Genomic DNA, 55,977 nt, shown 5'->3' with positions numbered 1-55,977 from the left:
TCTTCAGCATCTCGGTCATGCCGGAAAATTCCACCCGGTTGCCGGGCTCATCGGGCGCATCGAATGCCACCTCATAGGTCATGGGCCCCGTGGTGACGACCTGATTGACGACGCGCGAATCGCCGGCCTCCGACACGGTCGTGCTGTCGACATCGTTCATCGTGAGGCTCAGCTTGTCGAACTTCACGGTGTCCTCGCCGACGGTCATCTCGTCCATCGTCAAGGTGATCGCCTCCGCGACGGAGGTGTAGGTCATCTTCTCCGGGTCGCCCGCGACCTTCAGATCCATCCCCGTGGACTTGTAGATCATATCAAAGCTGACAGGCTGCGGCCCGTCCGTGGTCATCGAGACGGGCAGCTCTTGGGGAAACTCGATTGAAACGGTGCCGTCGCCATTATCAAGCAGCGACATCTGGGGGAATGCCACTTCGGTCACGGCGTCCAGGTTGGGATCGTTGAACGTCATGACGATGTCGTTCAGCGTCAGGCCCTCTGCGGACTGCGTTTCCTTGGCCGCCACCTCATAGCCGAAATCGGTCATGTAGGCCTTCCAGTCGGTCCATACCTGCTGAGGCGTCACATCGGCCATGGCGGTGCCGACCGTCATGGTGAGGATGGCACCGGCGGTCATGGCAGCCGCGGATCGGTATGCAGTCATAGTGAACCCTTTCGTTCTGAAAACTTGTGCGCAGCTTCGGGCGATCCGCGTCCGGCGTCAAGGGACGCAGGCAAGATCGGCCAATGCTGGACCCCGCGCGCGCCGATGGCTACTGAAGGGGGCAACGCCAGGGAGGGCAGCCATGAACATGACAGGTAAAAGCGTGCTGATCACCGGCGCAAGCCAGGGAATCGGCGCGGCAACCGCGCGTCTTTTCGCCGAGGCAGGCGCGCGATTGGTGCTGATGGCGCGCGGGCGCGGCCCGCTGGAGGCGCTGGCGCAGGAGCTGGGCGCGATCGCGCATGCGGGGGACGTGGCCCAAATCGAAGATCTCAACGCCGCCGTCGCGCGGGCGCAGGAGCATCACGGCGGGCTTGACGTGCTGATCGGCAATGCCGGGATCATCGGCCCGATGGCGCCGCTGGCCACGTCCGACCCCGGCGAATGGGCCGGCACCATCAACATCAACACGACCGGCGTCTATAACGGCATGCGCGCGGCGATGCCGGTGATGCAGGCCGCCGGAGGCGGCACGATCCTGACGGTATCCTCGGGCGCCGCGCACCGGCCCGTCGAGGGGTGGAGCGCCTATTGCGCCTCCAAGGCCGGCGCCGCCATGCTGACCGCCAGCGCCGATCTGGAAGGGCGCGCGGACGGCCTGCGCGTCATGGGCCTGTCGCCCGGCACCGTCGCGACCGACATGCAGCGCGACATCAAGGCCAGCGGCGTGAGCCCGGTCAGCCGACTGGACTGGTCCGAGCATATCCCACCCGAATGGCCCGCGCGCGCCCTGCTGTGGATGTGCAGCGACAAGGCCGACGCGCATCTGGGCCGCGAGATTTCGCTGCGCGATCCGGACATCCGCGCCGCCATCGGGCTGGAGGCCGGCGCGTGATCGACCTGGCCCGCGAGGGCGGCATCTGGACCGCCACGCTGAACCGCCCGGACAAGGCGAACGCGCTGACCGAGGACATGCTGGCCGAGCTTGCAGACATAGCCGAGGCCGCCGCCGCCGCTCCGCAGGACGCGCGCGCGCTGATCCTGACCGGCGCGGGCAAGGTGTTCTCGGCCGGCGCCGATCTGAATGCTGCCCGCGCGGGCCTTGCCACCAGCGCGGTGTGGGAGCGTCTGTCATCAGCGCTGGCCGCCCTGCCCTGCCTCACCGTCGCCGCGCTGAACGGCACGGTCGCGGGCGGCGCGATCGGCATGGCGCTGGCCTGCGATCTGCGCGTGGCGGTGCCGGGGGCGAAGCTGTTCTACCCGGTGATGAAGCTCGGCTTTTTGCCGCAGCCGTCAGATCCGGCGCGCCTTGCCGCGCTGGTCGGCCCCGCGCGGGCCAAGCTGATCCTGCTGACCGGCGCGCGCATTGACGCCGAAACGGCGCATCACTGGGGCCTTTTCGACAGGCTGGTGGCACCTGACGACCTGCTGAGCGAGGCGCACGCGCTGGCCGAGCACAGCCTTGCCGCCACGCCCGAACATGCGGCGGCGATCAAGGCGCTCATTCGCTGACGGCGGCGCCCTCGTCCAGCGTCTGCGCCGCCCAGCCGCCCGCGCCGCGCCGGAACCGGCAGCGCTGCGCCACCGCGAAATCGGCGGCGCCCTCTGCGGCGACGTAGCGCGTCACGTCAATGACGTCGCCATCCACCTTCAGCAGGTTGAAATCATTCTCCTCGCCGCGCAGGCGGCTGGACAGGCCGGTGCCGGCATGGACCTGCAACACCGCGCTGCGCCCCTCCTTTTCGGTGAAGGGCGCAGCGCGCCAGCTGTGCAGATGGCCCGACAGGATCACGTCGGCCTTGAGGCTGGCCAGTTCCTCCATCGCGTCATCCGCGCCGCGCATCCGCTTCTTGCGCTCGCCGGGCTGATGCTCCAGCGGGTGATGGGCAACGACGATCCGGGTGCGGCGGCCCTTGGTTTCGCGAAACGCGGCACCGATCCGGCCGAGCGCGCGGCGGCTGAAAAGACCGCTTTGATGGGCCAGGTTGTTGACGGTATTCACGCCCAGAACAATGATCTCGTCATCGCGGAATTCCGGCTCCAGCTCCCTGGAAACCCACCGCTTGTATTGCCGCCATGGCCAAAGCACGCGGCCGATCAGGTTGTGCAGCGGCACGTCATGGTTGCCCGGCACGATCAGAACCGGCGCCTCGATACGGTCCACGAAAGCCCGCGCGGCGCGAAACTGCCCTTCGCGGGCGCGCTGCGTCAGATCGCCCGAGATCGCCACCAGATCGGGCGCCAGCGCATTGACCGCCGCCAGCAGCGGCTCCAGCAATTCGGGACGGTCGCGTCCGAAATGCAGGTCCGACAGATGCACGATGCGCCTCATCGCGTGCCCTCCTTGCGCGACTGCGGCACGATGACGCTCAGCGCCTCCTCGTCAACGCCGAGAATATAGGGCGCTTTCATGCGCGCACGCTCGCCGTCGCAGGCGATGTCGCGCGGGCTGTGACGCGCCTCGATGCGGATGGTCGAGCCCGTGATCAGATCGAAATTCACCTCGTTTTGCGCCTTGCCCATCGCCAGCGACAGCGCATGGCGCAGCATGCCCCAGCGCCCGCTGTCCGGCGCGACGAACAGCGCCAGCCGACCCTCGGCGATGTCTTGCCGCCCCTGCAACCCGATCTGGTCCAGCTGGAACGCATTGTTCACCGCAAAGACCAGCGGCGTGCGCCGCTCGACGGTCTGCCCGTCCGCCTCGATCCGCAGATGCAGCGGACGGCGCAGCGTGACCAGCGTGACCAGAACGGACCAGTAGGCGGCAATCCGGCTGCGGCCCCAGCGGCGATAGACATCCTCGCGCGTCTTGAGGATCGCGGGATAGGCGCCAAGGCTGGCGTTGTTCAGGAACGACCGCTCATTGATGGTGGCAATGCGCACCGGGCGCTGCGTGCCCTCGGCCAAAAGTTGCGCCGCGCCCTCGATATCGTCGGGGATGTCCAGCGAGCGGGCGAAATAGTTGAACGTGCCCATCGGCAAAATGCCCATCACCCGGTCCGTGCCGCGCAGCACGCTGGCCACGGCGGAAATGGTGCCGTCCCCCCCTGCCGCGACGATCGTCTCATAGCCCTCCTTCACAGCCCGGCGCGCGGCGGGCACGATGTCCGGCCCCTTGGCCAGCACCCGGATATCCGCCGTGACCCCATGCGCCTGCAAGGCGGCCCCGATGCGACCGCGCGCCGATGTCTCGCGCTTGCCGGACCCCTCGTTGAGCAGGATGCACATCGCGGCCCGTCCCTGCGAATCCTTGCTCATCAGTTGTTCGTCCCTGGCCGAAGTGAAAATTGTCGCACGTAAACGCCGCGCGGGCGGCTATGTTCCCGGCGCGGCCACGATGACCTGCGTTTGCCAATCGTCGCAACGGTCCTGCAGATCCCGCGCCGGGGCGCGGTCGGTCACGACCATGTCGATCTCGCCCAGCGAGGTGATGCGCGCGGGCGCCGTGCGCGTGAACTTGCTGCCGTCCGCCACCAGCACCTTGCGGCGCGAACGGTTGAGAATGGCCTGGCTGACGCCGACCTCCTGCACGTCGAAATCCAGTATGTCGCCGTCGCGATCAATCGCCGAGCAACCGATCACGCCGATATCGAACTTGAACTGGCGGATCGACGCCTTGGTGATGTCGCCGATCAGCCCGCCATCGGACTGGCGCAGCGATCCGCCCGTGACGATCACCTCGCAATCGCGGTTCTGCGACAGGATGTTGGCGACGTTCATGTTGTTCGTGACCACCAGAAGATTGCGGTGATGGATCAGCGCGGCGGCGACCGCCTCGGTGCTGGTGCCGATATTGAGGAAAATCGCGCTGTCCTCGGGAATCTGCGCGGCGCAGGCGCGCGCCATGGCGGCCTTGCCGTCGGCATTCATGCGCCGCCGCTCCTCGTACCCGATGTTGATCGTCCCCGATGGCAGGACCGCGCCGCCATGCACGCGCTCCAGCCGGCCGGCATCGGCAAGGTCCGAAAGATCGCGGCGGATGGTCTGCAAGGTGACGTTGAAATGCTCGGCCAGATGCTCGACCGTCACCTTGCCCTCGCGGCGCGCCATTTCAAGGATCTCGGGATAGCGTATCGTCTGGGACATGGCGGATTCCGATGTGAGGGCGAAACATGCGTCAATTTGCGGTTTTAGCAAGAATTGCCGTCCGGCGTGCAATATTTTCCGTTTGAGGCGCTAAAGAATCATCCAGCGCGCGGATTCGGGCGCCCGGCACCTGCGCACACCCAAAATATCCTCTCATAAATTCAATGCGCTGCATAAAATCGAACAAAAGCGAAAGCAGTCTTTGTTCTTTATTTCATCCGTTGCTAGGATTGTCGCCAAGAACCGCGAGAGACGGGAGGACCAATTGTGCCGCGCGGCGAGGATATCTGCGATCTGCTGGTGATCGGCGGCGGCATCAATGGCTGCGGCGTGGCGCGTGATGCGGCCGGGCGGGGCCTGTCGGTCACGCTGGCGGAGATGTCGGACCTTGCCTCGGCCACGTCCTCGGCCTCGACCAAGCTGTTTCACGGCGGCCTGCGCTATCTGGAGTATTTCGAATTCCGCCTCGTCCGCGAAAGCCTGATCGAGCGCGAGACATTGCTGCGCGCCATGCCGCATATCTCGTGGCCCATGCGCTTTGTGCTGCCCTATCACAAGGACATGCGCTTTGAGAGCGACACGCCCACGTACAAGCTGCTGAATACGCTCATGCCGTGGATGCGCGGGCGGCGGCCTGCGTGGCTGATCCGGCTGGGGCTGTTTCTGTATGACAATCTTGGCGGGCGCAAGATCCTGCCCGGCACCGCCACGCTGGACCTGACGGACGCGCCCGAAGGCGCCCCGCTGCAGGACCGTTTTACCAAGGCCTATGAGTATTCCGATTGCTGGGTCGAGGATTCGCGCCTTGTGGTGCTGAATGCGCGGGATGCCGAGGCGCGCGGCGCGCGCATCCTGACGCGCACGCAGGTGATGTCGGCCGAGCAGTCGGAGGGGCTGTGGCAGGTGACGCTGAAGGACACCGGCAGCGGCCAGACGCGTGTGGTTCGCGCGCGGATGATCGTCAATGCCGGCGGGCCATGGGTGGGCGAGCTGATCCGCGATGCGATCCACGCACGCAGCACCGATGATGTGCGGCTGGTGCGCGGCAGCCATATCGTGACGCGCCGCCTGTTCGATCACGACAAATGCTATTTCTTTCAGGGCACCGACGGGCGCATCATGTTCGCCATTCCCTACGAGACCGATTTCACCCTGATCGGCACCACCGATCAGGAGCATGCCGATCCGGACGAAAAACCCGTCTGCACCCCTCAGGAGCAGGCGTATATGGTCGATTTCGTCAACGCATATCTCAAGCAGAAGATTTCGCTCGATGATATCGTCTGGACCTATTCGGGGGTGCGCCCGCTCTATGATGACGGCTCGTCATCGGCCACGGCGGCGACGCGCGACTATACGCTGAAGGTGGACCGGAGCGCCGGGGCGCCGGTGGTCAATATCTTCGGCGGCAAGATCACGACCTATCGCAGGCTGGCCGAAGGTGTGCTGGATCTGGTCGGCAAGGAAATGGGCGCTCTGCAGGGCAAGTGGACGGCAGGCGTGCCGCTGCCGGGCGGCGATTTCAAGGTGGCCGAGGTGGAGGCCATGATCGCCGATCTGGCGCGCCTCTATCCGTTTCTGGGCCCGGTCTGGGCGCGCCGCCTGATCCGCGCCTACGGGACCGACGCACGCCTGATACTGGGCAATGTGTCCGATGCCGCCGCGCTGGGACGGGATTTCGGCGCCACCTTGACCCGCGCCGAGGTGGATTGGCTGATGGACCGCGAATATGCCCGCACGGCCGACGACGTTCTGTGGCGCCGGTCCAAGCTGGGCCTGCGGATGACGCCGCATCAGGCGGAAACGCTGGACGAATACATGCGCTTGCGACACGCTGAGTCCATATCAGCCGCGGCTGAGTGATCCAAGGAGACGCCGGTGACACTGAAACTTGACAGCGTGACCCTGCAGGTGGGCGGCCAGCGCTTCATTCACCGCACCGACCTGACGCTGGAAAAAGGCACGATGAACGTGCTTTTGGGGCCGACATTGTCGGGCAAGACGTCGCTGATGCGCCTGATGGCCGGGCTGGACCAGCCCACGTCGGGTCGTATCCTGTGGAACGGGGACGATGTCACCGGGCAGCGCGTGCAGGACCGCAAGATCGCGATGGTCTATCAGCAATTCATCAACTACCCGTCGATGAGCGTTTATGACAACATCGCCTCGCCCATGCGCCTGATGGGTGTCTCCAAAGACGAGGTGGATCGCCGCGTGCGCGAGGCGGCGGACCTGATGCAGCTTGGCCCGTTTCTGGACCGCAAGCCGCTGGAATTGTCGGGCGGGCAGCAACAGCGCTGCGCGCTGGCCCGCGCGCTGGTCAAGAACGCGGGGCTGGTCCTGCTGGACGAGCCGCTGGCCAATCTCGACTACAAGCTGCGCGAGGAATTGCGCGCCGAGATCCCGAAGATTTTCGAGGCATCCGGCGCGATCTTTGTCTATGCCACGACCGAACCCGAAGAGGCGCTGCTGCTGGGCGGCCATTGCGCCACCCTCTGGGAGGGGCGCGTGACGCAGTTCGGCCCCACCGCCGAGGTCTATCGCAAACCCGCCGACGCCACCACGGCGCGGGTTTTCTCGGACCCGCCGATGAATTTCCTGACGCTGGACAAGCGCGGCGACGTGATGCGGCACGGCGATGATGATTTCCCGGCGGGCGCGCAGGGTGCGGGGCTGGCCGACGGGCGGTATATGGCGGGGTTCCGGCCCAACCATCTGGCGCTGGAGCCATCGGATGGCGCGATCCGTTTCGACACCGTGCTGAACGTGACCGAGATCACCGGCTCGGAGACGTTCGTGCATCTGGATCACGGCCGCCAGCGCTGGGTCGGCCTGATCCACGGGCTGCGCGACCTGAAACCGGGCCAGCCGCTGCCGGTCTATCTGGACCCCAGCCGCGTTTACCTCTTTGCCGAGGACGGCGCGCTGGTTGCGTCCGCCCCCTATGCGGAGGCCGCGTAGTGGCGAAAATCACGCTCGATAACCTTGCGCATTCCTATCTGCCAAAGCCCGAAAGCGAAGATGATTTCGCCCTGAAAGAGCTGAACCATGACTGGGCCGATGGCGAGGCTTATGCCCTGCTGGGCGCGTCAGGGTGCGGCAAGTCCACGCTGCTGAACATCATATCCGGCCTGCTCATCCCCTCGCAGGGCCGCGTGTTGTTCGACGGGCGCGACGTCACGATGGCGCCAACGGCCGAGCGGAACATCGCGCAGGTTTTCCAGTTCCCGGTGGTCTACGACACGATGACGGTTGAGGGCAATCTGGCCTTTCCCTTGAAAAACCGCGGCATCGCCCCCGCCGAGATCGCCCCCCGCGTGCAGAAGGTCGCCGCGATGATCGGGATGGAGGATCAGCTCAGCCGCAAGGCGCGCGGCCTGACGGCGGATGCCAAGCAGAAGATCAGCCTTGGGCGCGGCATGGTGCGCGAGGACGTCAACGCGCTGCTGTTCGACGAGCCGTTGACGGTGATCGACCCGCATATGAAATGGGAGCTGCGCACGCAGCTGAAAAAGCTGCACCGCGATTTTGGTCACACGATGATCTATGTCACCCACGACCAGACCGAGGCGCTGACATTCGCCGACAAGGTTGTCGTCATGCATGACGGCCGCGTCGTGCAGATCGGCACGCCGCAGGAGCTGTTCGAGCGGCCCGCGCACACGTTCGTGGGCTATTTCATCGGCTCGCCGGGCATGAACCTGTTCGATGCGCAGATCGAGGGCAACCGCGCGCGCATCGGCGAGGCGACCATTGACCTTGGCGCGCGATATGCGGCGACGGGACGCGTCCAGATCGGCGTGCGCCCCGAATTCATCACCCTTTCGACCGGCGGCGCCGGCATCCCCGCCCGCGTCAGCCGGATCGAGGATGTGGGCCGGCACAAGATCGTCCGCCTTGACGCGGGCGGCAGTGAGGTCAGCATGATCGCCGCCGAGGGCGAGCCGATTCCGGCAGACGCGGATCGCATCAGCTTTGCCCCCGAGGGGATCAACATCTACGCCGACGACTGGCGCGTCGCGCCGCAGGGGGAGGAGGCCGCATGAACAAGACCGTCAACCAGAAGGCGTGGTTCCTGATCCTGCCGGTGCTGGTCCTCGTGGCGTTTTCGGCGGTGATCCCGCTGATGACGGTGGTCAACTATTCGGTGCAGGACACGTTCGGCAACAATCAGTTCTTCTGGGCGGGCCTCGACTGGTTCCGCGACATGCTGCATTCGGACCGGATGTGGAATGCGCTGGGCCGTCAGTTGATGTTTTCCGGCATCATTCTGGCGATCGAGATCCCGCTGGGCATCTACGTGGCGCTGAACATGCCCAAAAGCGGCTTCTGGTCGTCCTTTTGCCTCGTGCTGATGTCGTTGCCCTTGCTGATCCCGTGGAACGTGGTCGGCACCATCTGGCAGATCTTCGGCCGCGTCGATATCGGCCTGCTGGGTCACACCTTGGCCGCGCTGGGCATTGAATATAACTATACGCAGAACAGCCTTGATGCGTGGGTGACGGTGATCGTCATGGATGTCTGGCACTGGACCTCTCTGGTGGCGCTGCTGGCCTTCGCGGGCCTGCGGTCGATCCCCGACGCCTATTATCAGGCCGCCAAGATCGATCAGGCCAGCCGCTGGGCCGTGTTCCGCTATATCGAGCTGCCCAAGATGGCGGGCGTCTTGATGATCGCGATCCTTCTGCGCTTCATGGACAGCTTCATGATCTATACCGAGCCGTTCGTCGTCACCGGCGGTGGCCCCGGAAATGCGACCACCTTCCTGTCGATTGATCTGGTGAAAATGGCGCTGGGACAGTTCGACCTTGGCCCGGCGGCGGCGTTCAGCCTGATGTATTTCCTCGTCATTCTGGTGATTTCGTGGGTGTTCTACACCGTCATGACCACACTGGACAAAAGGGAGGGCAACTGATGGCTGATATTGCAACCCCGGTGGTCGCGGGCGAGGGCGACATGACGATCGAGAAACCGCGCCGCGCCGCGCGCCGGTATCGCCCTTCGGGATCGGCCATCGTCATGGCGCTCTATCTGCTGTTCCTGATGCTGCCGATCTACTGGCTGCTGAACATGAGCCTGAAGACCAATAACGAGATCCTGGGGTCGTTTTCGCTCTGGCCGCGCGATCTGACGCTGGCCAATTATGCCAAGATCCTGACCGATTCCAGCTGGTACATGGGCTATGTCAATTCGCTGATTTACGTGGTGATGAACACGGTCATCAGCCTCGCCGTGGCGCTGCCTGCGGCCTATGCGTTCAGCCGCTACAGCTTCATGGGGGACAAGCATCTGTTCTTCTGGCTGCTGACCAACCGCATGGCGCCGCCCGCCGTCTTCGCGCTGCCGTTCTTTCAGCTTTATTCGTCCATCGGCCTCTTTGACACCCACATCGCCGTGGCGCTGGCGCATTGCCTGTTCAACGTGCCGCTGGCGGTCTGGATTCTGGAAGGGTTCATGCGCGGTGTCCCCAAGGAGATCGATGAGACGGCCTATATCGACGGCTATTCCTTTCCCGCGTTTTTCATCAAGATCTTCACGCCGCTTATAGCGTCCGGCATCGGCGTCGCCGCGTTCTTCTGCTTCATGTTCTCATGGGTCGAGCTGCTGCTGTCCCGCACGCTGACATCGGTGGATGCGAAACCCATCGCCGCCACCATGACCCGCACGGTCGGCGCCGCAGGCGTCGATTGGGGCGTTCTGGCGGCAGCGGGGGTGCTGACGATTCTGCCGGGCGCGCTCGTGATCTACTTTGTTCGCAATTATATCGCCAAGGGCTTTGCCTTGGGGAGGGTGTGATGGTCACTGACGCTTTAGAAGAAAGTGAAGAAATAATTGCGAAGATTGTGGCCCACCTCGCCAAGGCAGGGGTCAGACAGACAGACTTGAGCACAATTATTTTGGGCTATGAAAATAATCCGGCGTCCACTCAATTGTTCATAAATGCGTTACGATGGCTGAAAGATGAGGGCATCTTCCGTCAGCACGCGCTCAATGCAACGCGAGGAGGAACACAGCATGAGACTGTCGCAACAAACTGTGTTCTTACATCATTGGGTTTCGCGCTTTTGGCAGAACCCTTCAGAGGCGAATTAAGTCTTGGGTCCGCAGTAAAAAATACCGTTGAAAGTGGTTCTGGCTATTCGAATACGGGCAGTTTTTTTGGCGGCATCTTAGGTGGCTTCACCAAGTCAATTTCGAGCTAGGAGGTAGACGATGCTTGACTGGATGGCATGGACATGGCCGACCGCGACCTTCTTTCTGGTCATCGCGGGCCTTTTGCTGACCTTCACGATCCTTGCGGTGAAATACCCCGAAACGCCTCGCACCGGCATCCTGCGGATCGAGACGACGCGCGGGGACCGGTTGTTCATCACGCTGCTGGGGTCGGCGTTTATCAATCTTGCGTGGCTGGGGCTCGATCTTGGCCCGCAATACTTCGCCTTGCTGGTCTGCCTTGTCTTTGCCGCAGCGGTGTTCCGCTGGGTCTGACGCGGCTTGCCTGCAAAATTTCGTTCAATAAGGGAGGAAACCAAATGAACGTTTTTCTGAAATCATCCACCGCGCTGGGGCTTGTCCTCGGGCTGGAGGCCGCGCCGGCGATGGCCGACATGGAGGCGGCCAAGAAGTTCCTCGACGAGGAGATCGGCGATGTGACGACCCTGCCCCGCGAAGATCAAGAGGCGGAAATGCAGTGGTTCATCGATGCCGCCGAGCCGTTCAAGGGCATGGAAATCAACGTGGTGTCCGAGACGATCACCACCCATGAATACGAGTCCCAGGTGCTGGCGCCGGCCTTCACCGCGATCACCGGCATCAAGGTCACGCATGACCTGATCGGCGAAGGCGACGTGGTGGAAAAGCTGCAAACGCAGATGCAGTCGGGCGAGAATATCTATGACGCCTATGTCAACGATTCGGACCTGATCGGCACGCATATCCGCTATGGGCAGGTGCGCAACCTGACCGATTGGATGGCAGGGGAGGGTGCGGATGTCACCTCGCCCACGCTGGATCTGGAGGATTTCATCGGGACGCAGTTCACCACATCGCCCGATGGCAAGCTGTATCAGTTGCCCGACCAGCAATTCGCGAACCTCTACTGGTTCCGCTATGATTGGTTCAACGACCCGCAGAACATGGCCGATTTCAAGGAAGAGTACGGCTATGATCTGGGCGTTCCGGTCAACTGGTCGGCTTATGAGGATATCGCCGAATTCTTCACCGGCCGCACCATCGACGGGGTCGAGGTCTATGGCAACATGGACTACGGCAAGAAAGACCCGTCGCTGGGCTGGCGCTATACTGACGCGTGGATGTCGATGGCCGGAATGGGCGACAAGGGCGAGCCGAACGGCCTGCCCGTCGATGAATGGGGCATCCGCGTGAACGAGCAATCCCAGCCGGTCGGCGCCTGCATGGCTCGCGGCGGCGCGACAAACTCGCCCGCCGCCGTCTATGCGGTGAACAAGGCGGTGGAATGGCTGCAAAAATACGCGCCGCCCGCCGCTGCCGGCATGACCTTCTCCGAGGCAGGCCCGGTCCCGGCGCAGGGCAACATCGCGCAGCAGATGTTCATGTACACCACGTTCGTCGCGCCGCTGGTCGATTCGGACGCGGTGATGAACGAGGACGGCACGCCGAAATGGCGCCTCGCCCCCTCGCCGCATGGCGTTTACTGGGAAGAGGGCATGAAGGTCGGCTATCAGGACGTGGGCAGCTGGACGCTGATGAATTCCACGCCCGAGGACCGCGCCAAGGCCGCATGGCTCTATGCGCAGTTCGTGACGTCGAAAACCGTGGACGTGAAAAAGGCCGATGTCGGTCTGACCTTCATCCGCGATTCGACCATCAATTCCGACCACTTCTCCGAGCGTAAGGACAAGCTGGGCGGTCTGGTGGAATTCTACCGCTCGCCCGCGCGCACGCAGTGGTCGCCCACCGGCACCAACGTGCCTGACTATCCCAAGCTGGCACAGCTGTGGTGGCAGAATATCGGTGACGCCATGTCCGGCGCCAAAACCTCGCAAGAGGCACTGGACCAGCTTTGCGCCGATATGGAAAAGGTGATGGAGCGGCTGGAGCGCGCAGGCGTGCAGGGCGATCTGGGCCCGGTCCTCAATGAGGAACAGGACGCGTCCTATTGGCTGGAGCAGCCCGGCGCCCCCAAGCCCAAGCTGGAGAACGAGGACGAAGAGCCGGAAACCATCGGCTATGACGAGCTGGTGAGTTCCTGGAACCAGTAAGCCCATACCGGGGCGCGCCGAACACGCGCGCCCCGGACCCCATCCAAGCCCCCGAGAGACCATGACCTATATTCTGGCGATCGACCAAGGCACCACTTCCAGCCGCGCGATCCTGTTTGACGAGGCACTGCGCGTCAGCGCCATCGCGCAGGAGGAGTTTCCCCAGCATTACCCGCATTCGGGCTGGGTTGAACATGATCTGTCGGATCTGTGGTCAACCGTGGCGGGCACCTGCCGCGAGGTGATCGAGCGCGCGGGCAAATCCTCGGCCGATATTGCCGCGATCGGCATCACCAATCAGCGCGAGACGACCGTCGTCTGGGACCGCACCACCGGTCAGCCCGTCCACAACGCCATCGTCTGGCAGGACCGGCGCACCGCCGCGATCTGCAATGCCCTGCGCGACGAGGGGCACGAGGAGATGGTCAGGGACCGCACCGGCCTGTTGCTGGACCCCTATTTTTCGGGGACGAAGCTGAAATGGATCCTCGATCACGTCGAGGGCGCCCGCGACAAGGCGCGCGCCGGTGATCTGCTGTTCGGCACAGTCGACAGCTTCCTGATCTGGAAACTGACGGGCGGCGCATCGCATGTGACCGATGCCACCAACGCGGCGCGCACGCTGCTTTACGACATCCGCAAGGGCCGGTGGAGCGGCACGATCTGCAATCTGCTGGACATCCCCATGGAAATGCTGCCCGAGGTGCATGATTGCTCGCATGATTTCGGCACCACGCGCAGCGATCTGTTTGGCCGCGCCATCCCCATCTACGGCGTCGCGGGCGATCAGCAGGCCGCGACCATCGGGCAGGCGTGTTTCAAACCCGGCATGCTGAAATCGACCTACGGCACCGGATGTTTCGCGCTGCTGAATACCGGGGACACGCCGGTCTGGTCGCAGAACCGGCTGCTGACGACCATCGCCTATCAGCTGGACGGCACGCCCACCTATGCGCTGGAGGGCTCGATCTTTGTCGCCGGGGCCGTGGTGCAATGGCTGCGCGACGGGCTTGAGGTGATCCGCACGGCGGCGGAAACGCAACCCCTGGCGGAGGCCGCCGATCCGGACCAGAATGTCGTGCTGGTGCCCGCCTTCACCGGGCTTGGCGCGCCCTACTGGAACGCGGAATGTCGCGGCGGGATCTTTGGCCTCTCGCGCAATTCCGGCCCGGCCGAGCTGGCGCGGGCGGCGCTGGAATCGGTCGGCTACCAGACGCGCGATCTGCTGGAGGCGATGACGCTGGACTGGACCCGCGCCACCGGCGGCGCGGCCGATGCGGCCACCCTGCGCGTCGATGGCGGGATGAGCGCGTCGGACTGGACCATGCAGTTCCTGTCGGACATCATCGGCGCCTCCGTGGACCGCCCCGCCACGCTGGAGACGACGGCAATGGGCGCGGCATGGCTGGCCGGAATGCGCGCGGGCCTCTATCCCGGTCGCGATGAATTCGCGAAGATGTGGGCGCTGGAGCGGACGTTCACACCGTCCATGCCCGAGCCGCTGCGCGAGACGAAATATGCCGCATGGCGCCGCGCGGTCGAGGCCGTCCAGATCTTTTGACTGACATATTCAGGAAACACCCGCTGACAGCCGCGATGAATGCACTTATGTTAGCGCTATCCAGGCTGGCTGCCGCCTTTCGGCATGGACCCGCACGACCAAAGGAGATGACGACATGGCCTTGAACCCGGTTCTGGCGCGCGTGACGGAACAGATCATCACACGCAGCGCGCCCACCCGCGCGGCCTATCTGGCGCGGATGCGCGCCGCCCGCTCCAAGGGGCCGGCGCGCGCGCATCTGTCCTGCAGCGGGCAGGCGCATGCCTATGCGGCCTCGGATGACGCGGACAAGGCTGCGCTCGCGGCGGGAAGCGCCGGCAATCTGGCCATCGTCACGGCCTATAACGACATGCTGTCGGCCCATCAGCCGTTCGAGAGGTTCCCCGATCTGATCCGCACCGCCGCGCGCGATGCGGGCGGCACCGCGCAGGTCGCAGGCGGGGTGCCCGCCATGTGCGACGGCGTAACGCAGGGCGAGGCGGGGATGGAGCTGAGCCTGTTTTCGCGCGATGTCATCGCGCTGGCCGCGTCGGTCGCGCTGAGCCACAACACCTTCGACGCCGCCGTTTTCCTGGGTGTGTGCGACAAGATCGTGCCGGGCCTTGTGATCGCCGCCCAAGCCTTTGGACATCTGCCTGCCGTCTTCCTGCCCGCCGGTCCGATGACCAGTGGGCTGTCCAACGATGAAAAGGCAAAGGTGCGCCAGCAATTTGCCGCGGGCGAGGTGGACCGCGACGCGCTGATGCAGGCCGAGATGGCGGCCTATCACGGCCCCGGCACCTGCACCTTCTACGGCACCGCCAACACCAACCAGATGCTGATGGAGTTCATGGGCCTGCACCTGCCCGGCGCCAGCTTCGTGACGCCGAACACGCCCCTGCGCGACGCGCTGACGCGCGAGGGGGCGCGCCGGGCTCTGGCCTTGGGCGCGCAGGGTGATGCCTATACGCCGGTCTGCGACATCCTGGACGAGCGGGCCTTCGTCAACGGCATCATCGGGCTGAACGCGACGGGCGGCTCGACCAACCTGCTGATCCACCTGATCGCCATGGCGCGGGCGGGGGGAATCATCCTCGACTGGCAGGATTTCTCGGCCCTGTCGGAAATCACGCCGCTGATGGCGCGCGTCTATCCCAACGGTCTGGCGGACGTAAACCATTTCCACGCGGCAGGCGGGCTGGGCTACATGATCGGCAACCTGCTGGAAAACGGGCTGCTGCATCCCGACACCGCAACGGTCGCGGGCGGCGGTCTGGCGGCCTATACGCAAGAGCCGCGCTTGCAAGACGGCGCGCTTGGCTGGCACGCGGGCGCCGGGCGCAGCCTGAACGACAAGATCCTGCGCCCCGCCACCGATCCGTTCCAGTCCTCGGGCGGTCTGGTGCGGCTTGCGGGCAATCTGGGCACCGCCGTGATGAAGATCTCGGCCGTCGCGCCCGAGCATCGCATCATCGAGGCGCCCGCGCGGATCTTTGACAATCAGGACGCTGTGAAGGCCGCGTTCAAGGCGGGCGAGCTGACCGGCGATCTGGTGGTCGTGGTGCGCTTTCAGGGGCCCAAGGCGAACGGGATGCCCGAATTGCACAGCCTGACGCCGCTTCTGTCCATCCTTCAGGGGCGCGGCCAGAAGGTGGCGCTCGTTACCGACGGGCGCATGTCCGGCGCGTCGGGCCGGGTGCCCGCGGCGATCCATGTCTGCCCCGAGGCCATGGATGGCGGGCCGCTCGCGCGACTGCGCGACGGCGACATCCTGTGCGTCGATGCGGAGGTCGGCACGCTGGAGGTGCAGGCCGAGGGCCTGCAGGACCGCCCCGCCGCCAAGGCCGATCCGGACGCCGGGCAGTTCGGCGTCGGGCGCGAGCTTTTTGCGGCCTTCCGCGGCACCGTCGGCTCGGCCGAGACGGGCGCGACGATCTTCGGAGGCTGACCCATGCCCATCACCCCCTCAGACGCCAGCCGCCAGGTCCGCGCGATCTGCGCGCTGGCGCCCATCGTCCCGGTTCTGGTCCTGCACGACGCCGCCGATGCGCGGCCCTTGGCAGAGGCGCTCATTGCGGGCGGATTGCCTGCGCTGGAGGTGACGCTGCGCACGCCCGCCGCGCTGGACGCGATCCGTGCGATGGCCGCGGTGCCGGGCGGCCATGTCGGCGCAGGCACCCTGCTGACCCCCGGCGACGTGCGCGCGGCCAAGGCGGCAGGCGCGGTTTTCGGCGTCTCGCCGGGCGCGACCCCGGCCTTGCTGGCCGCCTGCGAGGCAGAGGGGCTGCCGCTGCTGCCCGGCGCCGCCACGGCAAGCGAGGCGATGGCGCTGCTGGAGCGCGGCTATGACATGCTGAAGTTCTTTCCCGCCGAGGCGTCGGGCGGCGCGCCTGCCCTGTCCGCCCTGGGCGGGCCATTGCCGCAGATCGGCTTTTGCCCGACCGGCGGCATAAACGCCGCGAACGCGGCCGAATATCTGCGCCTGCCCAACGTGGTCTGCGCCGGGGGCAGCTGGATCGCGCCGGGCGAGTTGATCAATGCGGGCGCATGGGACCGGATCGAGGCGCTCGCGCGCGCGGCCTCAACGCTCGGCGCGCCCCGGCCAGCCAGTTGAGCCATCCATGTAGCGGTTGCTCGGATGTTGCGCTAGAACGGCGAGGGGGGACAGCCCCCTTTCAGGCAATCGTTCTGCATCCTTGCCTTGGCCGGATGCGGGCATAACCCAAAGGACCGGACGATGACGACATGGCTTCCCACATTGATCACAGACACCCCCGAAGAGGGTTATGAGCTGGCCGTCAAGATGGCGCGCGTCGCAATCAAGATGACCCAGCCCGACGCGAAGATCCGCGAGGATCTGCGCCCCAAATATGCCGGCGATTTCGACGCGCTCATCGCGTCCAGTCAGGTCGTCGCCACGCATTTCGCCGCTGTCGCCGCGGCCAACGGGTATTGGAAAAACACCTGAGGGCCTCACGAACGCCCTGAAAAGGCACCGCCACCCGATGTTGGCCGGGCGGCCCCGGATTCCGGGGGCCGCTCGCCTTCATGTCGGCCCAATCAGAACTGGAACCGGATCTGCCCCGTCAGGCCCCAGCTTTCCACGTTCTCGCCCTTGCGCGCGCCCAGACGGATCGCCGCGCTCAGCTGCCTCGGCATCCGCCACGGCCGCGCCCAGATCGGTGGTGAAGGACAGCCGCCCGGCATCGACGTTGCGCGCCATGACGGCGTCCAGCTCGGACTCGTAAATGGGGACCTCGCCTGCGTTCAGACGATCATTACAATACGCAATAGAGATTTCCCTTTTTCACATCACCGCAGCCCGCTCAGACCGCGCTGACCTTGTCACAGATGGTGCGGATTATCCTTGCCAGATCGTTGCGGTCCGGGCCTTCGCCCATGACGCGGATCAACGGTTCGGTCCCCGATTTGCGGATCAAAAGCCGGCCCTCGCGGCCCAGCTCGGCCTCGCCGGCGGCGATGGCGTCCTGCACGGCGGCGTCCTTCAGCGGATCGGTACCGGGGGCATAGCGCACATTCTCCAGGATCTGCGGCACCGGCGTGAACACCTGCGTCAGACGGCTGGCGGGCTCGTCGCTGTCCTTCAGCATCGCCAGCACCTGCAGCCCCGCGACCAGACCGTCGCCCGTGGTGGCGTGATCGGTCAGCACGATATGGCCCGACTGCTCGCCGCCCAGATTGAAGCCGCCATCGCGCATCGCCTGCACGACATAGCGATCGCCCACATCCGTGCGCACAAGGGTGATGCCCTGCGCCGCCAGATGATTCTCAAGCCCCAGGTTCGACATCACCGTCGACACCAGCGTGTTATGGTTCAGCCGCCCCGCAGCCGCCCAGCGCCCGGCCAGAAGGGCCATGATCTGATCGCCGTCCACCACGGCGCCGGTCTCGTCCAGCACGATGATCCGGTCGGCATCGCCGTCCAGACAGATGCCGATATCGGCGCCGGTGTCGCGGATCAGCTGCGCGGCGGCCTCCGGGCTGGTCGATCCGCAGCCCTTGTTGATGTTGTAGCCATCGGGCGACACGCCCATCGCGATCACCTCGGCCCCCAGTTCCCACAGCACCTTGGGCGCCGCGCGGTAGGCTGCCCCGTTGGCGCAATCCAGAACCACCTTCAACCCGTGCAGCCGCACCCGGTCCGGCACCGTCGTCTTGGCATATTCCACGTAACGCGAGGGCGCCTCGTTCACGCGCGTGACCCGGCCGATATGGTCGGGATCGACATCGAAGGCGCGCGAGGCCAGCAGCGCCTCGATCTCGTGCTCGATCTGGTCGGACAGCTTGAACCCGTCGGGGCCGAAGAACTTGATTCCGTTGTCGTAATGCGGATTGTGGCTGGCCGAGATCATCACCCCCAGAACGGCACGCATCGAATGGGTCAGCAGGCCCACCGCCGGGGTCGGCAGCGGCCCCAGCGCGAACACATCCATGCCCGCCGCCGTGAACCCGGCCGTCAGCGCGTTCTCCAGCATATACCCCGACCGCCGCGTATCCTTGCCGATGACCACCCGCCGGGTCTGGGCGTTGGCCTTGAAATACGTGCCCACAGCGATGGCCAGATCGACCATGAAGGCCGCGGTCATCGCACCGGTGCCTGCGCGGCCGCGGATGCCATCGGTTCCGAAATAGGTCCGGCTCATGTGCGTGCGTATCCTGACGTGAAAGTTTCGCCTTTCTTAAAACCGCCTGCCCTTCAAGGCAAGGTTTGCGCGCCCGCGCCCTGCAAGGCCATGCACCTGAAGGGCGGCAATTGTGGCCGATACGGCAACTCAGGTTGCCTTTGAAGGGCAAACCGGCACATCACTAAGGGTGAAATACTGTTTCAAGGCGCGCGCGTTCAGGAAAGTCCTCATCGTTTTCGGCGCCCGCCCTGAGGCCATCAAGATGGCCCCGGTGGTCAAGCGTCTGCAGAACGCACCGGGCATCGACGCGCAGGTCTGCGTCACCGGCCACCGGCGCGAGAATTTCGGCGCCGGGTTCGAGCGGATCTACACCGCGCTGCGCACGATTTCCGAGCAGGGCGATGCGCAGGTTGTCTATCCCGTGCATCTCAACCCGAATGTGCAGGAACCGGTGAACCGGATCCTGGGCGACGCCGAAAACCTGCATCTGATCGCCCCGCAGGATTACCTGCCTTTCGTCTGGCTGATGCGCCGCGCCCATATCATCATCACCGATTCCGGCGGCGTTCAGGAAGAGGCGCCAAGCCTCGGCAAGCCCGTGCTGGTCATGCGCGAGACCACCGAGCGCCCCGAGGCCGTCGCGGCAGGCACCGTCCGGCTGGTCGGAACCCATGGCGAGCGGCTGACGCGCGAGGCGCTGGCGCTGCTGAACGATGCCGGGGCGTATGCCGCGATGGCGCGCGCCCTCAACCCTTACGGCGACGGCCATGCCGCCGAGCGCATCGCCGCCGCCCTTGTCCGGGACATCCCGCTTACCGCCTGACGCGCTGCGCCGAGAAACCGGGCCCGCGCCGCCGCGTCAAATGGCGCGCCTATTCCACCGTCACCGATTTGGCGAGGTTGCGCGGCTGGTCCACATCCGTGCCCTTTTCGACGGCGGTCCAATAGGCAAGCTGCTGGATCGGGACGGCATAGACGATGGGCGCGAAGGGGCCTGCTGCGGCGGGCATCTCAATTCTTTGCCAGACGCCGTCGCCGCCCTCGCTCAGGCCGCGCGCATCCGAGATCATGATGATCTTGCCGCCGCGCGCCATGACCTCCTGCATGTTGGAAATCGTCTTGTCGAACATCGCATCATGCGGGACCAGAACGACCACCGGCATATCCTCGTCGATGAGGGCGATGGGCCCGTGCTTCAGCTCGCCGCTGGCATAGCCCTCGGCGTGGATATAGCTGATTTCCTTCAGCTTCAGCGCGCCTTCCAGCGCCATCGGATAGAACGCCCCGCGCCCCAGGAACAGCACATCGTCAAAGCGCGCCAATTGCTGCGCCACGCGGTGGATCTGCGGCGCGATGGTCAGCGCATCGGCGACAAGGCCGGGCACCGCTCGCAGTTGGTCGGACAGCTCCTGCGCCCGCGCCGCCGTCACGGTGCCGCACTGGCGCGCGGCCTGCAACGTCAGCGCGGCCAGAACCGCCAGCTGCGAGGTGAACGCCTTGGTCGATGCAACCCCGATTTCCGGGCCTGCAAGGATCGGCAGCGCCAGATCGCTTTCGCGCGCGATGCTGCTTTCGGTGGCGTTGACGATCGACAGGATCATGCCGGCCTTACCCTTGCAATAGCGCAGCGCGGCCAGCGTATCGGCCGTCTCGCCCGACTGGCTGACGAACAGCGCCAGCGTGCGGCTGTTCAAGGGCGGCTCGCGATAGCGGAATTCGGACGCGACGTCGATTTCCACCGGGATCCGGGCAATCTGCTCGAACCAGTATTTCGACACGAAACAGGCCAGCGAGGCGGTGCCGCAAGCGACCATCACGATTCGGTCGAAGGCGGTAAAATCGACGCCATGCTCCAGCAAATGCTGGCCCTCGCGGTTCTCGGTGTAGTATTTCAGCGCGTTGGCAAGCGTCGTCGGCTGCTCGGCGATCTCCTTGGACATGTAGTGGCGATGCCCGCCCTTGTCGGTGCTGGACGCATCCAGACTGACCGTCCGACGCGGGCGCGTGACGGGGGCGTGGTTTTCATCCAGAATATCGGCCCTGGCCCGGCGCAGGATGGCGATGTCGCCCTCCTCCAGATAGGTCAGCTCGTTCGTCATCGGCGCCAGCGCCAGCGCGTCCGAGCCGACATACATCTCGCCCGCGCCCCAGCCGATGGCCAGCGGGCTGCCCTTGCGCGCGGCGATCATCAGATCATCCTCGCCCTCGAAGAGGAAACACAAGGCATAGGCGCCCTCCAGCCGCTTGACCGTCTCCTTTGCCGCCTCGACCGGGTCCAGCCCCTGATCCAGATGCCAGTTGCACAGCATGGCGACGGTTTCGGTGTCAGTCTCGCTTTCGGGGGTGATCCCGCGCTCTTTTAGGAACTCGCGCAGGGCGCGGTAATTCTCGATGATGCCGTTATGCACCACGGCGACGCGGCCGCGCTGATGCGGGTGCGCGTTCTCGGTGGTGGCGGCGCCGTGCGTGGCCCAGCGGGTATGGCCGATGCCCGATTTGCCCGGCAGCGGGTCATGCACCAACGCATCCGACAGGTTCACCAGCTTGCCCAGCGCGCGGCGGCGCGACAGCTTGCCGTTATCCACCGTGGCAATCCCGGCGCTGTCATAGCCGCGATATTCCAGCCGCTTCAGCCCCTCGACCAGAAGCGGTGAGACGTGATGTGAGCCAAGAACGCCAACGATGCCGCACATGATGAAACCCCTTGGATGAAACCTACGTGTCCGCCGCCTTGCGCGCCAGCAGTGCCTCGCGCAGCCGCGCGCCTTGGCCCGGCTTGGTATCCTGCCGGCTGCGCGCAATGGCAAGCCCGCCGCCGGGCACATCGGCAGTAATGGTCGATCCGGCCGCGACGACGGCGCCCTCGCCGACCTCCACAGGCGCGACCAGCGCCGTGTTCGAGCCGATGAAGGCGCCCGCGCCGATGCGCGTTTCATGCTTGAGCACGCCATCATAATTGCAGGTGATCGTCCCGGCGCCGATATTGGCGCCTGCGCCGATCTCGGCATCGCCGATATAGGACAGGTGGTTCACCTTGGCGCCCTCGCCGATCACGGCCTTCTTGATCTCGACAAAATTGCCGATCCTTGCATCCGGGCCGATTTCGGCATCCGGGCGCAGGCGCGCATAGGGGCCGATCACCGCGCCGTCGCTGACATGGCAGCCCTCCAGATGCGAAAACGCGCGCAGGGTCGCGCCGTTTTCCACCGTCACGCCGGGGCCGAAGATCACATGCGGCTCGATCAGCACATCGGCGCCGATATGGGTGTCATGGGCAAAAAACACCGTATCGGGCGCGGTCAGGGTCGCGCCGTTCTCCATCGCCTCATGGCGACGCCGCGCCTGCCAGATCGCCTCGGCGCGGGCCAGCTCGGCGCGCGAGTTGATGCCCAGCGTTTCCTCCTCGGGGCAGGTGACGACGGCGCAGCGCATCCCGGCGCCGCTGGCCAGCCCGATGATGTCCGTGAGGTAATATTCGCCCGCGGCATTATCATCGCCCACCTGCGCGATCAGATCGAAGAGCGTGGCCCGATCGGCGCAGATCACGCCAGAATTGCACAGGGTAATCGCCAATTCCTCGGCGCTGGCGTCCTTGGCCTCGACGATCCGCTCCAGCACGTCGCCGTTCGTGACCAGCCGACCGTATTTGCCGGGCTGCTCGGCCTCGAAGCCCAGGACCACCACATCGGCGCCGCCCCGCCGCGCGTCCAGCATTTCGGTCATGGTTTCGGGGCGGATGAACGGCGTGTCGCCATAAAGCACGATCACATCGCCGTCGAACTGCTCAAGCGCGCCGCGCGCGCGATCCACCGCATGGGCGGTGCCGCGCTGCTCGGCCTGAAGCACGATGCGCGCGTCCGGATCATGGCCATGGGCGGCGCGCTCGACCAGATCCGCGCCGTGGCCCGCGACGACGATCGTCGCGGCAGGCTCCAGCGCCTCGACCGCCAACATCGCGTGCACCACCAACGGCGCGCCCGCCACGGGGTGCAGCACCTTCGGCAAATCCGATTTCATGCGCGTGCCTTTGCCGGCAGCAAGGATGATGAGGGCAAGCTGGGTCATGGCAGTGCTCTGAATCTGGGGCGCCGCGGGCGACTATCGGATGACAGGTAGCACCTGCGCCGCAAGAGTTAAAGCGTTTCGCCTTTAACCTGAGCCATCAGATAAAGGCGAGACGCGCGGGAGCGCTGACATGTCACGAGCGTTTCGCGAAAATCAATGATTCAGGTTTTTCGCGAAACGCTTTAAACAACTAGCGTCGGTTTCCGCGCATCGGCGCGAAACCCGGCGCGGGGGCCGCTTGCCGTCACGTCGCGCCCGCCTTGACCGAACCGCCGCGCCGTGACTGGACCCAGTTCCAGCCCATGATCGCCAGCAGCCCGAGCGCGCCGGCGGTCTCGACAATGAATTCGGGATGAAACACCGCAATCGTCGCAGGCACGATCAGCGCGCGCAGCAGCCAGCCCATGCGCGTGAACAGCCAGCCCTCCAAAGCGGCGGCAAAACCGATCAGCGCGATGATCGCGATGAGGCCGGAATAGATCACATAAGGAACGGGGCCGCCCAGTATGATCTCGGGATTGTAGACCATGAAAAGCGGGATCAGGTAGAGGCCCTTGGCGAATTTCCATGCCTGCAGCGACGTTTCAAGCGGTTTCGACCCGGCAATCGCCGCGCCCGCGAACCCCGCCAGCGCAATGGGCGGCGTCACGTTACTGTCCTGCGAATACCAGAACACCACCAGATGCGCGATCAGCAGCGGCATCCCGAATTCGTTGCTGAGCGCCGGGCCCACCAGCACGATCAGCACGATATAGGCCGCCGTCACCGGCAGGCCCATGCCCAGCACCAGACTGGCCAGCAGCACGAGGATCAGCGCCAGCACCAGATTGCCGCCCGAAAACGCCACCATCATCGACGAGAATTTCAGCCCAAGTCCGGTCAGCCCGACAACTCCCACGATGATGCCGGCCACGGCGCAGGCCATGGATACGGCAACCGCGTTGCGCGCCCCGAGGGCCAGCGCCTGGCCCAGAATCTCAATCCCGCGCCGTGCGGCCGCTGCCGCCCGCGCACGTGTCAGCGGTGTGCCGTTCTTCGGCTCCAGCCAGACCAGCTCGGCCAGTGCCCGGATCAGGGCCACCGCCACGACAGACACGATGGCCCAGAACCCCACCCGCATCGGCGAGAGGTTGTTGACCAACAGCCAGATCAGCACCGCCAGCGGCACGATGAATTGCCAGCCTGCTTTCAGCACGTCGCGCACAACAGGCAGGTCGGCGCGCGGCATGCCCTTCATTCCCGCCTTCATCGCCACCAGATGCACAAACAGATACACCGTGCCGAGATAGAGGATCGCCGGAAAGATCGAGACGATGACAATGTCGATATAGGGAACGCGCGTATATTCTGATATCAGGAACGCCCCCGCCCCCATCAGCGGCGGCGTGATCTGCCCCCCGGTCGAGGCCGCAGCCTCGATCCCGCCGGCCTGCGCGGGGCGATAGCCCAGCTTTTTCATCAGCGGAATGGTAAAGGCGCCGGTCGTCACCACATTGGCAATCGCCGAGCCGGAAATCGAGCCCATGCCGGCGCTGGCCAGCACCGCCGCCTTGGCCGGCCCGCCTGCCTTGCGCCCGGTCGCGGCATAGGCAAGGTCGATGAAAAACTTGCCCGCGCCGGTGACTTCGAGAAATGCACCGAACAGCACGAAAACAAAGATATAGGTCGCCGCGACGCCCAGCGGCAGGCCGTAGATCCCCTCCTGCCCCAGATAAAGCTGACCGATCAGACGGTCCAGCGTGTTGCCGCGATGCGCCAGAATCCCCGGCAGCCAGTCGCCCACCATCGGCAGCGCCCCGCGCGGCCCGGCCAGCCCATAGATGATGGCCACGACCCCGATCAGGGTCATGCCCAGCCCGATGGCGCGGCGCGCGGCCTCCAGCACCACGAGCGTGGTGATGATGCCCATCCAGATATCGGTCTGGTTCCAGAATCCGGCGCGGGCGAAGATGTCGTTGAGGTTGATCACGATATAGGCGCCGCTGGCGATGGCGCCGATGATGAACACCGCGTCAATCGCCCATGTCAGCGCGCCCCGGTGATGCCTGCCGGTGACCGGGAACATCAGGAACGCCAGCACCATGATGAACGACAGGTGAATCGTGCGCTGATAGAACAGGCCCAGCGGTTCGATCCCCGCCGCATATAGCTGAAACAGCGACAGGGCGATGCCGACGGTGGCGATGGCCAGAGCGGTTGTGCGCCGCTGTTCCGGCGCGCCGGACGGATCGAACGGCTGGCTTGCGTCACCCATCGGGCTGCACCTTTTCAGATTGGGGGCGTGGTATCAGCCGCAGCACCACGCGCTGCCCGGCGGCCAGATCGGACAGGGCATGGACATGCGCGCCGATGTGCAGCCGGTGATCGACGCCGCGCTGCCCCACCCGAAGGGCCAGCGCGTTGCCTTGGACAGGTTCATCCATATTGCGAATCCAATAGCCGCCGCCTGCCGCCGCCTCGATATGGCCGCGCCCGGCAACCTCGCCCAGACCGGCGGCGAAATCATGCAGGAACGACCGGTCCAGCATCATCCGCCCTGCGCGGTTGGCAAAGCAGTCACGGACCGCACCACCTGTTACCGAGTGGTTCCAGCTGAGGCACCATTCAGCCCCCTCCGGCGCATCGTCTTCGATCAGGACGGACCCGCCCTGACCGACCACCTGCAGCGTTCCCGCCGTCGCCGAAAGCGTGCTGAAACAGAAAAACAGGGCGGCCCCAAGGGACCACCCCGTCACGCTATGCCTCACGGACGCAGCTTGTCCGGGACGGTATGGCCTGCCTCCTCGTACCAGCGGATCGCGCCGGGATGCAGCGGGATCGGCGTGGAGGACAGCGCGAATTCCGGCGTCGTGTCGTTTGCCGCCGGATGCACCGCGATCAGTTCGTCCACATGCTCGAACATCGCCTTGGTGATCTGGTATGCCAGATCCTCGTCCATGGCGGCATTCACCGCCAGAACGTTGGGGATCGAGATTGTCGGAACGTCGGCGTCCATCCCCTCGTAAAGACCGGCCTTCAGCGTATAGGGGGCAAAGACAGGCTCCTCGGCGCTGGCCGCCTCGATCTGCTCGGGCGTCAGCGAAATCACCCGGATGTCGCGGGTCGCGGCAAGGTTCAGGATCGACGATGTCGGCGGCCCGACGCTCCAGAACCCGGCGTCGATATCGCCATCGCGCAGGGCGTCCGCTGTTTCGTTGAAATTCAGGCGCTGCGGCTCGAAATCGTCATAGCTGATGCCGTTGGCGGTCAGAATCGCCTGCGCGTTCACCTCGGTGCCCGACCCCGGCGCGCCGACCGACACCCGCTTGCCGCGGAAATCCTCCAGCCCGTTGATGTCGCTTTCGGCCAGCGTCACGATTTGCACCGCGTTGGGATAGATCGACGCCAGCGCGCGTGCGTCGCTCACCGCGCGCCCGTCAAAGGCACCGCTGCCGTTGTAGGCATCATAGACCGTATCGGCCAGCGCGATGGCCAGATCGCTTTGCTGTTGCGCGATCAGCGCCATGTTTTCGACCGATGCGCCGGTCACTTCGGCGGTGGCCTGCGCCCCGTCGATGTATTTGCCGATCAGTTCCGCCAGCCCGCCGCCATAGGGATAATAGGTCCCGCCCGTGCCGCCCGTCGCGATCGACAGGTTCTGCGCCGAGGCCGCCCCCGCGAATGCCAGCGTCGCCGCCAGCGCATAAGACAGTGTCTTCATGTCGTTATCCTCCTGTTATCGTTATTTTATATAACCATTCCGCCACCATACCGGCGGCGCCTGTGGCTATGGTGGTCGGGTTTGGGACGCGCTGTCAAGTGCGCCATCCATCACGCGGGCGATGACCGCGCGCGGACACGCGGCGCGACATCGATCATGGCTCAGGGCGCGACCTTGATGGTTGAGGATCCGGTAATGATGGCTCCGCCGTGGAACGTGACCGACCCGAGATAGGCAACCGGCAAGCCGTCCGCGCGGTGGTCGGCAGACCCCGTTTTGATCGTGGCGCCGCACCCTGTGACGTCACCGACCCGCGCGACAGGAAGGTTGTCGGCCATGGCAGAATGGCTTCCCTTCACGATCGGCGTCACAACTTTGCAGCGCGGGCAGGCCGCCGTTACGCATGGGTCAGTGTGGCACCTTGCCATCGCCGCCGTAAACGAATTCGTAGGCTCAAACTGGCAGCTTGGCGCCGGGTGAGGGTATTCTCTAAGGATCTTAGCCGGGAAAATGGCACAGCGGCGGGCGCGGCACGCCTTTTTCGGTGCCACTCATCCCCTCATACCAGCCTGCCGCCATTGTGATGATACCCAGCTCGAATCCCAGATAGGCGTTTATCTGCTCCGCGTCTGCGCTTTCGGGCGCCGAGATGTCGACTCCCTGAATTTCAGCCCCGATTTGCGAACTCAGATAGGACAATTGCTCGCCGCATTGCGTGTGCGCTGCGACCCGGTGCACGAATTCATCAAAATGGCTCTCAATGAAAGGGTGGCTTTTCGCGATAGCGGCCGTATTGGGTGCGCGGGCACAATCGCCTGACGTAATCTGGATCCCATAGGGCGTTTTCAGCGGCGAGGGCGAATAGAAACGGACATCGCCCGAGATGATGCCCGCGCCGACAAAATCGATATAGGCGTCAAATCCGGCGTCGATGTCCCCGCCGCACAGCTTGGTGAACAGTGCGACCCCATCAGTGAGAAAGCATCCTTCGGACAGATCGTCCTCACCATTCAGATCGACGTAGGGCGCATTTTCCCGAACCTCGGGCGAGGTCGCGGACCACTTGCTCTGGATCGTCGGCAAGCGGATCTTGCAAACATCCTCGCCCAGGACGACCCAGCTGCGTTCGCGTTGCGCCGTGCCGTCCTCAAGGTGCATCTCTACAAATTCGGCAATCTCGCCGGGCTCGAACCCCGCGGCCACTGCCGCGGCCTCGCTCTGGGGCCCGAATGTGCAGCCATGCGAGGCTATGAACTCCTCCAGCCGCCCACCTGCAACCGCAGGGCTGGCCATCAGCGCCGAACCAAAAGCAAGCCAGATGAAGCGCGCAAATCCCGGTCGGGAGTTTTCAAAAACATTATTCATTCAAAGAGGTTGCCGGATTCCGGGCATCGGATCAACACTCCGGAACCTGACAGGTCGATAATGGATCATTCAAGCGGCACCATTCGGCAGATCGTCGGCCTGCTGTCGGATGCCCTGTCGATTGTCACCTATGCCGGAACGGTCGCCCATCTCGGGATGCTCGTGACGATGGCCCTCGCGCCGGTGGCGGCGGGCGCATGAAGCGGGCCGCGTGGATCGCCAGCGCGGCTCTGCTGTCGGCCCTCTGCATCGCTGTCGTCTTGAACGATTTGCCGACGCTGCTCGGGAACCCATTGGCTGTGGACAGGTCTGTCATTTTGTTCGGTTTTCTGACCATGATAACCGTAATCGTAAGCCTTCTGTCGATCGCCGTCCCGATCTCGGCGGCGATCTGGCTTTCGGCGGCAATCGGCACGACGAGCCTTCAGGGGGTCATCATCGTCCTTGCCGTTGCCATCGTGGGAGTGTCCGTATTTGCAGCCGGGGACGTTTCCATTCCGTATTCGGATCACTACGCCTATGCGCTCTATACGCTGGTCTTCGCCATCACATTCCGGCGGGCCCCCGGCGGGCTTCGGATATGGGGCGGCATTTTGGCGGCGTTCTGGATTTCACCGTTCGTCTTCGCGTGGGCGCCGGAACTCGTCCGCGCCAGCCTGATCGACTACGCTCCGTCGCGGCTGAATGCCTATATGGCGGTGTTCGCGCAGGTTCCTCCGCCGCCACAGCCGACGCCGCTGATCCCGCTTCTGTTCGCGGCGATGCTGGTCTTTTCAACAGCCGGGGCCGCGCATGCAGCGCGCTGGCTTGCCGTCGCGCTCGGGGCGACCGCCTTGGCGTATGCAAGTATTCCTGCCTTCGGGCTCTTCGTCTTCTCTCCGGTGCAGAGCTTTGACGTCCTTCGCACCGGCGCCCTGTCCGCCAGTGGCGCCCTGATGTCCGTATTTCTGTGGGCGGTGTTGTTCATCGCACCCTTCGCCATGACCCTCTTGTCGGTGCGTTTGTACCGGGTTTCCGCCCCGCGTCCGGCCTGACGCGCTTCTACTCACCCTTGAGGCACCCGCTCTTTTTGCCACACACTCTTTCCTGACGAGGGTTCGCGCCGGGGGCTCAAGGCAGGTCGCTGACCTCACACCCGGCGCAGCAGGTAGGTGTCCATGATCCATCCATGTTCCGCGCGGGCGGCCATGCGCATGTCAACGATAGGATCCGCGGCATCCTCCAGCGCCCCGTGATACAGGATCTGTTCGGGCATCCCCAGAAACGCCCCCCACCAGATGCAGGCACCGGCCGGGTCAAGCGTTCGGAAACTACATTCGCCGTCCAGCATGACCACGACCGTCTCGGCGCCGCCGGGCCAGCCGTGATCGCGCAGGCGCCGGCCCGTGGTGATCTGGACCGGGCCGTTGACCGTGTTAAGCGGGATGGCATGCGCCGCCGTCAGGGCCTGAATGGCGGTGATCCCCGGCACCACGCGGATCCGCGGCGGCGGCGCCAGACGCGCGGCAATACGCATGGTGCTGTCATAAAGCGACGGATCGCCCCAGACCATCAGCACGACGGGGCCATCAGAGCCTGCACTGCCCAGCGCCTCCTGCCAGCGCGCGGCAATCTGGTCATGCCATGCGGCGACACGCGCCATATAGGGCAGGTCCGGGTCGCGCACCGGATAGTCGAATGGAACGACGCGCGCCGCCGTGCCGCTCGCGGCAATGATACGGCGGCGCAGTTCGGCCAGATCATCCTTGGCGGCACCCTTCTGCGGCACGAGGATCGTTGCCGCATCGCGCAATGCCTGCATCCCCTCGCCAGTCACATGGGCGGGGCTGCCTGTGCCGATCCCGATCAGCCAGAGATGTTCGATCAAGGCGCTCTTCCACACATGAAAACGGGCCCGTCGCCGGGCCCGCAGATACCGGCCAGCAATCAGGCCGCGTTATAGAGGCGATGCGTGAACAGCCCGCGAAGACCGCCGCCGCGCAGTGCCTTGGCACCAGCGAGAACGGCCAGATCGGCAATCGGCTCGATCACGACGACCAGCATGTAGGCCGCGCCGAAGGTCCAGACCGCGTTCAGATTGTCCGCGCCAAAGCCCTGACCGTAGAACGCCCAGAACGCGACCCAGGCAACCACGCCGCCCTGGTAGGCGACCGACAGCTTGAACACGTCCGCATAGGCCAGATCGACATAGGCGCGATCCTGCGGAATGATGCGCCGCGCGAGTGCGTCGATGGCAAACAGCGGCACCAGCAGCGTTGTGACGTTGACGAAGAACATCGGCATGTCGCTGGGCGCAAAGAACATGCCCTGAATCAGCAGGCCCGCCGCCAACCCGATGGCAGACGGGGCCGCGCCCAGTAGCAGGAACAAGGTGGTGCCAAGGATGAAATGCACCTCGGACACGCCGACCGCGAAATGCGGCAGCAGTTCGAAGAAGATGAAGACGCCGATCGTGGCCAGCACGGTGCGGATGGCGAAGGATGCGATGTTATGCCCGGCCAGATCATCCACGATCAGCTTGACGGAATAGCCGGCAGCGGCTGCGGCGGTGCCATAGGCAAACACCATCTTGGCGCCGTCAACGACGCCCGGTTCGATATGCATGAGACAAGTCCCTTGTTATGCCGCCCCTCCGGCGACGTTGGATATGATGAAGGCACGCGCCTTCGGTTTCACGGCAGGTCTCCTGACTTGCGGGTCGATGCGCGCGGGCCCTTCCCAGCCTTTCGGCCAGTGGTTTCGCCTTTGCACTCACCGCTTACAGTTGCGGGGGCAGTCCGGGTCTTTCACCCGATTCCCTTTGAAGCCACAGATGTGGCACCGTATCCCGACGCTACGTCAAACAGCCGCAGCGTGCAAAGGATTCCTCACTCCTCGGCCAACGGGCCGAAGAGAATTAATGCAGGCGCATCGCCGATCTCGCGGCGCAAGAGATCCGCCAGTTCCGCGACCGTCATTCGCGTCAGGCGCTGGTCCGGGCCGCTGACATCCTCGGCCAACAGCGCGGGCGTGTCGCGGGGCAGGCCATGGGCATGCAGCACCTCGTAAAGTTTGGGAAATGTGCGTTTGCCCATGAAAACAACGCTCAAAGCGCCGGGATCGGCCAGCGCGGGCAGGTTCATGTCCTCGGGCAGTTGGCCGCTGATGTCATGCCCGGTGACAAACTGAACGCGTCGCGCGCTCAGCCGCCGGGTCAGCGGGATACCGGCCGCGGCGGCGGCGGCGATGGCCGATGGCACGCCCGGAATGATCTCGTATGGGATGCCGACTTCGCGCAGCGCGATCAGTTCCTCCTCCAGCCGGCCGAACAGCCCGCTATCGCCGGATTTCAGCCGCACGACGCGCTGATTGGCCTGCGCATACTCAACCAGAAGGCGACTGACGTGATGCTGGCGCGGCGATGCGCGCCCCGCCCGTTTGCCCACCCCTATCAGGTCGGCGCCACTCCGCGCATATCCAAGGACCGGCCCCGAGGACAGATCGTCAAACAGCACCGCATCGGCGCGGCGCAGACGGTCCACCGCCTTCAGCGTGAGCAGTTCGGGATCACCGGGGCCGGACCCGACAAAGCTGACGAAACCGCTCATGGCTCCTGCCCCGTGATCAGGTGAAAGAACGTGCCGGTGACGTTCCCGCGATGCGATCCGGTTTCCGGCACGGGATTGCCGTCGGCGTCTGCGACCCTTGCCAACGGCGCGTCGGGCTGCTCAAGGATCGTCGAATAATGGTATTCATGGCCGCGCAGACGCGCGCCGGGCGCATAGCCGGGCATCGGCGCCAGCAGTTCCGCCTGCCGGTAGCCGAGGTGAAACTTGCGTTTTTCATAGCTGGTCTCAAGGCCCAGCAGCCCGGCCATGGCATGACGCTTCCCCTCCTTGTCGATCAGCCCCGCGCCCAGCGCCATGTAGCCGCCGCATTCGCCATGCACGGGCCGCGTTTCGGCATGGCGCCGCAGACCGGCGCGGAATGTATCCGCCGCAGCCAACCGGCCTGCGTGCAGTTCGGGGTAACCGCCGGGCAGCCAGACCAGATCGGCGGTGGCGTCCGGCGCCTCATCGGCCAGCGGCGAGAAGGGCAGCAGCTCGGCCCCCGCGGCGCGCCAGCCCTCCACCAGATGCGGATAGGCAAAGGAAAACGCCGCATCCTGCGCCAGCGCGATCCGCTGAGCAGGCGGCGCAGGCAGCGCGCCGCCTTGCGCCAAGGGCTTGCCGCGCGCCGCCGCCTTGATCGCCTCCAGATCGACATGCATCCGCAGAAACGCCGCATAGCCCGCGATGGCCGCCTCCAGATCGGGATGCTCGACCGCCTGTATCAGGCCCAGATGCCGCTCCGGCAGGGTCAGATCACCGCGCCGGGGCAGCGCGCCCAGCACGTTCAGCCCCGCCTTTTCCATGCCCAGCGCCGTCAGCCTTTCGTGCCGGGGCGAGGCGACGCGGTTCAGGATCACGCCCGCAAAGGGCAGATCCGGGTTATACATCCGAAACCCCAGCGCCGCCGCCGCCGCCGATTGCGCCTGTCCGCTGACATCGACCACCAGCACCACGGGCCAGCCTAAGCGCTGCGCCGTTTCGGCGCTGGTGCCAAAGCCGCTCTGCCCGCGCGTGGCGACCCCGTCATACAGCCCCATGGACCCTTCGGCGACGCAGATCTCCGCGCCCTCTGCCTGCGCTGCAATGGCGCTCAGCAGCTCCTCGCCCATCGCCCATGTGTCAAGGTTGAAGGACGCGCGCCCCGCAGCGGCCAGATGAAAGGCCGGGTCGATGTAATCCGGCCCCGACTTGAAAGGCTGCACCCGCATCCCCTCCTCTGCCAGCGCGCGCAACAGACCCAGCATGACCGTGGTCTTGCCGGTCCCCGAGGAGGGCGCCGAGATCATTATGCCGGGTGCATCATTCATCGCGCTCACTCCAGTTTGCCCAAGGGCTGCCCGCGCTTTGCGGGCGGTAACGCCGGTCGTAATCCTTGGCGTAAAGGCAGCTTTCGGCAAATCCCTCCCCGCCCAGCGCAGGCCCGACAAGGATCAGCGCGGTGCGCGTGATCCCCGCCTCCATCCGCCCGGCGATATCGCCCAGCGTGCCGCGAATGATCCGCTCGTCCGGCCAAGAGGCGCGGAACACGATGGCGACGGGGCAATCCGCGCCATAGGCGGGCGTCAGGCTGTCGGTCACATGGGCCAGATTCTGGATCGACAGGTGGATCGCCAGCGTCGCCCCGGTGGCGGCGAAATTCGCCAGCGTCTCGCCCTCTGGCATCGAGGACGCGCGCCCCGGCGTGCGGGTTAGCACCACCGATTGCACAAGGCCGGGCAGCGTCAGTTCCGCCCCAAGCGCGGCAGCGGCGGCGGCAAAGGACGGCACGCCCGGCGTGACCGAAACGGGAATGCCGAGGTTGCGCAGGCGGCGCATCTGCTCGCCCATCGCGGACCAGACCGACAGATCGCCGGAATGGAGCCGGGCGACGTCATGCCCTGCGCCGTGCGCGCGCTGCATTTCTGCGATGATCGCGTCCAGATCCATCGGCGCGGTGTTGATGATATGCGCGCCTTCGGGGCAGTGGCTCAGGATCTCCTCCGGCACCAGCGATCCGGCGTAAAGGCAGACGGGGCAGGATGCGATCAGATCGCGCCCCCGCAGCGTCAGAAGGTCGGGCGCGCCGGGGCCGGCGCCGATGAAGTGAATGGTCAATGTCCGTCTCCTTCTGCCATGGCGCAGGTGGCCATGCGATCGGGTGAAATCTGCCGGGCTAAGATCAGCCGCGCGCCGGGGCCTGCCGCCGCCAGCGCCGCCGCCTCGGCCACGCTGCCGATGCCATAAGCGGCTTGTGATGCGGGCGAGTGAGTCTGCGTTATTTGGGTCTGTAGTAACGCGGGCGGCACCGCATGGACCGGCACGCCCAGTTCCTCAGCCAACCCTCGCAATCCCGCGCTGTTCTCTTTGCCCGCCGCCGTGGCCAGCAAGTCGGGCGCCGCGCCACAGGCCGCCAGCGCCGCGCGCAGGCTGTCCGCGCCCGCGCCCTCGCGAAATCCGAAGCCCGCGACGATCATAGAACCGCGCTCCACTGCACCATCGGATAGCTGGATTTCCAGCCGGTCCGGCCCCCCAGCGGCGCCGCCTGCGCCAGCTCGATCCGCAGCAGATCGCCGCCCAGACGGGCGCGCGCCTGCGTCAGCAACGCCTCGCTTTCCAGCGTCACGGCATTGGCGACGATGCGCACGCCGCGCGGCAAATGCGCCTCCAGCCAGTCCAGCAGCGCCCGCGACAGCCCGCCGCCGATGAATACCGCATCGGGCGATGGCAGGCCCGACAGCGCTTCGGGCGCCGCCCCCTGCACCACGGCCAGGCGCTCCACGCCCAGCCGCGCCGCGTTCTGCGCGATCCGCGCCGCGCGATCCTCGCGAGGCTCTATCGTGGTTGCCGTCACGCTGGGATGTGCCAGCAGCCATTCAATCCCGACAGAGCCCGTGCCGCCGCCGATATCCCAGAGATGTTCAAACGGACGCGGCGCCAGTGCCGACAGGGTCAGCGCGCGCACCGGCCGCTTGGTCATCTGGCCGTCGCTGTCAAACCATGCGTCGGGCCGGCCGCTGGCCAGCGGCAGCACCGCGCCATCGCCCTGCACCTCGACCGCCGCGCAGACGGGGTGGGCAAAGCCGATATCGGGCAACTCCGCCGGCTTGGTATCTGTGCGCCGCTCGCGCAGGCCGCAGATAGATTCGAAAACCGTCATCTGCGATGCGCCGAACCCGGCATCGCGCAGGTAATCGGCCAGCCCCCGCACCGCCGCGCCGTCGCGCAGAAGCACGATCATGCGCACCCCTTCCGCCAGCACAGGCCGCAGCCGGGCAAGCGGCGCGGCGTGAAGGCCCAGACATTCGGTCCGCTCCAGCGGCCAGCCCATCCGCGCGGCGACCAACGAGAATGTCGACGGGCCGGGCAGTGCCGTCCACTCTCCCGGCGCCAGATGCCGCGCGAGGCTACCGCCCGCGCCGAACCAGAATGGATCGCCCGAGGCCAGCACCACCACACGCCGCCCGCGCAGCGATAATAGCCGCGCGATCCCGTCCGCGAAGGGCACCGGCCATGCGATGCGTTCCGCCGTAAGCTCCGGCAGCAGGCCCAGATGACGTGGCGGTCCCATGACGATCTCTGCCGCCTCCAGCGCGGCAAGGCTTGCAGGCGGCAGGCCATCCGGCGCATCTTCGCCCATTCCAACGATGGTCAGCCACGGGGTGTCAGCCATGAAGCAAAACCTTTTGATCCTTGGCGGCACGACCGAGGCAACGGCCCTGTGCCAAGCCCTCAGCGCAGCCGGCATCGACGGCACCGTATCCTTTGCGGGCCGCGTCAGGCGCCCGCTGCGCCAGCCGCTGCCGCAGCGCATCGGCGGTTTCGGCGGGGCTGAGGGGCTGGCGCGCTACCTTCGCGATCACGCGATCAGCCAGGTGGTCGATGCCACCCACCCCTTTGCCGCGCAGATGAGCGCCAATGCCGCCGCCGCCTGCGCCGCCGAGGGCGTCCCGCTGATCGCGCTCACGCGCCCCGCGTGGCAGGCGGGGCCGGGCGATGACTGGACCCATGTGCCCGATATCGCCGGTGCGGTGGCGGCTCTGGACCGGCCCAGCGCCCGCGTCATGCTGGCCGTGGGGCGCATGCATCTGGCCGCGTTCGCGCCAAACCCGCAGCATTTCTACCTGCTGCGCCTGATCGACCGGCCGGACGGCCCGCTGCCCTTTCCCGAGTGCAAGATCGTGCAGGACCGCGGCCCCTTCACCGTCGAGGGCGATCTGGCGCTGATGCGCGACCACCGTATTGACCTGATCGTGTCCAAGAATTCCGGCGGCACCGGTGCCCATGCCAAGATCATCGCCGCGCGCGAGTTGGGGCTGCCCGTCATCATGATCGACCGCCCCGCCATTCCGGCGCGGCGGGAGCTGCATGAGGTAGACGAGGTGATGGCGTGGCTGGCTCATGACGGCACCGAACGAGGGGTATAGACAAAGGGCGCGCCGTCCCGCTCGATCACCCGCGTGGCCGATGTCCCGACCAGCACCATGGTGCGCATGTCGGCCATTTCGGGCCGCGCGTCCGGCAGGGGAACGATGCGGATGGTCTCCTCTTCAGTCGAAACCGCGCGGGCGAAGATCATCGGGCGGGCATCGCGACAGGCGTCATTCAGGATATCCAGCACGCGGGCGAACCCTTCGGGCCGCGCTTTGGACCTTGGGTTGTAGAAGGCCATGGCGAAACCAGCCTCGGCGGCAAGGCGCAGGCGCTTTTCGATCAGCGACCAGGGCTTCAGGTTGTCGCTGAGGTTGATGGCGCAGAAATCATGGCCCAATGGCGCGCCGACGCGCGCAGCGGCGGCCAGCATGGCGGTGATGCCCGGCTGTACCTCGATACGCAGATCGCGCCACTCAGGCGGGCCGGCCTCGACCGCTTCGAACACGGCAGAGGCCATGGCAAAGACACCCGGATCGCCCGAGGACACCACCACCACGCGACGGCCCCCTGCCGCCATCTCCAGCGCATGGCGCGCACGGTCCAGCTCCACCCGGTTGTCGCTGGGGTGCAGCGCCAGACCGGGGCGCGGCGCCACGCGGGCGACGTAGGGGATGTAGCCGACCACATCGGTAGCCTGCTCCAGCGCGGCGGTCACCTGCGGCGTCACCAGATCCCCGGCGCCCGGCCCCAGCCCGGCGATGATCAGCGATCCGGTCATGGCCGCCGCCCGTTGCCATGCACGACGATGATGGAAAAGTAGGGCGTCACCCGTCCTTCGGTATCGGAGAGTTTCTGCACCGTCTGCCCCTCCATCGCCGCATATTCCACCAGCCACGCCGCGTCATATTTGCCCGCTGCGCGCAGGGCGCGACGCAGCTTGTCGATGTTGCGCCCGATCTTCATCACCACCAGCGCATCGGCGGCCTGCATGTGACGCACCAGATCCGCCTCCGGCAGGGTCGCCATCAGCACGCTCAGCACATCGTCGCCCCATGTGATCGGCCGGCCCGTGGCCGTCCACGCCGCCGACATGCCGGTGGTGGCGGGCACGACCAGCACAGGCACCGCATCCTTGAGCCGCGTGTAAAGATGCATGAACGAGCCGTAGAAGAACGGATCCCCCTCGCAGAGCACCACGACATCCTCGCCGCTGTCCGCCAGCTTGCGCAGATGGTCGGTGCAATCGGTGTAGAAGGCGGAAAGCGTGGCGTTGTACTCCGGGTGGCTGACCGGGATTTCGGTGGTCACGGGATATTCCATCGCGAACTCCACCGCATCCGGCGCCAGCATCCCCTCGACCATGCCGCGCGCGCGGCCTGCCCGCCCTTCCTTGCGGAAATAGGCGACATGGCGGGCGTTTGTGACCAGCCGGTGGGCGCGCAGGCTCATCAGGTCGGGATCGCCGGGGCCAAGGCCGACGCCGTGGATGGTGCCGGTGGCGCCGCTCATTCCGCGCGGCTCGCGATGGCGTTGATCGCAGCCACGGTGATGGCACTGCCGCCCAGACGCCCCTCGACAATGCAGCAGGGCGCGGGGGGCGCGGCCCAGAGCGCGTCCTTGCTTTCGCGCGCGCCGACAAAGCCGACCGGGCAGCCGATGATTGCGGCGGGGCGCGGGCAAGCCGGGTCTTGCAGCATATTGAGCAGGTGGAACAGCGCCGTGGGCGCATTGCCGATGGCGACCAGCGCGCCTGCCAGATGCGGGCGCCACAGCTCCAGCGCGGCGGCGGAGCGGGTGTTGGACATCTCGCGCGCCAGATCGGGAACGGCAGGATCGCGCAGGGTGCAGATCACCCGGTTGTCGCGCGGCAGACGGGGGCGCGTGACGCCCTCGCTGACCATATGCGCATCGCACAGGATCGGCGCCCCGGCGGCCAGCGCGGTCCGCGCCGCCTCTGCGAAACCGGGTGTCATGCGGATATGCTGCTCCAGCCCCACCATCCCGGCGGCGTGGATCATGCGCACGGCGATGGGCTCCTCATCGGGGGCAAAGCGGACCAGATCGGCCTCGGCGCGGATCATGGCAAAGGATTGCGCATAGATCGCGGCGCCGTCTGTCTCATAGGTGTGGATCATGGTGTCCTGCTCACTTCTGCCAGAATGTCGTCGGGGCTCAGTGCGTATCTGCCCGGTGTGTCGCCCGCAGCGCCATGACGCCGCAGATCGAACCGCCCCTCTCGCCCGATCAGCGTGACATCCGCCGCACGCGGACGCGCGCAGCCCTTGGCGCAGCCAGAGACGTGCAATGTCCCGCGCGCAAACGGCGCAAGGCGGCGCGCAAGCGCGCGTGTTTCAACGCTTGCCGAGGGGCAGAATGGCGCGCCGGGGCAGGCATCGACACGCATCAACGGATCGTGCGGATCGGTGACGAAGGCGGGGTCTTGGGGCGGCGTTCCGCCCTCCAGAAACAGCATCCGCCACGGCGTCACGCGAATGGCGGCCAGCGCCTGCGCGCGGATCACCCGCGCGAGCGCGGCGGCATCGACGTGGCCGAATGGCGCACCGACCAAGGCGCCGTCCGATTGCGCGCCGATCAATGGCGGCGGCGCGGGGGGCAAAGGCGGCATGTCGCACCACCGCTCCGGCAGGGGCGCGCCAGACAGCACATGCGCCATGCGCCGACGCTCTGGCGTGATACGCGCGGCCAGCCAGTCCGCCATTTCGATCAGCGCAGGGAGTGCCGTGCCTTCGGCAATCGCGCACCCAGCGCTCGCGCCATCCGCGCGCAGGATGAGGCCGGATGCGGCGCGCTCGATGCGGATGTCCGCGCTGTCCCCGGTCAGAAGCGCGCGCGGCCCGCAATCCAAGGCAAAGCCCACCTTGGCGGGCAGCTCCGGCAGATCCCCCAGACGCGCCGTGAGCGCCTGAGCGAGACGGTGGAGCACGTCCCCCTCCCGCCAGAAGGGCGCGACCAGAATGTTGCGCCGCGCCTCCAGCGCGGGGTCGGCATCGAGCAGATGCAGAGCGCCCAAAGCCTGCAAAAGCGCGGCATGATCGCCCTCGGCCACGCCGCGGATCTGCAGGTTCGCGCGGCTTGTCAGGTCCAGATAGCCATGGCCGAACCGCAGCGCCAGATCGCACAGGCCCAAGGCCTGCGCCGCGCTCAGCCGCGCCAGATGCGGGCGTATGCGCACGACCAGCCCGTCGGCGGCCATCATCGGGCGATGCGCGCCGGGGCACCAGCCCTTGACCATGGGCGCGCTCATGCGCGTGCCTCTAGACCGGCCATCACCGAATTGCGCCGCGTCTGCCACAGCCCGGCCTCCAGCAGCGCGGCAAAGCGCGCCTGCATCGCGCGATGCGCCTCGGGGTTGGCATCCTGCAGGAAGCCGTCGGTTTCCGGATCGCCCAGCGTGGCGCCATGGTAGAGGTCAAACAGATGCGGCGGCACCGCGCCCGCCAGATGCGCGAAATCCGCCATGTGATCCAGCGTCGCGGCAATCTCGGCGGCGCCGCGAAACCCATGCTGCCTCATGCCCGCAATCCATAGCGGGTTGGCTGCACGGGCGCGCACCACGCGGGCAATCTCCTCGTGCAGGGTGCGGGCGCGGGGGCGCTCGGGGTCGGTATTGTCCAGATGATAGAGGGCGGCCTTGCCGCCCGCCACCGCCTGCGCGGCGGCAAAGCCCGCCTCGTGCGCGGCATAGTCGCTCGCCAGCAGAAGGTCCGTCTCGGGCAGGTCCTGCGCATGCACGAAACTGTCGGCGCGCGCCACGCGGCTGCGGATGCCGGCCGCATCCTGAATGGCGGCCTCGCCGTCCAGCGCCCACGCGCTGGCCGCCAGCCACGCGGCGCCCGCCCTTTCGCGGCCCGCGGCGCTGTAATCCTCCAGCGCGGCCCCCATGCCAAGGCCGAACTGCCCCGGCGCGGGGCCGTAAACGCGCGCCAGATCGCCCTGCCCGGCATAGGGGTTCCACTCGGCCGATTCCTCGCGCGCGGCGAGCGCACGGACCGCTTGCGCAAAAAGCGCCGAGAGGGTGGGAAAGACGTCCCGGAACAACCCCGATACGCGCAACGTCACGTCCACACGCGGGCGGTCCAGCTCGGCCAAGGGCAGGATGTCGACGCCCGACACCCGCTCGGACCCCGCATCCCAGACGGGGCGCACGCCCAAGAGGGACAGCGCCATCGCGAAATCCTCGCCCGCCGTGCGCATCGTGGCCGAGCCCCACAGATCGACGATCAGGCTGCGCGGCCAGTCGCCCTCGTCCTGCAGATGTCGGCGGATCAGCTCGTTCGCCAGCCGCTCGCCCTGGGCATAGGCGGCGCGCGTCGGCACGGCGCGCGGATCGGTGGTATAGAGGTTCCGCCCCGTCGGCAGGACGTCGCGGCGCCCGCGATAGGGCGAGCCGGACGGCCCCGCCGCGATGCGCCGCCCGTCCAGCGCATCCAGCAGCGATTGCCGCTCGCCCGCGACGGACTGCGCGGTGGCGAATGGCGTCGATGCATGTGGCGCGCGACCCCATATATGCAGCCCTTCGCCAAACTGGCTCTCCTTGATATCGCAAACGAAACGGTCGATCCGGCCGATTGCCTCGGCGCTGCAAGCGGCGCGGTCGAGGCCCAGATCCTGCTCGACCCCCTGCGCCTGCGCTTCGCTGCGAATATCGCCCTGCAGCCGGTCGCGGCGGCGCGGGTCCAGCCCATCGGCGTTGGAAAACTCATCCAGCAGCGCCTCCAGCCGGGCCAGCCTTTCGGGCGTGCCGCCGGCGCGCATGGGCGGCGGGATATGGCCCAGCGTGACCGCGCCGATACGCCGCTTGGCCTGCGCGGCCTCGCCCGGATCGTTGACGATGAAGGGATAGATCACCGGCAGTGCGCCGGTCAGCACCTCGGGCCAGCAGGTTTCCGACAGCGCCACCGATTTGCCCGGAAGCCATTCCAGCGTGCCATGGGCGCCGATATGCACCAGCGCATCGCTGCGGATCTGCAGCCACAGATAAAACGCCACATACGCATGGCGCGGCGTGCGGGCCAGATCGTGATAGCTGTCCTCGCGGCCCTTCGGCGTATCGCGCTCTGGCTGGAGGGCGATCCATGCGTTTCCGCGCCGGGTGGCGGCGAAGCGGAAGGCATCGCCTTGCGCGTCCGGATCATCCTCGGGCGCGCCCCATGTGGCCTCCAGAGCGTCCTGCAATTCCTGCGGAAGGCGGCGCAGCGCGGCCTTGTATTTCGCGATTGGCCAGACCGTGCTGCGCGCCGCGAGCGCCTTTTGCAGGGGCTGGCTGCCGTCTTCGATGTCGTAACCGGCGGTCCGCAGATCGCTCAGGATCGCGGCTGCCGATTGCGGCGCATCGAGGCCGACGGCGTGCCCCATGTTCCAATCCTTGCCGGGATAGGTCGACAGCACCAGCGCGATGCGGCGCTCGGCTGCGGGCATTCGGGCCAGACGCGTCCAGCCTTGCACGCGGTCCGCGATCGCCGCGATCCGGCCCGGCTCGGCGCGGTGGGCAAAGCGCGAGTATTGCAGCCAGGGGTCTTTCTTGCCCGGATCCTTGAAACTGGCGACACCGCCCATGATGCGCCCGTCCACCTCGGGCAGCACCACATGCATGGCGAGGTCCGCAGGCGACAGGCCCCGCTCGGCCTCGGCCCATGCCTTGCGGGTGGAGGTGGCCAGCGCGATCTGAAACACCGGCACGCCCGCGGCATCAAGCGGCGACGTGCCGCCTTCGCCCTTGCCGGAAAACGCCGTGGCGTTGACGATGGCCGCGGGGGCCAGAAAAGCGATCTGCCGGCGCAGCCAGCCCGCCGCCTCGGGCGTCTTGAGCGAGGGCACGAACAGCGCGGCGACGTCGAAATCCCGCGCACGGAACGCGGCAAAAAGCGCGGTTATCGGCGCCAGACCGGCCGACACCAGATAGGAGCGATAGAACACCAGCACGATGCGCGACCTGCCCGCCAGCGCGGCGGCGCTGCCTTGCGCCAGAACCGGGCAGCAGGCGCCGTCCTCGGGCGTCCACGCGCCGACAGCGGGCAGCGATTTGGCACCGCGCACCGGCCCGGCATACAGCCCCGCCGCCAGCGCCAGCTGCGCCAGCGCCGCCTGCGCCGCCACGATCCCGCCGGTATCGCACAGATGCGCCAGCCGCCGCAGGGTCGAGGTGGGCACAGTCGACATCTCATCGAGCCGCGCATCGGGGCGCCCGTCCGCGGGCAGGACCGCCAGCGCAATCTGCTTTTGCTGCGCCAGCGCGCGGATATGGTGCAGGCCGTAGGGCCAGTAGGGCACCCCGCCGATCAGGCGGATGAGGATGCCCTTGGCCCCGCTCAGCGTCTGCTCCACATAGGTATCAACTGACAGCGGGTGTTTCAGCGCCACGATATTGGCCAGCCTCAGCGAAGGCAGCCGCCCCTCCGGCCCGCCGCCGCGATGCCAGCCTTCCGCGAAAGCGCCAAGGTCTGAGTCGGACAGCGACAGCACCACCAGATCGGCGGCATCCTGCCCCAGATCCATCGGCGTCTCGGTCTCGTCCAGCCCGTGGCTTTCGCGGAAAACGACATGCATGGCGCTACTCTGCCGCCTCCGCGCGGACGGCGCCCAGCGCGGTGCGGATCACATCGGCGTTGATATCGTGATGCTCGGCGATGACGACCAGCCGCCCGGCGCGGGCCTCATCCGGCTTCCAAGGGCGATCAAACTGGTGCCGCACGCGCGCGCCCACGGCCTGCACCAGCAGGCGCATCGGCTTGCCGGTAACGGCGGCATAGCCCTTGATCCGCAGGATGTTGTGATCGTTGGCCAGCGCTTCGATGGCGCTGACCAGATCGGCGGGATCGGTGATTTCGGGGATGTCCACGACGATGCTTTCGAAGTCGTCATGTTCGTGGTCATCCGCGCCGTCGTGATGCGAGGGGCGCGCGTCGATATCGTCCTCCGCGGCGGCCTCCAGCCCCAGAATGATACGCGGGTCGATGACCCCCTCGGCCACTTCGACTACGGGGATAGGGCGGGGAGATTCGGCAGCGATGATCTCCTTGGCGCGGGCGACGCCCTCGGGGCCGGCAAGGTCGGGCTTGGTCAGCAGGATGATGTCGGCGCAGGAGATCTGGTCCTCGAACACCTCGGACAGGGGCGTTTCGTGGTCGATGCTCTCGTCTGCCAGACGCTGCGCATCGACGCGGGCCACGTCAGGCGCGAAACGGCCCGCCGCCACCGCCTCGGCATCGGCCAGCGCGATCACGCCGTCCACGGTGATTTTCGAGCGGATATCGGGCCAGTCGAACGCCTTAAGCAGCGGTTTCGGCAGCGCCAGCCCCGACGTTTCGATCAGTATGTGATCGGGGCGCGGATCGAGCGCCATCAGCGCCTCGATCGTCGGGATGAAATCATCGGCCACGGTGCAGCAGATGCAGCCATTGGCCAGTTCCATGATGTTCTCGGCCGGGCAATCGCGGATCGCGCAGGATTTCAGGATATCGCCATCGACGCCGACATCGCCAAATTCATTGACGATGACGGCAAGGCGCCGGCCGCCCGGATTCTGCATCAGCTGGCGCACCAGCGTGGTCTTGCCCGAGCCGAGAAAGCCGGTGATGACGGTAACGGGAAGTTTCGCAAGGTCAGACATTCGGGGCCTCCAATGGGGGAATACGGGCGACGCAGTTACGCTTGAAATGTTCGGGACGTTCGCGCCACGGGATCAGCCCGTCGGGCTGCGCGTGGTATTGCGCGGCGCCGTCAAGGATCATGGCGGCGCCGACCACCTCATCGACATTGGCAAAAACATAAGTCCAGCGCGCGCCGCCGCGCAGCGCCACGGTGCAGCCGTGATCGCAGTTCTGCAGGCATTCGACCGGCGTCAGACGCACGCCTTCGGGCAAAGGCAGCGCCTCCAGCGCGTCGAACAGAACCTGCCCCGGCCAGCGATCATCGCCCGGCTCGGTGCGGCCGCGGCGGCATTTGGTGCAAACCAGCAATTCGGTTGGATCCGGCGGCGTCTCTGCGCTGTCTTTCATGCCTCAAGCCCCATGTTTCGGGGACGCAGGCATGAGATGACGAGAGGATACCGGCAGCCGGAATCGCCCCGACACCGACACACCCCGTCCGGTTTCGTCCTTTGTGTGCTGGCAGGTCTCCCGGCTTGCGGATTCAGGGCGGGTGGCCCTATGGCCGATCTGCCTTCCCGGCGGTTGCCAGTGGCGGTGATCGGCCTTTTCCGTTCACGGTCGCGGGGGCGGCTGTGCTTGACCGCAATGGTGCGGCTGCACATTCCCTTTTCACCTGCCGAGGCAGGCACCAACATCAGCCGCAGCTTTCGCGCAATGCCCCTGGCCTGTCAAGCCATAGGATGTGCGTGCCTCCAATGGCGCGGGCACCTCGTCCTGCAATCGCAATGCACTGGGTGTCAACTTTGGTGCGCATCGTGCGGTATCGGCCATCATGCAGATGACCCATGGGCTGCGGGCTGGTCCGTCAGCACCACGTTCGACCCATAACGCCTTCGTCACCGTGTTTGATCTATACTTTTTGTCCAAAATCAGACTATATGAACCAACCGGGCCGTTGCGGAGAAATCATATGCAGTATCAAGCCCTTTGCGATGCGCTCGCGTCCCTCATCCCCGGACGGATCGAGGCCGTTCTGCATGATCTGAGAACCGGACGCATCGCCTATATCGCGGGCGCATTTTCCAACCGCATGGCGGGCGATCCTTCGCTGCTATCAGAAGAGCTGCCCCACGCGTCAGATATCGCAGACGGCGCTGTCGGCCCTTATGTCAAGCGGAACTGGGACGGACAGCGATTGCGCTCGGTCTCGGCAGTGGTCGGGCGTGACGGTGACACGCCGACCCTGATGATTTGCATCAACATGCTGACGGGCGATCTGGAAGGCGCGGCGGAATTGCTGGCGCAACTGACCGGCAGCGCGTCCGATCCGCGTGCGCGCCCGCTTGTCGAGGGCGATTGGCGCGAGGCGGCGCATGATATCATCGGCACGGTGCTGAGCGCGCGTCAGGTGACGCTGGCTGCGGCACGCAAGGCGGACAAGGCCGCGATACTGGCCGAACTGGACAAGGCGGGCATTCTGCAGATCCGCGGCGCGCCGGATTACGTGGCCAAAGCCATGGCGATTTCGCGCGCCGCCCTTTACGCGACCCTGAAAGACATAAGAGAGACAGAAGGACAGGACATCCGATGAGAGATTTCGCGCTCGAAACCCACTTTGCAAAATGGGAATTCAGCGCCCGCCACCACATGACCGCCTCGGACGCCGAAAGCCTGTCGGTCAGCGAATTGCTGGCCATGGCCGGGCAGGGTGCGCGGGACGATCTGATGAATTGCTGGCTGGGCTATACCGAAACCCGCGGCGCGCCCGACCTGCGCGCGGCAATCGCGCAGACCTATGACGCCTGCGACGCGGACGATATCCAGTGCTTTGTGGGGATCGAGGAAGGGATCTATGCCGCGATGCGCGTCATGCTGACGCCTGCCGATCATGCCATCGTGATCGTGCCGAACTATCAGGCCGCCGAAACCCTACCTTTGGAGATTTGCGAGGTCACCGGCGTTGCCCTGCGCGAGGATGATGACTGGGCGCTGGATGTCGACGCGATCAAGGCAGCGATGCGGCCCAATACCCGGTTGGTGTCGATCAACTTTCCCAACAACCCGACCGGCGCGATCCCGACGCGCGCCGCCTTCGACGCTTTGGTCGAGCTGTGCCGCGAACGCGGTGTCTGGCTGTTCAGCGACGAAGTCTATCGCCTGCTGGAACTGGACGAATCCAAGCGCCTGCCGCAGGTCGCCGATGTCTACGAACGCGGCCTGTCGGTCAACGTGCTGTCCAAGACCTATGGCCTGCCGGGCCTGCGCGTCGGCTGGATCGCCTGCCGCGACCGCGACATGCTGAACCGGCTGGAGCGCTATCGCCACTACCTGTCGATCTGCGGATCGGCCCCCAGCGAGCGGCTCGCGGTTGCGGCCCTGTCGGTGCGGGATCGGATACTGGAGCGGAACCGTGGGATCGTGCGCGAGAACCGTAGAAAACTGGATGCGTTCTTTGCCGATTATCCGCCCCTCTTCGAATGGCACCACCCCGATGGCGGCTGCGTCGCCTATCCGCGCTATCTGGGCGCGGACGGGGTCGAGGCATTTTGCCGCGATATCGTCGAGACCGAGGGCGTTCTGCTGCTGCCTGCGTCGATCTATCGCTCGGAATTGATCGAGGCGCCGACGGATCGGTTCCGCATCGGCATGGGTCGCAAGGGGATTGACGCAGGGCTGGACGCGATGCGGCGGTTTCTGGATCGGCGCGGCAACAGTATTACCTGACCGGCAAAGAAAGGCCCGCAAGCTTCCGCCGTCATCCCGGATAGGGCGAATTGTAGGCCTGACGGAAATAGTCATGAACCAGGCGCATCTGCGCGGAAAAGGTGACGTCCTTGCGCCACGCCAGCCCGACATCCATTGTCGGCACCGGCGTGTTGGTCATGACGGTCGCGATGCGCTTGCCCTCAAGCGACCAAGGGCGATAAACCATGTCCGACAGGATGGTGATCCCCTGCCCATTGGCCACCATCGAACGCACCGCCTCGATCGACATGGTCCGAAGGCGGATTTGCGGATGCAGCTGTTGAGAGCTCCAGTATTTCATCGCGGTGTTCGCCGCCTCGTCGACCGTCAGCAGGATGTAATCCTCCCCGGCAATATCTTCGAAATCAACGCGATGCCGCTTTGCAAACGGATGGCCGCTGGGCACCCAGACCCGCCGGGTCGAACGCAAGAGCGTCTCGGATTCCAGCCCGGGGTCGGTGACGTTCGACGTCAGCAGAACCGCCAAGTCGAAGCGTCCTGACAGCAGCCCCTCTTCGATGCTGTCACGGTTCAACTCGTGCAGCTGGATGTCCAGATTGGGATGCAATTGCTTCAGCCGGTCCAGATGGAAGGGCAGGAAGTAGCCGACCACCGTGTAACTGGCCGCGATGCGGATGGTGCCTGTCGTTTCGATATCGCGCTGTCGCAGGTTTTGCGCATCCTCGACCTTGCTGAGGATGGCGTAGGCCGTGGTCAGCAGCTCGCGCCCGGCATTGGTCAGCTCCATCCCGTGCCGTTTGCGCAGGAACAGCGCAACGCCGAGCGACGCCTCCAGATCGCGAATCGCGGTTGTCACGGACGATTGCGAAATCGACAGGGCCGATGCCGCCCGGCTGGCCTGGGCCGTCTCGGCGGTGGCCACGAAATATTTCAATTGGCGAAGGTTCATAAGTTGCCCGGAAATATAAGATATCGGATTATCCGATAACACAGGTTCGGAAAGTCGCAATTTACAAACGCCAGCGCGTAACGCAAGCTTTCCTTTGAAACTGGCTCGCGGGGAATATGTCATGCGCAAGATCGTCGATCTCAATTGCGATATGGGCGAGGGCTTCGGCCATTGGTCCTACGGGGATGCGCCTGATGAGGCGTTGATGGAGGTCATCAGCTCGGCCAACGTCGCCACCGGGTTTCACGCGGGCGATCCCAACTCGATGAACCGCGTCGCCGCGCTGGCCAAGGCGCATGGCGTGGGGCTGGGCGCGCATCCGGCGTATAAAGACCTGCAAGGCTTTGGCCGCCGCCGCATCGATGCCGCGCCCGATGAGCTGGTCAACGATGTCCTCTACCAGATCGGCGCGCTGCGCGAGTTCGGGCGCCGTCACGGGATATCGCTTCAGCATGTCAAACCGCATGGCGCGCTCTACATGGAGGCCGCCCGCAACGAGGATCTGTCGCGCCACCTGGTCGAGACGCTGCAGCAGATGAGCCCCGATCTGATCCTGTTCTGCATGGGCGCGTCCAAGACCTACGAGGTGGCAAAGCGCCTGTCGCATCCCGTCGTGCGCGAATTCTATTCGGACCGCGATTATGCCGATGACGGCATGATCGTCTTTACCCGCAAGCCCACCACGCTGGACCCCGAGGCGATCGCGCGCAAATGCCTGCGCGCCTGCCAGGACGGCACCGTCGAGACGACCAGCGGCAAGAGCATCGACGTCGCGTTTGAATCGATCTGCGTGCATTCCGACACGCCCGGCGCCGTCGATATCCTGCGCGCGATCCGCTCCATCCTGAGCGAGAATGACATCACCATTGCACCGGCAAGCGACGTGCTGGCGCAAGGTTCAACCGACTGACCCTTTTCAAGGAGAATACCCCATGGCCGATATCCAATCCCCCGTTCCCGGCACCTTCTATCATCGCCCCTCGCCCGAAGATGCGCCCTTCAAGGCCGAAGGCGATGCCGTCGCTGCGGGCGATACCATCGGACTGGTCGAGGTGATGAAATCCTTCATCGAGGTGGAGGCCGAAGAGGCCGGCACGTTCGGCGGCTATTCGGTCGAGAACGAGGCGGCGGTGTCCGCAGGTGACGTTCTGGCGACGCTGAAATAAGATGGGCATCGAGCGTCTTTTCATTGCCAACCGGGGCGAGATCGCCGTGCGCATCGTGCGCGCCGCGCAATCGCTGGGCATCCACACCATTCAGGCCCATTCCGAGGCCGACGCCGAGATGCTGGCCGTGCGCATGGCGGACGAGGCGGTCTGTATCGGCCCCGCGCAGGCCGCGAAATCCTATCTGGACGTGGACGCGGTGGTGAAGGCCGCCAAGGATGCAGGCGCGGACGCGGTGCACCCCGGTTACGGTTTTCTGGCCGAAAGCCCCGCCTTTGCCCGCGCGGTGGTAGAGGCCGGGATGATCTTCGTCGGCCCGTCGGCCGACACGATCCAGAGCATGGGCGACAAGGTCTCGGCCCGGCAGGCCGCCGGAACGGCGGGCGTTCCCGTCGTGCCCGGATCGGACGGGCGCGTGGACGACATGGAGACCGCTGCCGAAATCGCCGAGCGGATCGGTTATCCGGTGATGATCAAGGCCAGCGCCGGCGGCGGCGGGCGCGGCATCCGCATCGCAAGGACGCCCGAGGATCTGGCCAAATTCGCGCCGCAAGCCCGGCAGGAGGCGCAAGCCGCCTTCGGCGACGGCGGCATCTATATCGAAAAGGTCATCCCCCAGCCTCGCCATATCGAGGTGCAGGTTCTGGCTGACGGCACGCGCGCGGTCCATTGCTTCGAGCGCGAATGCTCGCTCCAGCGCCGCCGCCAGAAGGTATGGGAGGAGGCCCCGGCCTTCGGCCTGCCCGAAGCGACGCGGCAGGCGATGTGCGATGCGGCGGTCGATCTGGCCGAGGCGGTGGAATATCTGGGCGCCGGAACGGTCGAGTATCTTTATGACGCGCGCGCCGACAAGTTCTATTTCATCGAGATGAACACGCGCATTCAGGTCGAACACCCGGTGACCGAAATGATCACCGGCCTCGATCTGGTGGCGCTGATGATCCGCGTCGCGGGCGGCGAGCCGCTGCCCGTGTCGCAAGAGGAGATCACGCTGAACGGCCACGCCATTGAGGTGCGGCTGAACGCCGAGGATCCGCTGAAGAAGTTCATGCCCTTTCCCGGCGTCGTCGGCACACTGGATCTGCCGGAATCGGACGGCATCCGCGTCGATCATTTCCTTTACAAGGGCTACCAGATCCCGCCCTTCTACGACTCGCTCATCGGCAAGCTGATCGTGCATGCCCCCACCCGCGAGGCGGCGATCGACAAGATGGCGGGCGCGCTGGACGCGGTGCGCATCGACGGGCTGAAAACCACCATCCCGCTGCACAAGGCGCTGGCGCAGTCGGCGGACGTGCGCGCGGGCCGCATCCACACCCAATGGCTGGAGCCGTGGCTGGACGCGGGCAACCTCACCACCGACCAGACAGGAGGAGCATCGTGAAGACACGGTATTCATACGGCGGCGACGAGCATATCTTCGTCGAGATGGACGAGGAGATGTCGCTCGACGCGTTCTTCAAATCGCTCGCAATGAGCAACGCGATCAAGGACGCGGATATCGACGGCGTGCGCGAGATCTGCCCGGCCAACGCGTCCTTTCAGGTGCGCTATGACCCGGACGTGATCGCGCCCGAGGATATGCTGGCCAAGCTCAAGGAGATGGAAGAGAAAGCCATCAACGCCGAAAAGCGGCTGCAGACGCGCATCATAGAAGTGCCGGTTTTCTATCAGGATCCGTGGACGCATGAGTGCGTCATGCGCTTTCGCGAGCGCCATCAGGACCCGTCGGGCACCGATCTGGACTATGCCGCGCGCATCAACGGCTATGACAGCGTGGGCGCGTTCATCGAGGCGCATCACTCGGCGCCGTGGTTCGTGTCCATGGTCGGCTTCGTGTCGGGGCTGCCATTCCTGTACCAGCTGGTCGGCCGCGACAAGCAGATCGAGGTGCCGAAATACCTCAAGCCGCGCACCGATACGCCCAAGCAGACCGTGGGTTATGGCGGCTGTTTCTCATGCGTCTATTCCGTGCGCGGGGCGGGCGGCTACCAGATGTTCGGCATCACGCCGATGACCATCTTCGATGCGGACCAGAAGGTGAGTTATCTCAAGGACTTCATGGTCTTCTTCAAACCCGGCGACATCGTCAAGTGGAAGCCGATCGACCGCGCCGAATATGACCGGATCCTGAAGGCGGTCGAGAATGGCACCTACAAGCCGCGCATCGCCGAAGTGACCTTCGATCTGGAAGATTTCAACGCCGACATGGACGGCACCAACGCCAAGCTGATGGAGGCTCTCAATGACGTTTGAAGTTGTCAAACCCGGCCTTTTGACCACCATCCAGGATCTGGGGCGGCCCGGCTATTTTCACCTCGGCATCCCCGAGGGCGGCGCAATGGACCGCGCGGCGATGCGCATCGCCAACATGCTGGTCGGCAACCCCGAGGATGCCGCCGGCCTCGAGGCCGTGTTCATCGGCCCCGAGCTGACCTTTCAGCATGACACGCTGGTGGCCGTCGCGGGCGCCGAAATGCCCGTTTTCGTTGACGGCGAGGAGCGCGCCTGCTGGTCGTCCTTTCCGGTCAAGGCGGGGCAGACGTTGAAATTCGGCTATCTGAAAACCGGCGCGCGGATCTATATCGCGTTCGCAGGCGGCATCGACACGCCCCCGGCCCTTGGCAGCCGCGCGACCTATCCCATCGGCGCGCTTGGCGGATTTGAGGGGCGCGCGCTGGCGGCGGGCGATGTGGTGCCCGTGGGCAAGCCCGGCGCCAAGGCCCGCGAGCGCACGCTGGACCGCGCGATGCTGGCCGAGCTGCCAAAGCCGGTGGAGCTGCGCGTTCTGCCCGGTCTTTACTGGCACCGCCTGACCGAAAAATCGCAAGAGCAGTTCTTTGACGATGAATGGAAGGTCGCGCCCGAAGCGGACCGGATGGGATACCGTTTTCGTGGCGGGCGCCCGATGGAGTTCGTCGAGCGCGATCAGCCCTTCGGCGCGGGCTCGGACCCGTCGAACATCGTCGATGGCTGCTACAGCTACGGCTCGATCCAGATCCCCGGCGGAACAGAGCCGATCGTGCTGCACCGCGATGCGGTGTCGGGCGGCGGGTATTTCACCGTCGGCGCGATCATCTCGGCCGATATGGACCTGATCGGACAGCTACAGCCGAACACGGCCGTGCATTTCCGCCGCGTGGACATGGACACCGCGCTGAGCGCGCGGGCCGAGCGCCGCGACCGGCTGGAGAAGATCCGCAGCGCGCTGACATAAGGCGCGCGCGGCAAGACCAAAGCGGCGGGCATGGCGCCCGCCCATAAGAAAACCAAGGGAGAAACTGATAATGACGAAGACACTGACCAAACTGACGCTGGGCACGGCGCTCGGCGCGCTGCTTCCCGCCGCCGCGATGGCGCAAGAGGCGTGGTTCCCCTACCCGGCCGAGGAAACGACGCCCGCCTTCGCCGCCGACGGCGAGCGCGCGCCGGTCACCTACGAGGCGCTGGAAAAGGCCGAGAAGCCGTGGAACATCTGCGCCTCTCTTCCCCATATGAAGGACGCCTATTGGCTGGGTGTCGACTATGGCCTCGTCGAGGAGGCGCGCCGGCTTGGCGTCAAGCTGAATGTCACCGATGCGGGCGGCTATACCGAACTGGCCAACCAGATCAGCCAGATCGAGGATTGTGTCGCTGGCGGCGCCGATGCCGTGATCGTCGGCGCGATTTCCAGCGACGGCCTGAACAGCGTCATCTCCGAAGTGGCGGACAAGGATATTCCGGTGATCGACGTCATCAACGGCATCTCGTCGGACAGGATCGCGGGCAAAGCGCTGGTTTCGTTCAACACGATGGGCAGCGAGATCGGCAATTACCTGGCCGAAAAACACCCAGCAGGCAGCGACGAGGTGACGGTCGGCTGGTTCCCCGGCCCGGCGGGCGCGGGCTGGGTCGAGGCGGCCAATACCGGCTTCATGGACGCGGTCGAAGGCTCCGCCGTCAAGGTGCTGGAGCCGCGCTATGGCGACACCGGCAAGGAGGCGCAGCTGAAGCTGGTCGAGGACGTTCTGCAGGCCAATCCCGATGTGGATTACATCGCCGGCACCGCGGTCACCGCCGAAGTCGCGCAAAGCGTCGTTCGGGCGCGCGGACTGGATCAGGTGGGTATTCTCGCCTTTTACCTGACGCCCGGTGTCTGGACCGGGATCGAGCGTGGCTTCATCACCGCGGCGCCGGCCGACTCGATGGTCATCCAGTCACGCATGGCGGTCGATCAGGCCGTGCGCATTCTGGAGGGCAAGGACTACATCAAGCATGTCGGCCCCAAGATCTACGTCATCAATCAGGACAATATCGCGGACACCGATCGCGACACCGTCCTGCCCCCGGAAGATTTCTCGCCCGTGTTCTCGGTCGAGTGAAAAAAGAGGCCAACAGGTTTCGGGCGGCGCGCGTCGCCGCCCGGACGTGGCTGACACCATGACAGATACACCCATTATCCAGACCCGCGCCCTGACGCGCGCCTATCCCGGCGTGATCGCGCTGAACCGGGTCGATTTCGATCTGCGGCGCGGCGAGGTGCATGTTCTCTTTGGTGAGAATGGCGCCGGAAAATCAACGCTCATTTCGCTGCTGGCCGGTGCGAACACCCCCACCGACGGCGAGATATTGGTCGACGGCAGGAACGTGCAGTTCAGCACGGTTGCGGACGCGCAGGCGGCTGGCATTTTCACCGTTTTCCAAGAGTTTTCACTGATCCCCACCATGACCGTCGCGCAGAACATGTTTCTGGGGCGCGAGCCGGGCTATGGCCCCTTCACCGATCACCGCGCCATGCGCAAGAGCGCTCAGGCGCTGCTGGATTCGCTGGGCTTTGATGTTCCGGTGGGGGAAACCGTCGTGCATCTGTCGCGCGCGCAGCAGCAGATGGTCGAGATTGCCAAGGCGTTCCACGGCGACCCGAAGGTCCTGATCCTTGACGAGCCGACCGCGTCACTGACCGACCGCGAGGTCGATCATCTCTTCGCCACGATCCTGAGGCTGCGCGAACGCGGCGTTGCGATCATCTATATCTCGCACCGCATCAACGAATTCGAGCGTATCGCCGATCGCGTCACCGTGCTTCGCGATGGCGCATACATCGGCACCACGGCGATGGCCGATACCGACGAGGCGACGCTGGTCGAGATGATGGCGGGCCGTGCCATTCGCGACATCTATCCAGACATCCCGCACGCCCCCGGCGACGTGCTGCTTGAGGTGAAAAACCTTACTGCATGGGGCGTGCGCGGTGCATCCGTCACCGCCCGGCGGGGCGAGGTGCTGGGCATGGCGGGCCTGGTCGGGGCCGGTAAATCGCGCCTTTTTCGCGCCATCATGGGCATCCAGAAAATCCATGGCGGCACGGTCCACTGGAAAGGCCGCGATATCACCGGTGCGCCGACACGGCACGTCATCGGCGCGGGCATCCATTACCTGTCCTCGGACCGCAAGGACGAGGGGCTGGATCTGGCCAAGAGCAGCTGGCAGAACCTTGAGATTGACCTGATGATGGGCCGCGAGGCACGCGGCCCGATGATCCGGCCCCGCGCGCTGCGCAGTGTCGCCGGAGACATCTTTGAAAAGGTCGAGCTGCGCGACAGCTATCGATCGCAAGTCGTCGCGCAGCTGTCCGGTGGCAATCAGCAAAAGGTGCTCTTTGCCAAAAGTTTTGGGCATGACACCGACCTATACATTTTTGACGAACCGACGGTCGGCGTCGATATGGGAACGCGGGCCGCCCTCTATCGCCTGATCGGTGATATCGCGGCCTCTGGCAAGGCGGTGATCGTGATCTCGTCCGACCTGCCCGAAGTGCTGAATCTTTCACATCGGGTGCTGGTGATGACCGAGGGTCGCATCAGTGCCGAACTGACCGGCGACGCGCGCACGGAAGACAACGTGCTGCGCTACTTCTTTGATGACAACGGAGAGTCCGCATGACGACCGCCACCGATAGCGCGCCGCGCAACAACCTATTGAAACGCATGTTCATCCGTCTGGGGGTATTGCCATTCTTCCTGGGAATTGCGCTGATCGTGTTCGCGCTGCTGTCGGACAAGTTTCTGACGGTGCAAAACCTGGTGAATGTCGGGCGCCAGTCGGTCTATCTGATCCTCGTGTCCCTCGGCCAGATGCTGGTCTTGATATCGGGGGGCTTCGATCTGTCGGTCGGGACGGTGATCGCGCTGGCGTCGGTTGTCTCCGCCTCGGTCATGGTGGCCATGGCGCCGGTCTTTCCTGACGCCGTGTGGCTGGCCATCGCCATCGGCGCGCTGGCGGGCTTCGGTTCGGCGCTGGTTGTGGGCGGCATCAACGGCATCGGCGTCGCGGTCTTCGGGGTTTCGCCCTTCATCATGACGCTGGGTGTCTCCTCCGTCGGGGCGGGGCTGGCCCTGTTTCTTACCGGCGGTGTTCCAGTGTCGGGCTTGCCCTACGCGTTTGGCAACGTCTTCGGCTTCGGCCGCCTGTGGGGCGTGCCGGTGCCGGTCATCGCGGCGGCGTTTTGCGTCCTGGCCATGTGGGTGCTGATGGCCCGCACCCGTCTTGGCGCGCAGATCTATGCCGTGGGCGGCAACATCAAGGCGGCGCATCTTTCGGCGATAAACACGCGCCGGACGCTTATGATAGCCTATATCCTCTGCTCGCTGATTGCGGCGCTGACCGGTCTTTTGCTGACCGCACGCGTGGAGACGGGCGAGGCAAATCTGGGCGGCACCATCGCGCTGGAATCCATCGCCGCATGCGTCATCGCTGGCGTGTCGCTCCGGGGCGGGCTGGGGCGCGTGGAAACCGTGGTGCTGGGGGGCTTTTTCATAATCTTGGTGCAGAACGGCATGAACCTGGCGCAGGTCAGTTCCTACATGCAGATGGTTCTGCTGGGCGCACTTCTGATCCTGGCCGTGATCTTCGACCAGCTGCGTTACAGAATGATAATGAGCGGGCGCTGAAACCGGGGCCGGGGCGCCTTGGTCCCTGCGCCCTATGCCGACCGGCGAGATTTGGATGAACGGCCTTGTTGCCCAGCCAAAAGCGAGGAGCATGAAATATGATATCCGAGTCAGGTGAAATCTGTTTCGCCGATAGCATCGACGACGCGGCCGCGATGCTGGCAGACAGGGCCCGCGGCCTTGTGCCCATCGCCGGGGCGACATGGCTGATCCGCGCGCCATTGCGCAAGGAGGCGGTGCCGCAAAACTACCTTTCCCTGACGCGGATCGCAGAGATGAAGGGCATCACCTGCACGGATGACGCCGTGACGATCGGCGCGCTGGCCACCCATCAGGAACTGGCAGACACACTTGCGGGTGACGGGCAGTTTCAG

At 65.5% G+C, this 55,977-nt stretch carries 56 protein-coding genes and 2 riboswitches (2 of these 58 running past the window's edge); of the genes, 29 read left to right on the top strand and 27 right to left on the bottom strand.

Annotated features, from left to right (window positions below; genetic code table 11):
- A protein-coding gene (locus DC366_RS13060; RefSeq protein WP_108692660.1) for a DUF2125 domain-containing protein crosses the window boundary here: on the bottom strand, positions 1-658 show its start. It extends 863 nt beyond the left edge of the window; 658 of the gene's 1,521 nt are visible here — the first part of the coding sequence; its start codon is at positions 656-658; its stop codon lies beyond the left edge, outside the window.
- Between the two features lie 142 nt (positions 659-800).
- Here DC366_RS13060 and DC366_RS13055 point away from each other — a divergent pair, with 142 nt between their 5' ends.
- The gene (locus DC366_RS13055) at positions 801-1,553 is read left to right on the top strand and encodes an SDR family oxidoreductase (protein WP_108692659.1); all 753 of its coding nucleotides are present in this window, start codon (positions 801-803) and stop codon (positions 1,551-1,553) included.
- Positions 1,550-2,170, top strand: coding sequence for an enoyl-CoA hydratase/isomerase family protein (locus DC366_RS13050; RefSeq protein ID WP_108692658.1), 621 nt, complete (start codon positions 1,550-1,552; stop codon positions 2,168-2,170). Before DC366_RS13055 ends, DC366_RS13050 begins: the two co-directional genes overlap by 4 nt.
- Here the strand turns inward: DC366_RS13050 and DC366_RS13045 are convergent.
- From DC366_RS13045 to DC366_RS13035, 3 genes are read right to left on the bottom strand one after another with little or no spacing between them, the layout of a single operon-like run.
- Positions 2,160-2,990: a metallophosphoesterase family protein gene (locus tag DC366_RS13045; RefSeq protein WP_108692657.1), complete on the bottom strand. Its 831-nt coding sequence runs from the start codon at positions 2,988-2,990 to the stop codon at positions 2,160-2,162. The genes DC366_RS13050 and DC366_RS13045 overlap by 11 nt on opposite strands.
- Positions 2,987-3,916 carry a diacylglycerol/lipid kinase family protein gene (locus DC366_RS13040; RefSeq protein WP_108692656.1) on the bottom strand — a complete coding sequence of 310 codons (930 nt, stop codon included), beginning with the start codon at positions 3,914-3,916 and terminating at the stop codon, positions 2,987-2,989. Before DC366_RS13040 ends, DC366_RS13045 begins: the two co-directional genes overlap by 4 nt.
- A 57-nt stretch (positions 3,917-3,973) precedes the next feature.
- The gene (locus DC366_RS13035; RefSeq protein WP_108692655.1) at positions 3,974-4,744 is read right to left on the bottom strand and encodes a DeoR/GlpR family DNA-binding transcription regulator; all 771 of its coding nucleotides are present in this window, start codon (positions 4,742-4,744) and stop codon (positions 3,974-3,976) included.
- Between the two features lie 267 nt (positions 4,745-5,011).
- Between DC366_RS13035 and glpD the strand changes: the two genes are divergently transcribed.
- The 12 genes from glpD to DC366_RS12980 all read left to right on the top strand — a co-directional run bounded on the left by glpD (position 5,012) and on the right by DC366_RS12980 (position 17,495).
- Positions 5,012-6,607 (top strand): glycerol-3-phosphate dehydrogenase, encoded by a 1,596-nt coding sequence (glpD, locus tag DC366_RS13030; RefSeq protein WP_207768714.1) that lies wholly within the window; start codon positions 5,012-5,014, stop codon positions 6,605-6,607.
- A 15-nt stretch (positions 6,608-6,622) separates the two neighbouring features.
- Entirely contained in the window at positions 6,623-7,705 is a 1,083-nt protein-coding gene (locus DC366_RS13025) for an ABC transporter ATP-binding protein (protein WP_108692653.1), read from the top strand.
- Positions 7,705-8,790: an ABC transporter ATP-binding protein gene (locus DC366_RS13020; RefSeq protein WP_108692652.1), complete on the top strand. Its 1,086-nt coding sequence runs from the start codon at positions 7,705-7,707 to the stop codon at positions 8,788-8,790. Before DC366_RS13025 ends, DC366_RS13020 begins: the two co-directional genes overlap by 1 nt.
- Entirely contained in the window at positions 8,787-9,659 is an 873-nt protein-coding gene (locus tag DC366_RS13015; protein WP_108692651.1) for a carbohydrate ABC transporter permease, read from the top strand. Before DC366_RS13020 ends, DC366_RS13015 begins: the two co-directional genes overlap by 4 nt.
- 41 nt (positions 9,660-9,700) lie before the next feature.
- Positions 9,701-10,540 (top strand): carbohydrate ABC transporter permease, encoded by an 840-nt coding sequence (locus DC366_RS13010; protein WP_108692727.1) that lies wholly within the window; start codon positions 9,701-9,703, stop codon positions 10,538-10,540.
- Complete coding sequence (locus tag DC366_RS19665) at positions 10,540-10,947, top strand: hypothetical protein (RefSeq protein WP_133176208.1); 408 nt, start codon at positions 10,540-10,542, stop codon at positions 10,945-10,947. The genes DC366_RS13010 and DC366_RS19665 overlap by 1 nt, the downstream gene beginning before the upstream one ends.
- Before the next feature lie 10 nt (positions 10,948-10,957).
- Positions 10,958-11,233: a DUF2160 domain-containing protein gene (locus DC366_RS13005; protein ID WP_108692650.1), complete on the top strand. Its 276-nt coding sequence runs from the start codon at positions 10,958-10,960 to the stop codon at positions 11,231-11,233.
- Positions 11,234-11,277: 44 nt separating this feature from the next.
- Positions 11,278-12,987 carry an ABC transporter substrate-binding protein gene (locus DC366_RS13000; protein ID WP_207768713.1) on the top strand — a complete coding sequence of 570 codons (1,710 nt, stop codon included), beginning with the start codon at positions 11,278-11,280 and terminating at the stop codon, positions 12,985-12,987.
- Between the two features lie 61 nt (positions 12,988-13,048).
- Positions 13,049-14,548 carry a glycerol kinase GlpK gene (gene glpK, locus DC366_RS12995; protein WP_108692649.1) on the top strand — a complete coding sequence of 500 codons (1,500 nt, stop codon included), beginning with the start codon at positions 13,049-13,051 and terminating at the stop codon, positions 14,546-14,548.
- 115 nt (positions 14,549-14,663) lie between these two features.
- The gene (gene edd, locus DC366_RS12990; protein ID WP_108692648.1) at positions 14,664-16,475 is read left to right on the top strand and encodes a phosphogluconate dehydratase; all 1,812 of its coding nucleotides are present in this window, start codon (positions 14,664-14,666) and stop codon (positions 16,473-16,475) included.
- A 3-nt stretch (positions 16,476-16,478) separates the two neighbouring features.
- Positions 16,479-17,141, top strand: a complete 663-nt coding sequence (gene eda / locus DC366_RS12985; RefSeq protein ID WP_108692647.1) for a bifunctional 4-hydroxy-2-oxoglutarate aldolase/2-dehydro-3-deoxy-phosphogluconate aldolase — start codon at positions 16,479-16,481, stop codon at positions 17,139-17,141.
- Positions 17,142-17,264: 123 nt separating this feature from the next.
- Entirely contained in the window at positions 17,265-17,495 is a 231-nt protein-coding gene (locus DC366_RS12980) for a hexameric tyrosine-coordinated heme protein (RefSeq protein WP_108692646.1), read from the top strand.
- A 358-nt stretch (positions 17,496-17,853) separates the two neighbouring features.
- Here the strand turns inward: DC366_RS12980 and glmM are convergent, their stop codons facing one another.
- Positions 17,854-19,191 (bottom strand): phosphoglucosamine mutase, encoded by a 1,338-nt coding sequence (gene glmM, locus DC366_RS12970; protein WP_108692644.1) that lies wholly within the window; start codon positions 19,189-19,191, stop codon positions 17,854-17,856.
- Between the two features lie 244 nt (positions 19,192-19,435).
- On the opposite strand from glmM, the gene wecB reads away from it, so the two are divergent.
- Complete coding sequence (wecB, locus tag DC366_RS12965) at positions 19,436-19,996, top strand: non-hydrolyzing UDP-N-acetylglucosamine 2-epimerase (RefSeq protein WP_108692725.1); 561 nt, start codon at positions 19,436-19,438, stop codon at positions 19,994-19,996.
- A gap of 49 nt (positions 19,997-20,045) precedes the next feature.
- Here wecB and glmS read toward each other — a convergent pair whose 3' ends face one another.
- The 7 genes from glmS to DC366_RS12930 all read right to left on the bottom strand — a co-directional run bounded on the left by glmS (position 20,046) and on the right by DC366_RS12930 (position 28,303).
- The gene (gene glmS, locus DC366_RS12960) at positions 20,046-21,866 is read right to left on the bottom strand and encodes a glutamine--fructose-6-phosphate transaminase (isomerizing) (protein WP_108692643.1); all 1,821 of its coding nucleotides are present in this window, start codon (positions 21,864-21,866) and stop codon (positions 20,046-20,048) included.
- A gap of 22 nt (positions 21,867-21,888) precedes the next feature.
- Positions 21,889-23,238: a bifunctional UDP-N-acetylglucosamine diphosphorylase/glucosamine-1-phosphate N-acetyltransferase GlmU gene (gene glmU, locus DC366_RS12955; protein ID WP_108692642.1), complete on the bottom strand. Its 1,350-nt coding sequence runs from the start codon at positions 23,236-23,238 to the stop codon at positions 21,889-21,891.
- Between the two features lie 244 nt (positions 23,239-23,482).
- Entirely contained in the window at positions 23,483-25,492 is a 2,010-nt protein-coding gene (locus DC366_RS12950; protein WP_108692641.1) for a TRAP transporter permease, read from the bottom strand.
- Positions 25,485-25,973 carry a DUF1850 domain-containing protein gene (locus tag DC366_RS12945; RefSeq protein ID WP_243405124.1) on the bottom strand — a complete coding sequence of 163 codons (489 nt, stop codon included), beginning with the start codon at positions 25,971-25,973 and terminating at the stop codon, positions 25,485-25,487. Before DC366_RS12945 ends, DC366_RS12950 begins: the two co-directional genes overlap by 8 nt.
- A gap of 8 nt (positions 25,974-25,981) precedes the next feature.
- On the bottom strand, positions 25,982-26,938 hold the full coding sequence (locus DC366_RS12940; RefSeq protein WP_108692639.1) for a TAXI family TRAP transporter solute-binding subunit: 957 nt from the start codon (positions 26,936-26,938) through the stop codon (positions 25,982-25,984).
- Positions 26,939-27,099: 161 nt separating this feature from the next.
- The gene (locus tag DC366_RS12935) at positions 27,100-27,366 is read right to left on the bottom strand and encodes a PAAR domain-containing protein (protein WP_108692638.1); all 267 of its coding nucleotides are present in this window, start codon (positions 27,364-27,366) and stop codon (positions 27,100-27,102) included.
- A 70-nt stretch (positions 27,367-27,436) separates the two neighbouring features.
- Entirely contained in the window at positions 27,437-28,303 is an 867-nt protein-coding gene (locus DC366_RS12930; protein WP_108692637.1) for a hypothetical protein, read from the bottom strand.
- Positions 28,304-28,363: 60 nt separating this feature from the next.
- Between DC366_RS12930 and DC366_RS19915 the strand changes: the two genes are divergently transcribed.
- Positions 28,364-28,504 (top strand): hypothetical protein, encoded by a 141-nt coding sequence (locus DC366_RS19915; protein WP_165802908.1) that lies wholly within the window; start codon positions 28,364-28,366, stop codon positions 28,502-28,504.
- Positions 28,501-29,337, top strand: a complete 837-nt coding sequence (locus DC366_RS12925; protein ID WP_108692636.1) for a hypothetical protein — start codon at positions 28,501-28,503, stop codon at positions 29,335-29,337. Before DC366_RS19915 ends, DC366_RS12925 begins: the two co-directional genes overlap by 4 nt.
- A gap of 95 nt (positions 29,338-29,432) precedes the next feature.
- Here DC366_RS12925 and cobF read toward each other — a convergent pair whose 3' ends face one another.
- The 7 genes from cobF to cbiE form a co-directional block, all read right to left on the bottom strand.
- Positions 29,433-30,170, bottom strand: coding sequence for a precorrin-6A synthase (deacetylating) (cobF, locus tag DC366_RS12920; RefSeq protein WP_165802907.1), 738 nt, complete (start codon positions 30,168-30,170; stop codon positions 29,433-29,435).
- Positions 30,171-30,229: 59 nt separating this feature from the next.
- Complete coding sequence (locus DC366_RS12915) at positions 30,230-30,907, bottom strand: energy-coupling factor ABC transporter permease (protein ID WP_108692635.1); 678 nt, start codon at positions 30,905-30,907, stop codon at positions 30,230-30,232.
- A gap of 55 nt (positions 30,908-30,962) precedes the next feature.
- A riboswitch (cobalamin riboswitch) is annotated at positions 30,963-31,142 on the bottom strand.
- A gap of 28 nt (positions 31,143-31,170) precedes the next feature.
- Positions 31,171-31,890, bottom strand: coding sequence for a uroporphyrinogen-III C-methyltransferase (gene cobA / locus DC366_RS12910; protein WP_108692634.1), 720 nt, complete (start codon positions 31,888-31,890; stop codon positions 31,171-31,173).
- On the bottom strand, positions 31,887-33,200 hold the full coding sequence (locus DC366_RS12905; protein WP_108692633.1) for a cobyrinic acid a,c-diamide synthase CobB: 1,314 nt from the start codon (positions 33,198-33,200) through the stop codon (positions 31,887-31,889). Before DC366_RS12905 ends, cobA begins: the two co-directional genes overlap by 4 nt.
- Complete coding sequence (cobM, locus tag DC366_RS12900; RefSeq protein ID WP_108692632.1) at positions 33,193-33,987, bottom strand: precorrin-4 C(11)-methyltransferase; 795 nt, start codon at positions 33,985-33,987, stop codon at positions 33,193-33,195. Before cobM ends, DC366_RS12905 begins: the two co-directional genes overlap by 8 nt.
- Positions 33,984-34,346, bottom strand: coding sequence for a cobalamin biosynthesis protein (locus DC366_RS12895; RefSeq protein WP_108692631.1), 363 nt, complete (start codon positions 34,344-34,346; stop codon positions 33,984-33,986). The genes cobM and DC366_RS12895 overlap by 4 nt, the downstream gene beginning before the upstream one ends.
- Entirely contained in the window at positions 34,343-35,542 is a 1,200-nt protein-coding gene (gene cbiE / locus DC366_RS12890) for a precorrin-6y C5,15-methyltransferase (decarboxylating) subunit CbiE (RefSeq protein ID WP_108692630.1), read from the bottom strand. Before cbiE ends, DC366_RS12895 begins: the two co-directional genes overlap by 4 nt.
- On the opposite strand from cbiE, the gene DC366_RS12885 reads away from it, so the two are divergent.
- Positions 35,541-36,296, top strand: a complete 756-nt coding sequence (locus tag DC366_RS12885; protein ID WP_108692629.1) for a cobalt-precorrin-6A reductase — start codon at positions 35,541-35,543, stop codon at positions 36,294-36,296. The genes cbiE and DC366_RS12885 overlap by 2 nt on opposite strands.
- Here the strand turns inward: DC366_RS12885 and cobJ are convergent.
- From cobJ to DC366_RS12850, 7 genes are read right to left on the bottom strand one after another with little or no spacing between them, the layout of a single operon-like run.
- On the bottom strand, positions 36,269-37,021 hold the full coding sequence (gene cobJ, locus DC366_RS12880) for a precorrin-3B C(17)-methyltransferase (RefSeq protein ID WP_108692628.1): 753 nt from the start codon (positions 37,019-37,021) through the stop codon (positions 36,269-36,271). The genes DC366_RS12885 and cobJ overlap by 28 nt on opposite strands.
- Positions 37,018-37,752, bottom strand: coding sequence for a precorrin-2 C(20)-methyltransferase (gene cobI, locus DC366_RS12875; protein WP_108692627.1), 735 nt, complete (start codon positions 37,750-37,752; stop codon positions 37,018-37,020). Before cobI ends, cobJ begins: the two co-directional genes overlap by 4 nt.
- Entirely contained in the window at positions 37,749-38,378 is a 630-nt protein-coding gene (locus DC366_RS12870) for a precorrin-8X methylmutase (RefSeq protein ID WP_108692626.1), read from the bottom strand. The genes cobI and DC366_RS12870 overlap by 4 nt, the downstream gene beginning before the upstream one ends.
- The gene (locus DC366_RS12865; RefSeq protein ID WP_108692625.1) at positions 38,375-39,508 is read right to left on the bottom strand and encodes a ferredoxin-like domain-containing protein; all 1,134 of its coding nucleotides are present in this window, start codon (positions 39,506-39,508) and stop codon (positions 38,375-38,377) included. The genes DC366_RS12870 and DC366_RS12865 overlap by 4 nt, the downstream gene beginning before the upstream one ends.
- Positions 39,505-42,810, bottom strand: coding sequence for a cobaltochelatase subunit CobN (gene cobN / locus DC366_RS12860; RefSeq protein WP_108692624.1), 3,306 nt, complete (start codon positions 42,808-42,810; stop codon positions 39,505-39,507). Before cobN ends, DC366_RS12865 begins: the two co-directional genes overlap by 4 nt.
- Before the next feature lie 4 nt (positions 42,811-42,814).
- On the bottom strand, positions 42,815-43,873 hold the full coding sequence (gene cobW / locus DC366_RS12855; RefSeq protein ID WP_108692623.1) for a cobalamin biosynthesis protein CobW: 1,059 nt from the start codon (positions 43,871-43,873) through the stop codon (positions 42,815-42,817).
- Complete coding sequence (locus DC366_RS12850) at positions 43,866-44,261, bottom strand: DUF1636 family protein (protein WP_108692622.1); 396 nt, start codon at positions 44,259-44,261, stop codon at positions 43,866-43,868. Before DC366_RS12850 ends, cobW begins: the two co-directional genes overlap by 8 nt.
- Positions 44,262-44,354: 93 nt before the next feature.
- Positions 44,355-44,561: riboswitch (cobalamin riboswitch) on the bottom strand.
- Positions 44,562-44,823: 262 nt separating this feature from the next.
- On the opposite strand from DC366_RS12850, the gene DC366_RS12845 reads away from it, so the two are divergent.
- Both DC366_RS12845 and DC366_RS12840 read left to right on the top strand, forming a co-directional pair.
- Positions 44,824-45,444, top strand: a complete 621-nt coding sequence (locus DC366_RS12845) for a PAS domain-containing protein (RefSeq protein ID WP_165802906.1) — start codon at positions 44,824-44,826, stop codon at positions 45,442-45,444.
- The gene (locus DC366_RS12840; RefSeq protein WP_108692620.1) at positions 45,441-46,577 is read left to right on the top strand and encodes an aminotransferase class I/II-fold pyridoxal phosphate-dependent enzyme; all 1,137 of its coding nucleotides are present in this window, start codon (positions 45,441-45,443) and stop codon (positions 46,575-46,577) included. Before DC366_RS12845 ends, DC366_RS12840 begins: the two co-directional genes overlap by 4 nt.
- A 31-nt stretch (positions 46,578-46,608) precedes the next feature.
- Here the strand turns inward: DC366_RS12840 and DC366_RS12835 are convergent, their stop codons facing one another.
- Positions 46,609-47,508, bottom strand: coding sequence for a LysR family transcriptional regulator (locus DC366_RS12835; protein WP_108692619.1), 900 nt, complete (start codon positions 47,506-47,508; stop codon positions 46,609-46,611).
- A 121-nt stretch (positions 47,509-47,629) separates the two neighbouring features.
- Between DC366_RS12835 and DC366_RS12830 the strand changes: the two genes are divergently transcribed.
- From DC366_RS12830 to DC366_RS12790, 9 genes are all read left to right on the top strand, one after another.
- Positions 47,630-48,418 (top strand): 5-oxoprolinase subunit PxpA, encoded by a 789-nt coding sequence (locus tag DC366_RS12830; RefSeq protein ID WP_108692618.1) that lies wholly within the window; start codon positions 47,630-47,632, stop codon positions 48,416-48,418.
- A gap of 22 nt (positions 48,419-48,440) precedes the next feature.
- Complete coding sequence (locus tag DC366_RS12825; protein WP_108692617.1) at positions 48,441-48,674, top strand: acetyl-CoA carboxylase; 234 nt, start codon at positions 48,441-48,443, stop codon at positions 48,672-48,674.
- A gap of 1 nt (position 48,675) precedes the next feature.
- Positions 48,676-50,058 carry an acetyl-CoA carboxylase biotin carboxylase subunit gene (locus tag DC366_RS12820; RefSeq protein WP_108692616.1) on the top strand — a complete coding sequence of 461 codons (1,383 nt, stop codon included), beginning with the start codon at positions 48,676-48,678 and terminating at the stop codon, positions 50,056-50,058.
- A complete protein-coding gene (locus DC366_RS12815; RefSeq protein WP_108692615.1) occupies positions 50,055-50,930 on the top strand; it encodes a 5-oxoprolinase subunit B family protein in 876 nt (291 codons plus the stop codon). The genes DC366_RS12820 and DC366_RS12815 overlap by 4 nt, the downstream gene beginning before the upstream one ends.
- On the top strand, positions 50,920-51,891 hold the full coding sequence (locus tag DC366_RS12810) for a 5-oxoprolinase subunit C family protein (RefSeq protein ID WP_108692614.1): 972 nt from the start codon (positions 50,920-50,922) through the stop codon (positions 51,889-51,891). Before DC366_RS12815 ends, DC366_RS12810 begins: the two co-directional genes overlap by 11 nt.
- A 70-nt stretch (positions 51,892-51,961) precedes the next feature.
- Positions 51,962-53,035 carry a TMAO reductase system periplasmic protein TorT gene (gene torT, locus DC366_RS12805; RefSeq protein WP_108692613.1) on the top strand — a complete coding sequence of 358 codons (1,074 nt, stop codon included), beginning with the start codon at positions 51,962-51,964 and terminating at the stop codon, positions 53,033-53,035.
- A 58-nt stretch (positions 53,036-53,093) separates the two neighbouring features.
- Positions 53,094-54,596 (top strand): sugar ABC transporter ATP-binding protein, encoded by a 1,503-nt coding sequence (locus DC366_RS12800; RefSeq protein WP_108692723.1) that lies wholly within the window; start codon positions 53,094-53,096, stop codon positions 54,594-54,596.
- Positions 54,593-55,603 carry an ABC transporter permease gene (locus tag DC366_RS12795; RefSeq protein WP_108692612.1) on the top strand — a complete coding sequence of 337 codons (1,011 nt, stop codon included), beginning with the start codon at positions 54,593-54,595 and terminating at the stop codon, positions 55,601-55,603. Before DC366_RS12800 ends, DC366_RS12795 begins: the two co-directional genes overlap by 4 nt.
- Positions 55,604-55,701: 98 nt before the next feature.
- On the top strand, positions 55,702-55,977 hold the start of the coding sequence (locus tag DC366_RS12790) for an FAD binding domain-containing protein (protein WP_108692611.1). The gene runs 597 nt beyond the window's last position; 276 of the gene's 873 nt are visible here — the first part of the coding sequence; its start codon is at positions 55,702-55,704; its stop codon lies off the right edge, out of view.

The organism is Pelagivirga sediminicola, assembly GCF_003072125.1.
Lineage (GTDB): Bacteria > Pseudomonadota > Alphaproteobacteria > Rhodobacterales > Rhodobacteraceae > Roseovarius > Roseovarius sediminicola.
The sequence above is the reverse complement of the archived record's forward strand: the minus strand, read 5'-3'. Positions and strand labels throughout refer to the sequence as shown.

Bases quoted from the DNA above. Each gene is read 5' to 3' on its own strand.
- DC366_RS13055 (WP_108692659.1), top strand. From the start codon at position 801: ATGAACATGACAGGTAAAAGCGTGCTGATCACCGGCGCAAGCCAGGGA.
- DC366_RS13045 (WP_108692657.1), bottom strand. From the start codon at position 2,990: ATGAGGCGCATCGTGCATCTGTCGGACCTGCATTTCGGACGCGACCGT.
- DC366_RS13040 (WP_108692656.1), bottom strand. From the start codon at position 3,916: ATGAGCAAGGATTCGCAGGGACGGGCCGCGATGTGCATCCTGCTCAAC.
- DC366_RS13035 (WP_108692655.1), bottom strand. From the start codon at position 4,744: ATGTCCCAGACGATACGCTATCCCGAGATCCTTGAAATGGCGCGCCGC.
- DC366_RS13015 (WP_108692651.1), top strand. From the start codon at position 8,787: ATGAACAAGACCGTCAACCAGAAGGCGTGGTTCCTGATCCTGCCGGTG.
- DC366_RS13010 (WP_108692727.1), top strand. From the start codon at position 9,701: ATGACGATCGAGAAACCGCGCCGCGCCGCGCGCCGGTATCGCCCTTCG.
- DC366_RS19665 (WP_133176208.1), top strand. From the start codon at position 10,540: ATGGTCACTGACGCTTTAGAAGAAAGTGAAGAAATAATTGCGAAGATT.
- DC366_RS13005 (WP_108692650.1), top strand. From the start codon at position 10,958: ATGCTTGACTGGATGGCATGGACATGGCCGACCGCGACCTTCTTTCTG.
- DC366_RS13000 (WP_207768713.1), top strand. From the start codon at position 11,278: ATGAACGTTTTTCTGAAATCATCCACCGCGCTGGGGCTTGTCCTCGGG.
- glpK (WP_108692649.1), top strand. From the start codon at position 13,049: ATGACCTATATTCTGGCGATCGACCAAGGCACCACTTCCAGCCGCGCG.
- edd (WP_108692648.1), top strand. From the start codon at position 14,664: ATGGCCTTGAACCCGGTTCTGGCGCGCGTGACGGAACAGATCATCACA.
- eda (WP_108692647.1), top strand. From the start codon at position 16,479: ATGCCCATCACCCCCTCAGACGCCAGCCGCCAGGTCCGCGCGATCTGC.
- DC366_RS12980 (WP_108692646.1), top strand. From the start codon at position 17,265: ATGACGACATGGCTTCCCACATTGATCACAGACACCCCCGAAGAGGGT.
- glmM (WP_108692644.1), bottom strand. From the start codon at position 19,191: ATGAGCCGGACCTATTTCGGAACCGATGGCATCCGCGGCCGCGCAGGC.
- wecB (WP_108692725.1), top strand. From the start codon at position 19,436: ATGGCCCCGGTGGTCAAGCGTCTGCAGAACGCACCGGGCATCGACGCG.
- glmS (WP_108692643.1), bottom strand. From the start codon at position 21,866: ATGTGCGGCATCGTTGGCGTTCTTGGCTCACATCACGTCTCACCGCTT.
- glmU (WP_108692642.1), bottom strand. From the start codon at position 23,238: ATGACCCAGCTTGCCCTCATCATCCTTGCTGCCGGCAAAGGCACGCGC.
- DC366_RS12950 (WP_108692641.1), bottom strand. From the start codon at position 25,492: ATGGGTGACGCAAGCCAGCCGTTCGATCCGTCCGGCGCGCCGGAACAG.
- DC366_RS12940 (WP_108692639.1), bottom strand. From the start codon at position 26,938: ATGAAGACACTGTCTTATGCGCTGGCGGCGACGCTGGCATTCGCGGGG.
- DC366_RS12935 (WP_108692638.1), bottom strand. From the start codon at position 27,366: ATGGCAAGGTGCCACACTGACCCATGCGTAACGGCGGCCTGCCCGCGC.
- DC366_RS12930 (WP_108692637.1), bottom strand. From the start codon at position 28,303: ATGAATAATGTTTTTGAAAACTCCCGACCGGGATTTGCGCGCTTCATC.
- DC366_RS19915 (WP_165802908.1), top strand. From the start codon at position 28,364: ATGGATCATTCAAGCGGCACCATTCGGCAGATCGTCGGCCTGCTGTCG.
- DC366_RS12925 (WP_108692636.1), top strand. From the start codon at position 28,501: ATGAAGCGGGCCGCGTGGATCGCCAGCGCGGCTCTGCTGTCGGCCCTC.
- DC366_RS12915 (WP_108692635.1), bottom strand. From the start codon at position 30,907: ATGCATATCGAACCGGGCGTCGTTGACGGCGCCAAGATGGTGTTTGCC.
- cobA (WP_108692634.1), bottom strand. From the start codon at position 31,890: ATGAGCGGTTTCGTCAGCTTTGTCGGGTCCGGCCCCGGTGATCCCGAA.
- DC366_RS12905 (WP_108692633.1), bottom strand. From the start codon at position 33,200: ATGAATGATGCACCCGGCATAATGATCTCGGCGCCCTCCTCGGGGACC.
- DC366_RS12895 (WP_108692631.1), bottom strand. From the start codon at position 34,346: ATGATCGTCGCGGGCTTCGGATTTCGCGAGGGCGCGGGCGCGGACAGC.
- DC366_RS12885 (WP_108692629.1), top strand. From the start codon at position 35,541: ATGAAGCAAAACCTTTTGATCCTTGGCGGCACGACCGAGGCAACGGCC.
- cbiE (WP_108692630.1), bottom strand. From the start codon at position 35,542: ATGGCTGACACCCCGTGGCTGACCATCGTTGGAATGGGCGAAGATGCG.
- cobJ (WP_108692628.1), bottom strand. From the start codon at position 37,021: ATGACCGGATCGCTGATCATCGCCGGGCTGGGGCCGGGCGCCGGGGAT.
- cobI (WP_108692627.1), bottom strand. From the start codon at position 37,752: ATGAGCGGCGCCACCGGCACCATCCACGGCGTCGGCCTTGGCCCCGGC.
- DC366_RS12870 (WP_108692626.1), bottom strand. From the start codon at position 38,378: ATGATCCACACCTATGAGACAGACGGCGCCGCGATCTATGCGCAATCC.
- DC366_RS12865 (WP_108692625.1), bottom strand. From the start codon at position 39,508: ATGAGCGCGCCCATGGTCAAGGGCTGGTGCCCCGGCGCGCATCGCCCG.
- cobN (WP_108692624.1), bottom strand. From the start codon at position 42,810: ATGCATGTCGTTTTCCGCGAAAGCCACGGGCTGGACGAGACCGAGACG.
- cobW (WP_108692623.1), bottom strand. From the start codon at position 43,873: ATGTCTGACCTTGCGAAACTTCCCGTTACCGTCATCACCGGCTTTCTC.
- DC366_RS12850 (WP_108692622.1), bottom strand. From the start codon at position 44,261: ATGAAAGACAGCGCAGAGACGCCGCCGGATCCAACCGAATTGCTGGTT.
- DC366_RS12845 (WP_165802906.1), top strand. From the start codon at position 44,824: ATGCAGTATCAAGCCCTTTGCGATGCGCTCGCGTCCCTCATCCCCGGA.
- DC366_RS12840 (WP_108692620.1), top strand. From the start codon at position 45,441: ATGAGAGATTTCGCGCTCGAAACCCACTTTGCAAAATGGGAATTCAGC.
- DC366_RS12835 (WP_108692619.1), bottom strand. From the start codon at position 47,508: ATGAACCTTCGCCAATTGAAATATTTCGTGGCCACCGCCGAGACGGCC.
- DC366_RS12830 (WP_108692618.1), top strand. From the start codon at position 47,630: ATGCGCAAGATCGTCGATCTCAATTGCGATATGGGCGAGGGCTTCGGC.
- DC366_RS12825 (WP_108692617.1), top strand. From the start codon at position 48,441: ATGGCCGATATCCAATCCCCCGTTCCCGGCACCTTCTATCATCGCCCC.
- DC366_RS12820 (WP_108692616.1), top strand. From the start codon at position 48,676: ATGGGCATCGAGCGTCTTTTCATTGCCAACCGGGGCGAGATCGCCGTG.
- DC366_RS12810 (WP_108692614.1), top strand. From the start codon at position 50,920: ATGACGTTTGAAGTTGTCAAACCCGGCCTTTTGACCACCATCCAGGAT.
- torT (WP_108692613.1), top strand. From the start codon at position 51,962: ATGACGAAGACACTGACCAAACTGACGCTGGGCACGGCGCTCGGCGCG.
- DC366_RS12800 (WP_108692723.1), top strand. From the start codon at position 53,094: ATGACAGATACACCCATTATCCAGACCCGCGCCCTGACGCGCGCCTAT.
- DC366_RS12795 (WP_108692612.1), top strand. From the start codon at position 54,593: ATGACGACCGCCACCGATAGCGCGCCGCGCAACAACCTATTGAAACGC.